We start from the raw sequence: 57,038 nt of genomic DNA, 5'->3' as shown, positions 1-57,038 counted from the left end.
GCCACCGCGTTCACGCGAATGCCGTCCTCGGCCCAGGCCAGCGCCAGCGCCTTGGTCAACATCACGACGCCCCCCTTGCTCGCGCAGTAGGCGGGAATCCGCGGCAGCGCCAGCGTCGCATTCATGGAGGCGATGTTCACGATCGAACCTTTGGCTTTCGCCAGTGCCGCGCGGAAGCCCATACAGGTGCGGAACGTACCGGCGAGATTGACGTCGAGTACCTTCATGAAGGTCGCGATCTCATATTCCTTGTCGCGCGCCAGGATGCCGGCGCAGTTGATCAGCGCATCGACGCGGGAGTGCCGGCTTGCAAAGGACCTCACCGCGTCGTCGTCGGTGACGTCGAGCGCCGCAAGCGTGAGGCCCGCGCGCGGTGTGAGACGAGTCCGCGCGATATCCGCGTCATCGACCCCGGTCGCGGTGACAGTGGCGCCGAGATCGCAGAACTGGGTCGCGATCGCCGCACCAATATCGCCGGCGCCGCCGACCACGACGGCATGGAATCCGGGAGCAAGCGAGAACAAAGCACTCATCATTACTTACCTTGTTGTTTCGACAGCCGCGGCGGCGCCGTCGACTCCCGTACGATCAGCGAGTAATCGACCTCGTGATGCATGATGGTCTGCTCGCCGGCGAGGCGGCGGACGAGATATTCGCCCGCGCGCTGCCAGGTCGCACCGGTCGGCACCTGGATGGTGGTAAGGCTCGGCCGCAGATGGCGGCTCCAGTCGAGATCGTCAAAACCCACCACCGACAGGTCGCGCGGCACGGAAAATCCGCTCCGCTCGGCTTCCAGCAGCACGCCATAGGCGATCACGTCATTGCCGCAGACGACCCCGGTCGGGCGCTCGCGTAAGCTGAGCAGATGACGCGCGGCCTCGCGCGCATCATCGAGTGTGTAGGGCACCTCGACATGCCAGTCGGAGCGGATCGGGATGCCGTTCTCGGTGAAGGCACGATGAAAGCCGGCGACGCGCGCGCTGGCGCGGTCATTGTTGCGCCGGAGCGCGGAGACGATGCCGATCTTGCGGTGGCCGAGCTCGATCAGATGCATGGCGGCGCGATGCGCGGCGCCTTCATTGTCGGCACCGACGCAGGGGTAGGGGCGATCCGGCCGGTAGACGCCGACATTGATGAAGGGGATGGCGTAGTCGGCAAGCATCTTGGGCAAGCCTTCATGGTGGCAATCGCCGCGCAGCACCAGACCATCGACGCCGCGACTGATCAGATTGCGCGCCTGCTGCAGTTCGACATCGAGATCATACCCGCTGGTCGTCAGGAACAGCATGTAGCCGACCGACGACAAATATTTCTGCAGGGAAGCGATCCCGCGCGCGAACATGGTGTTGTCGATGGTCGGCACGATCGCGCCCAGCGTGAACGATCGCCGCGACGACAGTTCCCGCGCCGGCGCGTGCGGGATGTAGCCGACCCGTTCCACCGCTTCGGCGATGCGGATGCGCAATGGCGCGCTGACTGAATTGGGATTGTTGAGCGCGCGCGAGACGGAGGCGATCGACACGCCGGCTTCTGCGGCAACAGCGCGGATTCCTTGCTTCGATGATCGAGCAGCGGGCGGAGGCATGATGGAGTTAATGTAACGCGTTACATAGGATTATGATAGTGGCAAAGGCGCTATGTTCCGGCATTTTATAGCCATAAGTTGTAATCCACGCCAAGCTTGACAGGAGGCCAGGCAAGCTTAGGATGTAACCGTTTTCATTTCGAACAGAACCGGCAAGGGCGGCACAGCCCACCAGGGAGGAGTCAATGAGAGCCAGGACCTTTGCGGCGCAGTTCATGCTTTCGGTGATCGCGGTCGGGTTGGCCGGCTCGGCCCGCGCGGCCGATTTCGACTGGAAGAAATTCCAGGGCAAGACCGTGGATTTTCTTGCCAACAGCAACCCGATTTCGCAGGCGCTTTTGACCCACAAGGCGGATTTCGAGAAACTCACCGGCATCACGCTGAAGGTCGATACCTACCAGGAGCAGCAGATGCGCCAGCGCCTGGTGACGGTGATGAACGCTCATAGCGACGAGGTCGACGTCTTCATGACCTTGCCCTCGCGCGAAGGCGAGCAGTTCGCCGCCGCCGGCTGGTACGCCGACTTGACCCCGATGACCAAGAACGAGGTCGCCCCCGATTACGACTATGCGGGCTTGAGCCCGGCGCTGCTGAAAGCCGCGACGTACAACGGCAAGCTTACCAGCATGCCGATGAACATAGAGGGGCCGGTCATCTACTACCGCACCGACATTTTCAAGAAATGCGGCGTCGATCAGCCGAAAACCATTGCAGACGTCGAAGCGGCCGCGAAGAAGGTCAAGGCCTGCGATCCGTCGATCACGCCCTTCGTCTCGCGTGGGCTCAAACCTGCGCTGCCCTATACCTTCTCGAACTTCCTGCACAATATGGGCGGCAGCTACATGGTGGGCGGCAAGTCCGCGCTGTGCTCGCCCAAGGACAAGGCGGCGCTCGATACCTATAGCCGGCTGTTGCGCGATTACGGCCCGCCCGGCGTGGTCAACTACAGCTTCCCTCAGATTTCCGCGCTCTACCGCGCGGGCCGCGCAGCGATGGACTTTGAGGCCTCCAACGAGCTGCGCACCGTGATGGAAGGCGGCGCCCGGCTGAAGGACACCGCGATTATCCCGTTGCCGGCCGGTGATGGCGGCCAGGTCCCGACCACGATCGGCTGGGGCATAACGGTCTCCGCCTACTCCAAGCAGCCGGACGCGGCCTGGTATTTCGTGCAATGGGCGACCAGCCCCGCGGTGCAGAAGCTGATGGCCGTGCAGGGCATCGCGCCGCCGCGTTCTTCGGTCGCCAACGATCCCACCTATCGCAAATGGATCGACGAACAACCGGTGCGCAAGGAATGGCAGGCCGCGCTCGACGTGTTGGCGGCGAAGGGCACTTCGGAAGTCGGCTATCCCATCGTCGCCAATCCGGAATCGCGCGAATTCATCGGCCAGGCGGTGCAGAACCTGATCCTGAAGCAGAAAACCGTCGATCAGGCCTGCGCCGAGGCCGACAAGGGGATTGATGCGCTGATTTCGCAAAAGTAACAACGGAGAACAGCGCCCGGCTGCTTCGCTTGCGGCGGCCGATGTGCTCTGTGATCGCTTGTTTGGAACGCTGATGGCAGAAGCCGCCGACACGACAGCACAGGATCGGCAGCGGCAGGAACTCGCTGCGCTGTCGGCGCCGGCCGTGATCTTCACGGTCGCAATGATCGCGTTTCCGCTTGTCTACACGGTCTGGCTGTCGTTTCAGAGCTTTTCCGCAACCGGCAGGGAGTCCGTCGTTGGGTTCGCCAACTACGCCAGGCTCATCTCCGACAACGAGTTCTGGCACGGCCTGTGGGTGACGCTTGTGCTCTATGTGTCGTCGCTGGTGCTGCAGCTCGTCTTCGGCGTGTGGCTCGCGCTCGTTCTATTCCACTCAAGGCGCCTGTCGGGCGTTGTGCGCTCGCTCTTCATTTCGCCCTTCATGATGCCGCCGGTCGTAGCGGGCCTGATGTGGCTGGTCATCCTCGATCCCTCGCTCGGCGCTGCGAACTACATCCTGACCTCGCTTGGTCTTCCGCCCTCGGACTGGCTTGCCTCGCCGACTTTCGTCATTCCAACGGTGGCGCTGATCGATACCTGGCAATGGACGCCCTATGTCGCGCTGATCGTGCTCGGCGGTCTGCAGTCGCTGCCACCGAGTGTCTACGAGGCCGCGCAGATCGACGGTGCATCCGGTTTCAAGACGTTTCGGCGCATCACGCTGCCGCTGTTGTTGCCGACGATCGTCACGGCGACCATTTTGCGCAGCGTCGATCTGTTGCGTTTCTTCGACATCATCTACATCACCACGCAGGGCGGGCCGGGCGACGCCTCGAACACCCTCAACATCTACGGCTTTCGGGTCGGATTCGAGTTCTTCAACATCGGTTACGCCTCCGCGCTGATGCTGACGCTGACTGCGATCGTGTTGGGCGCGGTGCTGGCGTTCAACCGCCTGCGCGGCGCGGTGGTTTGGTGAGGTAGAACCATGACCAGTGCACCCATCAGCGACGCCGTCATTCGCCGATTGAATACGCTGCAGCTGATGCTTGCCGGCGTCGTCATCATGGCGCCCGAGGTGTGGATGGTCTTGTCCTCGTTCAAGCCTTCGTTCGAGGTCACGGCCTATCCGCCGACGCTGGTGTTCTCGCCGACCATCGAGAATTACAGCCAGCTGATGAAGACGACGCCGTTCCTTGCCTATACGCTCAACAGCATCATCGTGACTACAGGTTCGGCGGGGCTCGGGCTCAGCTTCGGCATCCCCGCGGCCTTTGCGGTGTCGTGGACGCGCATCTCGTGGCCCGCGATCCTGACGCTTGCCGCTCGCATGGCACCCGGTACGCTGTTCCTGCTTCCCTGGTACGTGATGTTCCGGCAGGTCGATCTGATCGGCTCCTACACCGCGCTGATCTTAAGTCATGCGGTGATCACGCTGCCGATCGTGATCTGGGTGCTGTTGCCGTCGTTCGACAATATCCCGCGCAGCGTGTTCGAGGCGGCGCAGGTTGACGGCTGCAGCGTCACGCGCATCCTGTGGCGGATCGCGCTGCCGCTGGTTGGCTCCGGCATCGCGGTGGCGGCGATCCTCGCTTTCGTCTTCTCCTGGAACTATTTCCTGTTCGCGCTGGTGCTGTCGAACGGCGACACCAAGACGCTGATCGCCGCGGCCTTCAACTTCGTCGGCGAGGGCTCGACCGATTGGGGTGCCCTGATGGCCGCGGCCACGCTGATCGCGCTGCCGCCGCTTGTTCTCGCCATGCTGGTGCAGCGCTGGCTGGTCGCGGGGCTGACGCTCGGCGCGGTGAAAGGCTAGGTGCAGCGATGACGGTTCGTGTCAACTCGATCATGCAGGCCGCCGTGTTCCACGGCCATGAGCGCATCACCATCGAGCGCATCGCGATGCCGGAGGTCGCGAAAGGCGAGGTGCTGGTGCGGGTGTCGCGTACCGCACTGTGCGGCTCCGATTTCAAGCTCTGGCATAAGGGCGCCGAGTTCACTGCGGGCCATGAAATCTTCGGCGTCGTCGAGCAGCCCGGCCATCCCCTGCACGGCAAGCGCTGCGCCGTCTATATCCCCGTTCACTGCGGCCAGTGCGCGGCCTGCCGGCGCGGCGACACTCAGATGTGTCTGGAGATTTCCAGCCTGATCGGCTGGAACCGGCCCGGCGGGTATGCCGAATATGTGCCCGTGCCGGAAAACTGTCTGTTACCGGTGCCCGACGATGTCGAGGACAGCCTCGCGCCGCTGCTGCTCGATGTGATCGGCACTTCAGGTCACGCGGTGCGCTTTTCGAGCCGCATCGTGCCGCCAGGCGAGTCCGGTCCGGTGCTCGTGACCGGTGCTGGCCCCGTCGGGCTCGGCGTGGTGCTGGCGCTGAAGAGCTTTGGTTATGACGACATCCGCGTCACCGATCCGAACAGCGCGCGCCTTGCAATCGCGCAATCCTTCGGCGCGAAGGCGCATCCTGTTGGCGACACCTCGCGGCGTTTCGCCTTGATCGTCGAATGCTCCGGCGCGCATGCGGCGCGCAATCTCGGCATCGAGGTCGTGCTCCCGCGCGGCGCACTGGTGCTGGTCGGCGAGAATGCGGCGCCCTGGACCATCGAGGAGGGCAAGGTGTTCCGCCGCAAGGATTTCTACATGATCCGCACCTTCTACTTTCCGATCGGCGATTTCGTTCCGAACATCGATCTCCTGCGCCGTTACAAGGAGGAATATCGCGTCCTGGTTGACGACGAATTCGGGCTGTCGGCGTTGCCGGAAAATTTCGCGCGTTTCGCCTGCGGTGAGACGATCAAGCCGGTGCTGGCGCTGGATTGACCGTCATGGCCTCGATCTCGATCCGCAACCTGGTCAAGCAATACGGCAACTACACCGTCATCCCCGATCTCAGCCTCGAGGTTGCCGATCACGAGTTCGTCGTGTTCGTGGGCCCATCGGGTTGCGGCAAGTCGACCCTGCTGCGGATTATCGCAGGCCTCGAGCCGATTACCTCGGGCGATCTGTTCATCGGCGAGGCCAGAGTCAACGGCGTGCCCGCGGCACGGCGCGACATCGCGATGGTATTCCAGGATTACGCGCTCTATCCGCACATGCGTGTGTACGACAACATGTCATTTGCGCTGGAATTGCGCGGCGTGCCGAAGGCGGAGATCGAGGCGCGGGTGAGGCGAGCGGCAGCGCTGCTGCACATCGAGCCCTATCTCGATCGCAAGCCGAAGGAGCTGTCTGGTGGGCAGCGCCAGCGCGTCGCGATGGGCCGCGCCATCGTTCGCAACCCGAAGGCGTTTCTGTTCGACGAGCCGCTGTCCAATCTCGACGCCAAACTGCGCGGGCAGGTGAGGGCGGAAATCAAGGCGCTATCCCAAGAGCTCAAGACCACGATGGTCTTCGTTACCCACGATCAGGTCGAGGCCATGACCATGGCCGACCGCATTGTCGTCCTGCAAAGCGGCACCGTGCAGCAATATGACACGCCCGAGGCGGTCTATGAGCGGCCGTCGAATCAGTTCGTTGCGGGTTTCATTGGCTCCCCCACGATGAACTTCTTTCCGGTGGAGCTGCGGGGTGAGGCCGCGGTGCTCTCCGACGGAGGCGCCCGGATCGCGCTCGACGACAAAAGCCAAGCGCGGCTGCGCACGGCGGGCAAGGCCGTGCTTGGTGTGCGTCCGGAGCATTTTGCCGTCACGCCGGATGCCGCGGACGGCGTCGCGATTGACGTCAAGTTAGTTGAGCCGCTCGGCTCCGATACGCTGATCCATTTCGAGCTCGCCGGAGCTTCCGCTATTGCACGGATCGATCCGGCGTTGCGGCCGAAGGTCGGCGACCGCCTCCACTTGCGTCCGCAAGCCGGCAAGACACATCTGTTCGACAGCCAGAGCGGACAGGTGCTGACGTGAACCACCACGACCGACCGGGAAAGGCGGTTGCGCCTTCCGACTTCGCGTCAAGCGGCAGGGGCATTCGCGTCATCTGCCTCGGACTGTCGGCGTTGGACCAGGTCTGGCGCGTCGACCGCTTGCTCTCCGGCGGCAGCGAGAAGATCAAGAGCTTTGACTACTCGGCGATCGGCGGCGGCATGGCGGCGAACGCGGCAGTCACAGCCGCGCGGCTTGGGGCCGCGACCTCGTTCTGGGGCCGCGGCGGTGACGATGCGGCGGGACATGAGATGCGGACTGCATTGTCGCGCGAAAACGTCGACGTCAGGAATTTCAGGCTGTTTGCCGGCGGACGTTCGTCGGTCTCGGGCATCATCGTCGACAAGGCGGGCGAGCGCCAGATCGTGAACTTCCGCGGCAGCTTCCCGGTGGAGGCCGATTGGCTACCACTCTACGAAGTCGGTGGGACTTCCGCCGTTCTTGCCGATCCGCGTTGGGTGGAAGGCGCCGTTACGCTGTTCGAAACATCGCGTGCGCTTCGGGTTCCGACCATTCTCGATGCGGACGTCGCCGACGCCGATGTGTTCGAACGGTTGCTGCCGTTGACCGATCACGTCATTTTCTCCGAGCCGGCGCTCGCCGGTTTCAGCGACTCGGCCAGCGACGAGGCGCTGGCCAAGCTTGCGCGTTTTCAATGCCGGGTGGTCGCGGTCACGCGTGGCCGCGCCGGTGTAAGCTGGTGCGAAGGCGGACAGTTCAATCGACGCCCGGCCTATGCGGTCGATGCCGTCGACACTACCGGTGCCGGCGATGTGTTCCACGGTGCCTACGCCTTTGCTGTGGGCGGCGGGCTTGGCGTTGCCGACGCTATGTCCTTTGCCTCCGCCGCCGCCGCGCTGAAATGCACGCGCGCCAGCGGGCGCGACGGCATTCCCGGTTTCGAAGATTGTCTTGCCTTGATGAGGACCCATCCATGAGAACGATTGGAAAGAACCGCGGCCTGGCGCGCCTTGCGGACGCAGACGGGCACTTTCGCATGGTCGCGCTCGACCAGCGTCCACCCTTGTTCGAGGTGATCGCGCAGGCGAGGGGCATCAGCAGGGACCAGGTCGAATATGCGGACGTGACCGCGGCCAAGCGTCTGCTCGTCGAGGCGTTGGCGCCGCACTGCAGTTCGATGCTGTTCGATCCGAATTTTGCAGTGCCGGCTGCGATCGATCTGTTGCCGGCCCGCTGCGGATTGATCATGACGCTGGAGGAGCACCGCGTCGAGGAGACGCCGGGTGGCCGCAAATCGCGTACGATCCCCCATTGGAGCGTCGAAAAAATCCGCGCGATCGGTGGCGATGCGGTCAAAGTGCTCGCCTGGTACCGGCCCGATGCCGATGCCGTGGTCAACGCGCACCAGAGGAACTTCGTCCGCGCGATCGGCGAAGACTGCGCGCGTCACGACATTCCCTATGTGCTGGAGCTGTTAGTGTATCCGTTCCTCGGCAGCGCCAATCACACCACGGACTATGTGGAATCACCAGGCAAGCTGCCGAAGCTCGTGATCGAGAGCGTGCGGGAGTTCGCCAAGCCCGAGTATGGGGTGGACCTCTTGAAGCTTGAGAGCCCGCTGGCGGCCAGTTCTCTGCCGGCGCGCGACGGCAGCCCGGCAGCGCAATCCGCGCAGCGCGAGTTCGATACCATCGGAGAGATTTGCGCCGAACGGCGAATTCCGTGGGTCCTCCTGTCCGGAGGCGCCGTCGCGGAAAAATTCGAGCGCGTGCTTGAATATGCCTATGCCGCCGGCGCCGGCGGCTTCCTGGCGGGCCGCACCATCTGGCTTGAAGCGATCCGGAAGCATTTCCCCGAAAGCCATGCGGTCGCCGCCAGTCTGCGGCGCGATGGCGTCGGCGTGCTCGAACGCCTCAATCAACTGACCAAGGCCAAGGGCACGGTATGGACGCCGCATTTTCCCGTATTCACTGACATCAGGCAGGAGGGTGATTTCGCGCGAGGGTATTGAGCCGCATCCATCTGCCGCTGCAGGACTCTAAGCATGTCAATGATGTTTGCATAGTGAACAGTCCGGCCAGCGGCGGAGCGCGGGACAGGACCATTCAGCGTCTTGCCGTCATTTGTTGGCGGTAGTGCTCGGCATCCCAATTCAGCAGGGCCTGCTCCTTGGCAGGCGGCAGATATTCGACGGCGGCATCGAATGGCAGGCGAGTGACCACAAGCGCCAGGCAGGTCAGCAAAGCCTGCGCGGCCGCGCTTGCGTCGGTGCGGATGATCGTACCTTTACCTCGGACAAGCACGGCCACCGACGGAGGTAGTCCGTCCGCTGCAACCCTGGCTGCGAGTGCAGCCAAATCGTCTCCTTCGACAAGTGCGGGCATGGCGCGACCGAGAAAGATAACATGATCCGGATAGAGCGAACCTTTGGTTGCGATCGAGAGATTGTGTGGGTTGGTGGCAAGAGAGTGGTGCACGGGATCCGGCGCCGGTCGATATTCCGTACCTGCACAGATCTGCTTGAGTGTGTCGTCAGCAGCGGGCTCAGCGATGCGCGGTTGCAGCGAAAGCCGGCGCTCGACCTCCATCACCAGCTCTTCCGCGGCGTCGCAAGTGCTGGCACCCACCACCAGACCATGATTGCCGAGGATCAGCACGTCGGCCGGTCTTTGTGCGAGGCTCTCGCTCACCGCCTGCGCGAGCGGCAGGCCGGGATGATGATAATCGAGCCAGTGCCAGGCCAGACTATCGAGCCGCCCGGCCAATTCGTCGCTACCGTCCCTTCGCACTGACCATGCGATCGTGTTCACCGAATGGACGTGCAGCACGACCGGATGTGGCATTAGAGCGTGAAGCGATGTCTCGATCGAGGCGCGAAGCGGACTTGCCGCATGGCCCGGCGCCAATGGCATACGCTCGTTGCCGTCAGCGAGCGCCGCACGAGCGCCGGACAGTGAGATCGGGAGGAAGATGTCTTGGGTCTCGGCATCGGCGAGCCAGGCGCCCGACGCTTTCACCCAGAGCACGTCGCCCTGCTTGATCGATGAATTGCCGCCGGCCGCCTGTGTCAGCAGGATGTTCTTGCCGACCCGCGCCGACATGCGCCGCAGTTGGTTCAGGATCCCTGGCTGCTGCATGTTCGAAACCTCACCAGGCCAGATTTGCAATTGTCCAATGCGGCATGCGGGTTGCCGAACCGGCAAGCGTCCCGATCGCGCGCGGCAGATCGGCCGCCTTCGCCAGCGCGTCCCGATGAACCCCGGAACGGACGAGTGTCGTCAGCATTCCGGCCGCGTGCCCGCCGGCGATGTCATGATCAAGGGAATCGCCGATGACGAGGACGCGTTCCGGCTTGGGATGACCCAGCCGTTCAAGGGCAGCCGCGAAGATCGGCGCATGCGGTTTGCCGACGAATTTCACCGTGCCCCCGAGAGATTGATAGAAGGCCGCCAGCGCGCCCGGCGCAGGGATCAATCCCGCTGCGCCGAACATGACAAGGTCGGGATTGGCGCACAGCATCGGCAAGCCGCGCGCCGCGGCCGTGGTCAGGTCTTCGCGCCAGTGCTCCGGCTTGGACACGGATTCGTCCAGTCCGCCGAGCAGGATGAACTCGGCATCCCGCATGTCCTCGGCGATGCCAAGGCCGAGGCCGTTTACGATCGAACGGTCGCCGCCGCGCGTGATTAGGTAACACGTGTGACCGAAATCGTTGAAGGGTTCCCGTTCTCGCGCCTGCAATCCGTTCCACGCAACTTCGCCTGACGACAGCATGCCGTCATAGGCATCGCTCGGCAGCCCAAGGGCGGCAAGGCGCTGCTGATTGTCATCCGCGCGCCTGCCTGAGTTGGAAAGCACCAGCACGCGCTTGCCGGCTTGCCGCAATCGCGCCACGCATTCGTATGCTTGGGGAAAGATCGCCTTGCCTTCGTGCAGGGTGCCCCATTGATCGAGCAAGACGTGATCGAATCGTCCGGCAATGGCGCGAAGACCGGTGATGGCGACAGGACCCGTTGTCATGGCGGGCCGCCGTTCAGCGCAAGCATCGCCGCGCCGAAGCATGCCTCCGTTTGTGTGGCGAGGCTGACGGGAACGCCGAGCGTGCGATGCCGGATCAGAGTCCATGCCTCATTCCTGGCGCCCCCGCCGATGCTGATGACGCGGCGCAGCGGCGGAGCTCCAAGCAGAGCCAGGCGTTGATAGGCGAGCGCCTCGACCGACGCGATACCTTCGAGAAGGCCCTGGAAGAAACGGCTGGCCTCGGCTGGACGCGGACTGATCCGCGCCATGAGGTTTGGATCGGCGATCGGAAAGCGCTCGCCGGCCTTGGGAAGCGGATAATAGTCGAGCCCGGTCGGCTGTTGCGGCTTGAGTTGAGGTGTCAGGCGTTCCATCTCCTCGGCGGTGAAATGCGCCAGCAAGGCCGCGCCGCCCGTGTTGGAGGCGCCACCGGCAAGCCAGCGGCCGCCGAGGCGGTGCGAATAGACGCCCTGGTCCGCCGCAAAGATCGGCTGTGTCGCAAGCAGCTTGACCACCAGAGTCGTGCCGAGCGACGTGACGGCGTCGCCGGGTCGATCCGCGCGGGTCGCCATGAACGCCGCGACGCCGTCGGTGGTGCCGGCCGCGACGCGCGCCGATGATGGCAAGCCGAGCGCGCGCGCAACGTTTGGATTGACCTCGGCGAAGGGCGTTCCGGGCACCACGACTTCCGGCAGCAATGCGCGGGGGACATCAAGCTGGTCGAGCCAGACCGGCCAGGTGCGCGTCACCGGATCGTAGCCGAGCTTCAACGCGTTGTTTTCATCGCTGACGCCATGGCATGCGGTGAGCCTGCCGGCAATCCAGTCTGCCTGATGAACGGCGTGGCGAGCATCCCCGGCATCACCCCGATGCATCAGATGGAGCAGCTTGGCGAGCGCACTGCTGCGCCCATGGGCGCCGCTTTCCGCAGGCGCCACCTTGGCGATGCGCGCAGATTCCTCCGCAGCACGGGCATCGTTGTACATGAGACCCAACGAGCGCGGCTGGCCGGCGGCATCGACGAGCAGAAGGGTGCCGGACGTGCCATCTACAGCAATGCGCTCCACACCTGCGAGATCGATCGTTTGCCCGAGCTTGAGGATTGCCGCGACTGCAGCCTGCCACCAGAGCTCCGGATCCTGATCAATGGCATCACCGCGCTGGCGCGGGGCCGGCAGGGCGGCTGACGCCATTCCCCGGATATCGGCCTGAGCATCGATCGCGCAGGCGCGAACCCCGCCGGTTCCGATATCGATGCCGAGGAACAGGCCTGTCATTGGAGCTTACGCCTTTTGCGCGTCCTGACGCAGAGGTTGAATGCCTTCAGCGCTCGCGTCACCAGCGCGATGTTCCCGTCAGTGCGCGCACCAAGCCACGCCTTTGATCGGCCAGCCTTATTCGTGAACGCTTGCGCGCATTCGCGCCGCTCGCGGCATTTTGCGTACGGGTGGAACAGACTCGCCGATCGATCGGATTTGCATTGCAGCATGAGGAAGGGGCTTGACGGTTCGAGTGCCGTTTGCAATTTTTTGCACTGGATGAAGAAATTTGCAAGCGAGGTTTCCGGGCGTGGCTTTGGCTTCCGACAGGCTTTCCGTGGTCGATGGCGAGGCGTCGCTCGCAACGCGCGCGGCGTGGCTCTATTTCGCCGCCGGAATGACGCAGTCGGAGATCGCGAGCCGCCTGAACATCCAGAGCACCAAGGCCCATCGTCTGATAGCGCGCGCGAGTCGCGAGGGCATGATCCGCGTCTTCGTCGAAGGGCCCGTTGCCGAATGCGTCGCGCTGGAGAATGCGCTGGCCCAGCGCTTTGGCCTCGCATTCTGCCGCGTCGCGCCTGATCTCGGCGAGCCAGACCTGCCGCTGAAGGCGCTGGCGCTCGAGGGCGCAAGCTTTTTGCGCCAGATCCTCGAACGCGGCGAAGACCAGGTGATCGGCGTAGGCCACGGCCGCACGCTTGCCGCCGTGGTCGAACAGTTGCCGCAGACGCCCGCGCCCGATGTGCGCTTCGTGTCGCTGCTCGGCGGACTGACCCGAAAGTTTGCCGCCAATCCATTCGACGTGATTCACCGTCTGGCCGAGCGCACCGGCGCCGAAGCCTTCCTGCTGCCGGTTCCGGTGTTCGCAAACTCGGTCGCCGACAGGGCGGTGTTGATGAAGCAATACGGCATCGCCGACGTTTTTGCGCTGGCCCGCAAGGCCTCGCTGTTGTTCGTCGGTATTGGTCAGGTCAGCCGCGACGGCTTCCTGGTCTCGAGCGGCATGATCAAGCCCGACGAGGTCACCGAGCTGAAGCGGGCCGGCGCCTGCGCCGATCTGCTCGGGCACTTCTTCAGTGCCGATGGCCGGGTGCTGGACACCGATCTGTCGGCGCGCGCGACCTCGATGACCGCAAGTGATCTGAAGAAGCACCGCATCGTCGCGATCGCAGGCGGGCTACCCAAGGTGACCGCGCTGCGCGGCGTGTTGCGCAGCGGCATGCTGCATGGGCTGATCATCGACGAGCCGACCGCTTCGGTGCTCGCATCAGACAAGCCGGAGGGCACATCCGGCGTGACCAGAAAAATCAAGGGACGGAAGTAAGCGCAAACAAGGAGATGAGTTCATGTTCGATCGCGAAAAGAATCTGTTCGACTCCTACGCCAATAAACGCATCAGCCGGCGCGACCTGCTCGATGGCGCCGCCAAGCTCGGCATTGCCGGGGTGGCCGCCAACGCGGCCTTCGCATCCTCGGTCTCTCGGGCGATGGCCGCGAATTTCGACTGGAAGGCCCAGAGCGGAAAGTCGATCAAGCTCTTGTTGAACAAGCATCCCTACGCGGATGCGATGATTGCAGATCTTGCAGCCTTCAAGTCGCTCACCGGGATGAACGTGACTTACGATATCTTCCCGGAGGACGTCTATTTCGACAAGGTGACTGCGGCCTTGTCATCGAAATCGGACCAGTACGATGCCTTCATGACCGGCGCGTACATGACCTGGACCTATGGTCCGGCCGGCTGGGCCGAGGATCTCAACGCCTATATTCACGATGCATCGAAGACGAGCCCCGACTTCAATTGGGACGACGTGCTGCCCAACCTGCGCGCCTCGACGGCGTGGGACGGCGTGCCCGGCTCCGAGCTCGGCTCTGGCAAGGCCAAGCAGTGGTGCATCCCCTGGGGATTCGAGCTCAACAACATCACCTACAACCGCACCATCTTCGACAAGGTCGGCGTCAAGCCGCCAAAGAACCTGGACGATATGATCGAGGTTGCGGCGAAGATCACCAAGGACGCGGGCGGGCCCTATGGCATCGGCGTCCGCGGCTCGCGCTCCTGGGCGACCATCCATCCGGGCTTTCTGTCTGGCTATTCCAACTTCGGCCAGAAGGACTTCGTGATGGAAGGCGGCAAGCTGAAAGCCGCGATGAACACCAAGGCCTCGAAGGAATTCCACGACAAATGGGTCAAGATGATCCAGCAATCGGGGCCGAAGAACTGGTCGACCTACACCTGGTATCAAGTCGGCACCGATCTTGGCGCCGGCGCCTCGGGCATGATCTTCGATGCCGACATCCTCGGCTATTTCATGAACGGCGGTGAGAACAAGGAAAAGGGCCACATGGGCTACGCCGCATTCGCGGCCAATCCGGCTGCCAAGGCGCCGACGCCCAACGTGTGGATCTGGTCGCTCGCGCTGTCGAGCTTCTCCAAGCAGAAGGATGCGGCCTGGTTGTTCATGCAGTGGGCGGCGTCCACCGAGCACGACCTGTTCGGCGCGCGCAAGATGGACTTCGTGAACCCGGTGCGGACCTCGGTATGGAAGGACAGCCAATTCCGCGACAGGATCGCGAAATCCTATCCCGGCTATCTCGAGCAATATGACGTCTCTTCCCCTGGCGCGAAGATCTACTTTACGGCGCAGCCGTTGTTCTTCGACCTGACCACCGAGTGGGCAGCAACGCTGCAGAAGATGGTCGCAAAGGAGGTTAGCGTCGACGAGGGGCTCGACAAGCTCGCCGACAGCATCAATCGCCAGTTGAAGTCGGCTGGCCTCGGCTGATACACCGCTTGGTGCCTGGTCCTTCGCACCATGACTGGCCGCCGGCCCGAGAATCTCCCCCCTTCGGGCCGGCGGCACGCCGCGAACGTTTGAATCGTCGTCACCATGAGCATGCTGCAACTCCTTCAGGCGAATGCGCCAACCGGGCGCAAGCCGCGGCCACGCGGCCGCGTGCTGCCTTACCTGTTGAGCCTGCCGGCTCTGCTCGTCTGCATTGCGATCATCGTCCCGTTTGTGGCCGCCGCGATCTACTCATTGCAGCGCTATCGGCTGAACCTGCCGTATTTGCGTGGCTTCATCGGCGTCCAGAACTATGTCGATTTCATCACCGATCCCGCGTTCTGGAATACGTTGCGCATCTCGCTCCTCTACACGACGCTGACAGTCGTCCTCGAGCTCCTGCTCGGCCTTGCGATTGCACTCCTGCTGCGGCGGCCGACCCGCTTTCACAATGCGGTCTCGATTGCGCTGCTGTTGCCGCTGATGACGGCGCCGGCGATTGCCGCCTTGATGTGGAAGCTGATGACCAATCCGGGCTTCGGTATCCTGTCGTATCTGGTCGGCTTGCTCGGCTTCACGGATTTCAAATGGGCCTCGGATCCGTCCACCGCGCTGCTCACGGTGGTGCTGGTCGATGTCTGGGTCTACACGCCCTTCATCATGATCCTGCTGCTTGCCGGATTGCGGTCGCTGCCACGGCAGCCGTTCGAGGCGGCGGCGCTCGATGGGGTGCCGGCAACCTTCGTGTTTTTCCGCATCACGCTGCCGATGCTGGCGCCGTACATCATCACGGCGTCGCTGTTCCGCCTGCTCGACTCGATCCAGCAGTTCGACATCATCTATGCGATGACGCAGGGCGGTCCCGGCGACCGGCTGATGGTGTTTCAGGTGCAGGCCTATCTCGAGTTCTTCCAATACACCAACGTGGGCCGGTCTGCGGCGCTGCTGATGATCCTCTGGGTCATCACCAACATCCTGTCGAATATCTTCATAAAGAACTGGTTGCGGTTGCGCGCACGCGCACACGGCCATGCGTGAGGTTCGAGGAGCGCGGCCATGGAACATGAAAGTCTTGCCGGTCGCATCTTTCGGGGCGTGGCGCTCACGCTTATCCTCGTCTTTTTCATGTTTCCGATCGTCTGGATCCTGTTGATGTCGTTCCAGACCAACGAGCAGATCCTGCGCATCCCCCCGCGTATCCTGTTCGAGCCGACGCTTGCCAACTACGCGGCGCTGATCTCGGGCCAGTTGCGCACGGCGGCGGGCAATCTCGAAATCACCTTCATGCACAATCTCTGGAACAGTCTCGTGCTGTCGAGCGGAGCGGTGGTGCTCGCGCTGCTCCTGGGTGTGCCGGCAGCCTATGCCTTTGCGCGCTTCAAGTTCCGACTGGGCGAGACCATCGCGTTCACGCTGCTGTCGTTCCGCTTCGCGCCGCCGCTGCTCGTGCTGCTGCCGCTGTCGCTCTACTATCAGGAGCTTGGGCTCAACGACACTTATGTCGGCGTCATCTGGGTGTATCAGCTCATTGCGTTGCCGCTGATCCTGTGGATCGTGCGCGGCTATTTCGAGGACATCAGCCCTGATATCGAGCACGCCTATCGCCTCGCCGGGCATTCCTGGCGCGAGGCGTTCACGCGCATTGCGGTGCCGCTCGCCGGTCCAGGTATCGCCGCGGCGGGGTTGTTGTCGTTCATCTTCTGCTGGAACAATTTCGTCTTCGCCCTGATTCTCGCTTCCGCCGACAAGCAACCTGTGACCGTGGGCGCGCTCGCCTTCGTCACGGCGTCCGGCATCCAGTATGGCCAGATCGCCGCGGCGATCGTGCTTTCAGTGATGCCGACGCTCCTGCTCGCGCTTTATGCACAGCGTTATCTGGTCGAGGGCCTGTCCCTCGGCGCGGTCAAGGGCTGACGCGATGGCGGCACTCGAAATCAAATCCGTCAGCAAAGCCTTCGGTGCGGTGCGACCCGCCGATAGCCTGTCGCTCGCTGTCGAGCCCGGCGAGATTGTTGCCGTGTTCGGGCCTTCTGGCGGGGGCAAGACGGTGCTGCTGCGCATGATCGCGGGCATGTTCGAGCCGGACGAGGGCGACATTCTTGTCGGCGGCCGTTCGATCGTCGGCGCCGTACCCGAGCGGCGCGGGATCGGGATGGCGTTCCAGAATTTCGCGCTGTTTCCGCATCTGACGGCGCGAGACAACATCGCAAGCGGCCTGCGAGCGAAGGGTAGGGTTGATGATGCGGCCGCGCGCGTGCAGGCGATCAGCAAGCTCTTGAAGATCGAGCACGTGCTGGGCCATGTGCCGCGCGAATTGTCGAATGGCCAGAAGCAGCGCACGGCGCTGGCGCGGGCGCTGGTCGGCAATCCGGACGTGCTGCTGCTCGATGATCCCTTGCGCAATGTGGACGCAAAGCTGCGCTATGAAATGCGGCTTGAGCTGCCGAGTCTGTTGCGGCGCGGCGCCGCCGCCGTGCTCTATGTGACCCAGGATTATCGCGAGGCCATGGCGATTGCCGATCGCATCGCCGTCCTCATCGAGGGCCGGCTCGAGCAGATCGCGAGTCCCGAAGAGATCTATGCGAGCCCGGCGTCCGTCGCGGTCGCGCGGTTGTTTGGCGATCCCAGCATCAATCTGGGGGAGATAACGCCTTTTACCGAGCACGGCATGCTGTTTGCCGCGATCTCGGGGGCGAGGGTGCTGCTGGGTGCGGCTGAAGCGCTTCCGGCGGACCGGCCGTACTGGCTCGGCGTGCGCCCGGAGCATCTCGACATTTCCTTTGCCGCCGGCGAGGAGGCCATCCGAGCGCGCGTTCTCGCGATCACGCCGATGCACGAGAAGGCGGTGCTGCTGCTCCGGCTCGAGGACGGCAGGGAATGGCTGGGGTCGCTGCGCCCCGGTGCGCCGAAGGTCGTCGCCGACGACACCGTGTTTGTCCGCTTTGCGCAGGAGGCCGTGCAATTGTTCGATCGCGAAACCGGGCTTCGCGTCTCGCTGTCGCACCGGCGGCAAGCCGCGTGATCGGAGCGCGATGACCATGGGCACGCTCGAGCTTCGAAGTGTCGACAAGGTGTATCGCAGCCGCGGACGGCCTGCCGTGCATGCCGTCCGTTCGCTCGACATGGCGGTCGAGAAAGGCGAGATCGTCGCGCTCCTCGGCTCATCGGGATGCGGCAAGACCTCGACCTTGCGCATGATCGCAGGCTTCGAAAGCGTCACCTCCGGCTCCATCGTCCTGCACGATCGGCGCATCGATGCCCTGCCGCCGGCCCGGCGGAAGGTCGCGATGGCCTTCGAAGGCTATTCGCTCTATCCGCCTTTGACGGTTCGCGAGAACATCGCGTTCGCGCTGAAATCCCAGCAGCTTTCGCGCAGCGAGGTGTCACGCCGCGTGGACGCGATCGCGCGCCTCGTCGAAATCGACGACATTCTGGAGCTCTATCCGCGTGTGATCTCCGGTGGACAGCAGCAGCGGGTGTCGCTGGCGCGTGCCCTGGTGCGCGATGCCGACCTTTATCTGCTTGATGAGCCGATGGGGCAGCTCGAGCCGCAGCTCCGCGCGGTGCTGCGCGGGCGGATCAAGAGCCTGCTTGCCGAGCGCGAGATGACGGCGATCTTCGTCACCCACGACCAGACCGAAGCGAGCGCGTTGGCCGACCGTATCGCAGTCATGGAAGACGGGGTGCTGCAGCAATTCGCAAGCGAGAAAGAGCTGAAGGATCGTCCTTCCAACCTGTTCGTCGCAAGCTTCATCGGCGAGCCGCCGATGAATCTGCTCGACATGGAGGTGCAGCGGTCCGATGGCGGTTTCCGTCTCTCGGTCGGCCCCGATGTGGCCTTTGACATCGGCGGCGCCGGCCTCGATCAGGCGGCCGAGAGGGCGCTCGCGGCGTCTCCGCGCGTGAGGGTAGGCGTCCGGCCGCAGAGGATCGCGGTCGGCGAGGGAGATCTGCGTGTGCGCATTGTCTCCAATCAGTGGCTCGGTGATCAATCTCATATCGCAGGTCATTGTGCCGGTCATCTCCTGATTGCCGTCATCCCGAACAGGATTGCGGCGAGGCCCGGCGACGTGATCCCGTTTGAGATCGCGCCGCGTCACCTGAACATCTTCGGCGCCGACGGCGTCTGCATTCGCCATGCGGAGGCGTCCTGACGATGCCCCGCGATGTCATTGTCGGCATCGATGCCGGCACCTCCCTGATCAAGACTGTTGCGTTCACGCGGGATGGAAGACAGCTCGGTGATTTCTCGCTGGCGAACCGCTACTTGACGTCGCCCGGAGGCAGCGTCGAGCAGGACATGGCGCGCACCTGGAGCGACACAGTCGCAGCACTGCGCGGGTTGGCCGCGGCAGTGCCCGACCTCGCCTCGCGTGTCGCGGCCGTTGCAGTAACGGGGCAGGGCGACGGGACTTGGCTGATCGATTATGACGGCCGGCCGGTCGCGCCGGCGCTGCTTTGGCTGGACTCGCGTGCCGCAAAATTGGTCGAGGAGATTCGCGGCAGTGAACGCAACGCGCCGCTTTATCGGCGGACCGGCTCCGGTCTTAATGCCTGCCAGCAGGGACCGCAATTGGCATGGCTGGCGGCGCATGCCCCCGAGATCCTTTCGCGCGCTGCGACCGTCTTCCACTGCAAGGACTGGCTATACTTCCTGCTCACGGGCAAACGCGCCACCGATCCGTCGGAGGCGACATTCACCTGCGGTGACTTCCGCAAGCGGGGGTTCGATCCCGACACTGCGCGGATGATCGGCATTTCCGATCTCATGCGACTGTTTCCGGACGTGGTCGATGGCGTTGCGGTCACGCATCCGCTTGGTGCTGAAGCGGCGGCCGAATCCGGCTTGCCGGCGGGCGTTCCAGTCTCGCTCGGCTATGTCGATGTGATCTGCAACGCGCTTGGCGCCGGCCTTTACGATCCGGCCCCCGATGTCGGCTGCACCATCATCGGTTCAACCGGCATGCATATGCGCCTTGCAGGAGAGGCCGACGCGGTCACCCTGAATGCCGAGGCTACCGGCTACACCATGCCGTTTCCTGTGCCGGGCCATTATGCCCAGATGCAGTCCAACATGGCGGCGACCTTGAACATAGACTGGCTGCTCGATCTGGCGTTGGGCGTGCTCGCGGCGGAGGGCGTGACACGCTCGCGCGCCGACCTGATCCGCCGGCTTGATCAGCAGGTGCTGCAGAGCAAGCCCGGCGAACTCCTGTTTCACCCCTTTATCTCGGATGCCGGCGAGCGCGGTCCATTCGTGGCGCACGAGGCCTGTGCGCAATTTTTTGGCCTGCGCACGCATCATGGCTATTGGGATCTGATGCGGGCCGTCATGGAAGGGCTCGCATTCGCCGCGCGCGATTGCTACAGCGCCATGGGCGCCTTGCCACGCGATGTGCGGATCACCGGCGGCGCGGCGCGCAGCCGCGCGCTGACTGCGATCCTTGGCGCGGCACTCGAATGCGATGTGCGTGTCTGCAGCCGCGGCGAGGCTGGTGCTGCGGGAGCGGCAATGATCGCAGCCGTCGCCATCGGCTTCTATCCGGACATGACGGCCTGCGCAGAGGATTGGGTAAGGCCGTATCTCAGCACGCCGCAAACGCCCGATCCCGCGCTGGTCTCGCGCTACGCACAGATGTTCCCGGCCTATCTCGATGCCAGGCTCGCGACGCGGCCGGTCTGGAAGAGGCTCGCGACGGTGCGCGGGGGAGTTGCCCATGTCTAGCTCGATCGCCATCATCGGGGACCGTTTCATGCTGCCGTCGGTTTTCGCCGAGCGCATCACGGCGGCATGCGGCAACGGTATCGACATCCGCATGCTGGAGCAGCCTTGGCCGGACGAGCCGATGGAGCACGGCTATGCCGGTTCGACGCTCGACGGGCTGAAGGAGTTCATGGGCGATCCGGACGAGGTCGCGGCTTTCATCGGCGATGCGACATTGCTCGTCACCCATCTGGCGCCGATCTCGCGGTCCATGCTCGAACGGTTGCCGAACCTCAAATTCATCGCGGTCTCGCGCGGGGGTCCGGTCAATATCGATCTGAAAGCGGCCCGCGATCAGGACGTGCTGGTCGTCAACACGCCCGGTCGCAACGCAAGCGCAGTCGCTGAATTCACCATCGGCGCCATACTTGCCGAGACGCGCCTCATTCGCAGCGGCCACGAAGCCCTGCGTTCGGGCGAATGGCGCGGCGACCTCTATCGCACCGATCGCACCGGGCGCGAGCTTGGCGAAATGACAGTGGGCGTCATCGGTTACGGCGCGATCGGCAGCCGCGTGGTGAAGCTGCTCAAGGCGTTCGGCTGCAAGCTGCTGGTAGCCGATCCCTACGTCCAGCTCAGCGCGCAGGATCGCAACGATGGCGTCGAGCATGTTGCGCTCGGCGAGTTGCTGGCGCGCTCCGACGTCATCAGCCTGCATGCGCGGGTCACGCCTGAGACCACCGGCTTTATCGGCCGCGACGCACTGGCGCGGGTGAGGACGGGTGCGTTCTTCATCAACACCGCGCGCGGCCCGCTCGTCGACTATGACGCGCTCTATGATGCGCTCGCGTCCGGGCAGCTCGGCGGCGCCATGCTGGACACGTTCGCAGTCGAACCGACGCCGGCGGACTGGCCGTTGTTAAAGCTGCCCAACGTGACGCTGACACCTCATATCGCCGGCGCGTCAGTGCGGACCGTCACCATCGCCGCCTCGCAGGCGGCCGAGGAGGTTCGACGCTTCCTGGCGGGCGAGCCGCCGCTCAATCCGTGTTGAACGAAAGGTATCAACTATGAAGCCCGAGGAACGACAGTTGCGCGAAGCGATCATCGCGAAGTGCCGGTGGATGAACGCCTCCGGCCTCAATCAGGGCACTTCCGGCAACATCTCCGCCCGCTATGGCGAGGAGATGCTGATCACCCCGTCGGCCGTTCCATACGATGCGATGAAGCCGGAAATGATTGCGTCGATGCCGCTCGAAGGCGAGTATGGTGCGTGGAGAGGGCCGTTAATGCCCTCCACCGAATGGCGTTTCCATCTCGACATCATGCGCGCACGCGCCGACGTCGGCGCTATCGTCCACACCCATTCCACCTATGCCACGGTGCTCGCGATCGCGCGGAAGTCGATACCGGCCTGCCACTACATGATGGCGGCGTTCGGCGGCAACGATATCCGCTGCGCCGGCTACGCACGCTACGGCACCAAGGAGTTGTCGGAGCTTGCGCTCGCAGCGCTCGAAGGGCGCAACGGCTGCCTTTTGGCCAATCATGGCATGATCGCGGTCGGCGCCAACCTGGACAAGGCAATGTGGCTCGCCGTCGAGCTCGAGACGATAGCACGCCAATATTATCTCTCGCTCGCGCTCGATCATCGTTTCATCCTCAGCGAAGAGGAAATAGCGGAAACGGCGCGCGGATTTTCAACCTATGGCCTGCAGGCTCCAAAACCAGAACCGACGGCGAGGGCGCGCGCATCGGCGAAAGCAGCACCGCACCGGGTCGAGAAGAAGCGCAGCAGGAAGTGATGACGAGGACGTCGCCGGGCCCGAGCAGCGATTACGGGCTGGTCGATATCGCGGTGATCGGCGGCGGAATCAATGGAGCCGGTATCGCGCGCGACGCCGCCGGTCGCGGTCTCAAGGTCCTGCTCTGCGAAAAGGGCGACTTTGCCGAGGGAACATCGTCACGCTCCGGCAAGCTCGTGCACGGAGGCCTTCGCTATCTCGAATATTATGAATTCCGTCTCGTGCGCGAGGCTCTGATCGAACGCGAGGTCCTGCTCGCTTCTGCGCCCCATATCATCTGGCCGCTGCGGTTCGTGCTGCCGCATTCGCCCGAGCAGCGGCCGGCCTGGCTCGTTCGGACCGGGTTGTTTCTCTACGATCATCTGGGCGGCCGCAAGCAACTTCGGCCGAGCCGCGGTCTTGACCTCTCGCGTGCACCTGAAGGAGCGCCGCTGCGGCCGGAGTTCCGTCGCGGCTTTGAATATTCGGATTGCTGGGTCGACGACGCGCGGCTTGTTGTCCTCAATCTCATCGACGCATCGCGCAAGGGCGCCAGGATACTGCCGCGCACTCGCGCCGTAAGAGCGCGCCGGGCGGACGGCAAATGGCTGATGGAAATGCGTGGTCAGGATAGCAGTGCGCATCTCGTGCGGGCGCACGTGCTGATCAATGCGGGAGGGCCCTGGGTCCAGGAAGTCGCGCATGGAGTGGCGGGATTGAATTCGGCCCACAATGTGCGACTCGTCAAAGGCAGCCACGTGGTGGTGCCGAAATTCTGGAGCGGATCGCATGCCTATCTACTGCAAAACGACGATCGCCGGGTTATTTTCGTCAATCCCTATGAGGGCAATCTCGCGCTGATCGGCACCACCGATATAGCCTATGAGGGACGGGCGGAGGAGGTATCAATCGACGAGAGCGAGATCGGTTACCTGTTGGGCATAGTCAGCCGCTATTTCCGGACCGCTCCGCAGGATCGCGACATTGTTCATGCCTTCTCGGGCGTCCGACCTCTCTATGACGACAATGCGGACAATCCATCGGCTGTGACGCGCGATTACGTCTTCGAGATCGACGGCACGCCAGACGTTCCCCCGCTGCTCTCGATCTTCGGCGGCAAGATCACCACCTATCGCAAGCTCGCCGAACACGCACTGTCACGTCTGGCCCCCTGGCTCCCAAGGATGCAGGCCGCCTGGACCGCCGACGCGCCGCTTCCCGGCGGGAACATTCCGGGCACTTTCGCCGATTTCGTGATGGATCTCGCACGCGACTACCCCGCTCTTCCCAAGACACTGGTTCATCACTGCGCCCGGTTGTACGGGACGCGCGCAAGAGAGTTGCTGGGTTCGGCCCGCACCTGCGGAGATCTTGGACGACACTTTGGCGGGGACTTTTATGAGCGCGAGGCGTCGTTCCTTCGCGAAACAGAGTGGGCCACGAACGCTGCCGACTTTCTGGACCGACGCACGAAGCATGGCCTGCATCTAACGCCGGCTCAGCGAGCTGCGTTCGAGGCAGGTATCGGCAAATGATGGTTAGAGGTTCGGGACCGAAGCTCGTTCGCCGAGAGTTGCAGTTGCCGCGGCAGAGCCCGACCAGGCGAACGGGGGTGAGCGCTGGGCCAACCGCCTGACATATCTGGTAGGATGATCTTGGCTGACGTCCATCTATGGCAGATTATGGTTTGGGGACCTTACTCTCCCTGGAACGACATGTCTTAAGTAGAATAAAGATCGAAAGAGGACGCGCTCATGCAGTGGCTCAAGGAAACCTTTCATGTCGGCAAGCCGATCATCGCCATGTGCCATTTGCAGGCGCTGCCGGGCGATCCCGGCTACGATGTGGCCGGCGGTATGAGCAAAGTGGTCGAAATGGCTCTTGCCGATCTCGACAATCTTCAGAATGGCGGTGTCGACGCAGTCATGTTTTCCAACGAATTCAGCCTGCCTTACCTGACAAAGGTGCGCCCCGAAACCACCGCGGCCATGGCACGCGTCATCGGTGAGCTCATGCGCTTCATCAAGGTGCCGTTTGGCGTCAACGTCCTATGGGATCCCATCGCTTCGATCGATCTTGCGGCCGCCACCGGAGCAAGCTTCATCCGCGAGATCATGAGTGGGGTCTACGCCAGCGATTTCGGGCTATGGAATACCAACGTCGGGGAAACGGCGCGCCACAAGGCAAGGCTCGCCCCGAAGCTCAGACTCCTGTTCAACATCGTGCCCGAAGCTGCCGCCTATCTAGGCGATCGATCGATTGCGGATATCGCCCGCTCGACCGCATTCAACAACCGGCCTGACGCCATCTGCGTATCCGGCCTCACCGCTGGCGCCGAAACGGACACCCAGATCCTTTCCAAGGTCAAAAAGGCCGTGCCGGGTACGGCCGTGCTTTGCAATACAGGTTGCCGGATCGACAATATCGAGCGCCAGCTTGCCGCTTCGGACGGGGCAGTCGTGGGATCGACGTTCAAGGTCGACGGTATCTTCGAAAATCCGGTCGATCCGGCGCGTGTCAGGGCCTTCATGGACAAGGTCAAAGCGATCCGCTCCACCTCGCGTGCGGTCGCTTAGGAAATGCTCGCCCGATCCGGCAGCCCGCGGCGCCGGGTCGATCCAGTTCCGATGAACAGCAAAGGTCCGGTACCGGACCGGATTGGACCAGAGTGACGATTGACCAACGCAGCCTCACACGCATCGAGACATGGACCAAAGAGCTTTGCCTAATACCCGGTCTTTCCGGCTACGAAGATCCGGTGAGCGACTATATCCGAGCCGCTTTTTCCGACCGCCGCGTCGAGAGCCACGGCGATACGTTTGGGAATCTGACCCTCACGGTGAAGGGGACAGACCCCGCAGCTCCATCGGTGATGGTCTTCGCTCATACCGATCAGCTTGGCCTCTTGGTACGGCGGATCGAAGCGAACGGCTTCGTTCGGGTGGAACGGCTCGGCGGCGTGCCCGAACGTGTGCTGCCGGGCCTGCGCTTGGTGATCATGAACAAGCACGGCAAGCAGATTCCCTGCGTCGTCGGCATCAAGGCACACCATGCCACGCCTCAAGACGAAAAGAGCCAGGTGCTGGGCTATGACAAACTCTTCCTCGATCTCGGAGCCAGATCGGCAGAAGAGGCGCGCGCCCTCGGCGTCGAAATCGGTGCGCCCGTCACCTACTGCCCCTCCTTCGAACGGCTGGCCGGCACGCGTGTGTCCGGAACCGCGATCGACGACCGCGCCGGCTGCGCCGCGCTGATGGACCTTGTGCAGAGAATTTTGGATGAACCCGTTCCTGCGACGCTGCACGCGGTCTTTTCGGTCCAGGAGGAGTTCAACCTGCGCGGGGCGATGCTTGCGGCCGAGCGTCTGAGGCCAGATGCCGCCTTTTCGATCGACATCATGGTCGCCTCCGATACGCCCGATCTCGCGGAGCGCGGCGAACTGCAACTTGGCGGCGGCCCGGCGCTTGGCCTCTACAGCTTCCACGGGCGCGGCACGCTCAATGGTACGCTTGCTCATCCTGCGCTCCTCAACCATCTTGTGGAGACAGCAAGCCGTGTCGGTATACCCCTCCAGCGCAGCGCTCATACCGGCTGCCTCACGGATTCCTCCTACGTTCAGCTCGTGGGCGAAGGAATTCCATCCATCGATATCGGCTATCCGACACGCTACACGCATGCGCCGATCGAAACCTGCGATCTGGTCGATCTTGAACAGATAGCGGCGCTGCTTGCCTTGGCTCTGCGCAATATGAAAGCAGGTTTCTCCTTCGAACGGAGAAGATATTCGTGCGCCACCTCCTAGGCATCGATATCGGCAGTTATTCCAGCAAAGGCGTCCTGCTCGATGAGTCCGGTACTATTCAGGCAATGGCGCAGCGCAAACATGACATGCGCGTGCCAGGGCCAGGACTCGCCGAACATGATGCCCTGCAGGATTGGTGGGAGGGCTTTCGCACGCTGAGCCAGCGGCTGATCCTGGACAGTGGGATCAACCCGGCCGCGGTCGCTGCAATCGGGTGCAGCGGGATTGGCCCCTGTGCGCTGCCGGTGACGGAAGCGGGCGAGCCCCTGCGCCCGGCGATCCTGTATGGCGTGGATACACGCGCCGAAGCCGAAATCGAGGAGCTCAAGGCCGAACTCGGCGCACCGAACTTGCTCGCGCGAACCGGCAATCCGCTGACGACACAATCCGTGGGCCCCAAGGTGCGATGGCTTGCCAAGCACGAGCCTGACACTTTCCGCAAAACTGCGCGGATTGTCGGTTGCCCTACCTTCATCGTTCACCGATTGACGGGACGGTGGGTCGTCGACCACTACGGCGCGTCCTGCTACACGCCCTTCTACGACCTTGCCGCCAAAGATTGGCATCGCGACACGGTCGAACGAATTTGCCCGGTCGACTGGCTACCTGAAATCGCGTGGACAACGGAGATTATCGGCCACGTGAGCCCTGAGGCCGCGCGGGAAACCGGGCTTGTCGCCGGCACGCCCGTGATCGCCGGCACCATCGATGCGGCGAGCGAAGCCATCAGCGTCGGTGTGCAAAAGCCGGGTGACTTGATGATCATGTATGGCACCACGGCCTTCTTCATCCAGGTCAATGCCGATCTCGTCGTCGACTCGCGTTTCTGGGCTGCGCCGTTTCTGTTCGAGAACACCTGGAGCGTCATGGGCGGGCTTGCGACTGGAGGCGGTCTCACCCAATGGTTTCGCAAGGAAATGACCGGACTTTCCGACGAGGATTCATCCTTCCAGACACTGATGGAAGAGGCGCTCAAAAGCCCGCCCGGTGCAAACGGCATTTTGATGCTGCCCTATTTCAGTGGTGAGCGAACGCCAATCAACGATCCGCAAGCCAAGGGCCTGATCTTCGGGTTGACGCTCGCGCACCGGCGCGGCGATATCTATCGTGCGCTGATCGAAGGGATCGGACACGCAATCCGGCACAATCTCGACAGCTTTGCCGAGATTCAGCCGGCCCGAAGCATCTATGCGGCCGGAGGCGGCGTACAGAATCCTCTCTGGACACAATGCGTCAGCGACATTGCGGGCGTGCATCAGAATGTGCGCCGGCAGACGGTGGGTGCTGCGCTCGGATCGGCCTTTCTCGCAGGAATAGGCTGCGGGATCTTCGCGCGGGAGGATATCGACCGCATTAACCCGATCGTGTCTCAAATCGCGCCGAATGAAGCCAACCGCAATCACTACGAGGCGGATCACGCAGCCTTCAAAGCACTTTACATCAACAACAGAGCCACGATGCGACGGTCCATGGCCGGCTAGTCTGATTGTGGCTCAGCATTCTCGGTGACGACGCCCAATCTGATATGGTGGCGAAAATCAAGTCGCGCCGCCAACGGAGCGCGGCGATCGGGTCTAGCGAGCGATCAGGTTGATCCGCGCCGTCCAGGCATCGCGATACGCGCCGAGGCCGGCGATCGAAACTGCAGGGACGGGCGTCGGTGCCGCGATCGGATAGGCTGGCGGCCAATGCGCCAGCATTGCGGCGCCACGCGCCGTGCCGGCGGCGTCCTGCGCCGCAAAGACGCGCTGCTTCGGCCTTAAGGTGCCGAGCGCCTGACAAAAGACGAGGTTGCCGGCGAAGGTCCCCTCGATGATGAGATCGCCGTTGGTCGCTCCCATGCGCGTTAGCATCAGATCGCTGATCAGAGCGCAATAGAGTGTCGCCAGCGCAGTCCGATCACGCGCCGCGACTTCGCCGCGGATCACACCTTTGGTCCTGGCATAAGGTCCGCCCTGGCCGGAGAAGCAGGGGAGGGCCATCGCCCCGGAGGCAATGACGCGCTCGATCGCGGCAAGATCCGGATTGCCGCCATCGCCCGCAATGACGGCGTATTCGCGTCCGCCCATGAAGCGCCCGCAGGCGGTCGGTTGGCCAAGCACGTTGACGTTGGCGAGCGTGTCGTCGAGAGCATCGAGCTGGCCGAGCGAAAGCCCGACGCACATCAGGATGACCCAGGTGCCGGTCGACAAAAGTGTGAACGGCCCCTCGCGCGAGATGAGGTAAGGCAGGAGCGACGCATTGGAATCGTGGACGCCGCAAAAGACTTGCGTTTCCGGCGCGAGTGATGTCGCAGCGGCGATATCGGGCTTGATCGGCCCGAGCGGATCGAAGGCGCGCCGCAGCGGCGGGATCAGGCCCCCGATGCCGAGACCTTTAACAAGGCTCGAGGCACGTCCCTGGCGCGGCTCCCAGAGATCCGTATGGGCGCCAAGTGAGGTGATCTCGGAGGCCACGACGCCGGTCAGGCGCCAGGCCCAATATTGCGGATACGTGAGGAAATGCTTCGCCTGCACAAAGAGATCGGGACATCGCCATTTCTGGCACGCGAGCTGCCGCCCAAGATTGAGGCCCGCCGGCAGTTTCGGCGACAGCGATTCCGAAAAAGGCGGACGAATCTTGGCGTAATCGGGCTCAATCTGCTCGACCTCTGGAAACTCATAATCCATCACCGGCAAGGCGAGGTCGCTCGCACCGATCAATGCGCCGGCCGCGCCATGCGCGGTCGGAACGAGCGCGCCGATCTCGTGCGCGCGCGCTGCTTCGCTTAGAGCGCCAACGAAAAAAGCCCAGGCGCTGTCGACGTCTTCATGCGGATAGGGCGGTCCAGGCAAAATGCGGTTGGACGTGGACTTTTCCCAGAGAAGGCGGCCCTGGTCGAACAAAGAAAGTTTCACGTTGGTCTTGCCGATGTCGAGAACCGCGACCGTCTGGCTCATTGTTCAAGCTCTAGGCTGATGTAACGAGCTGCAGGGGCGATCGATCTCGCCGGCTCGCTCGCATCAGCATGGGCCGCGATGCAACAGGCCGGCGTGCAGCGGATCGGCGACATTAGTTAGCTCGTCCTCACCTTATGCCGTGCGGCTGCCGCGGTTCAGCATGCCGCCGAGCGCGATGATAGCACGGTTCGTTCCTCGGCATCGAAGTTGACGATGCACTTTCGACCTCAGAGCAATTTGAGTTGTGAGGGCGCTCGGAGAGGGGTAGCGCCATCCCTTTGGTGGGCCTGAGTATCGTCAGGCCGCATGGCGTAGTCCCTCACAACTCTTCACGCGTTGCCCCTTTCCCGACTGGCAACTCGCGAGAGATCGGCAAGTTGCTAAACATCAGCACTAATAAACATAATACTAAACAAACAGGAATTCCCAGGTAACGTCGTCTCGATCGGCATAAATCCCGGCGTATTTGCAGGTCTGCGTGATGACGGGTTCACTGCCATCCTTAACCGATAATTTAGTAGGTGATCCTACACTGAACTTATCGACCATCGCGATTGCATGCATATCGCGTGCGGAATTTCAGATTTGGATTTGCCAATGAAGCGTTTCTCAGCGCTGCTCGGTGCCGGCTCGATCACGCTGCGCATCTATCTGGGCCTCGGCACCTTGCTGGTTCTGCTCGCGATGATCGCAAGCTACGGCTGGTTGCAGGTGAAAAACACCGCCGGACTGTTCGATGGATACGCGGCATCCGCCGGCGTCGTCGAGGGGGCGAATCGACTGCAGGTGCTGGTCGGCGATCTGCAGCGGACCGCCTCGGAATTCGTCACTGTCGGATCGCCCGAGAAAAAGGTTGAAGTCACGCAGCGGGCGGAGGCGGTCAGCAAGCACCTTGGGGTGCTCGGCGCGCAGATTTCGGATCCGGCCCAACGGCAGCACGTTGAGGCGATCCGGAAATTGAACAAGGAGGTCGATGAGAATCTCCTGACCCTCTACGAGCGCGTCACGCTGCGCCAGGAGGTGGAGGATGGTCTCAACTATGACGACCGCGATATCCGCAAAGCATTGGGAGACCTGATCAGCGGCGGCAGAAGCGACTTCGCCATCGTGCTCGATCATTATCTGGCTGCGCGTGCGTTGACCATTCGCTTCGCGACCAACGGCAAGGATGAGCCGAATGTGCGCGCCGAGCTCGCCAAGGTTACCGAACTCGGCGCCAAGTTCGCGTCCGGACTGAAGGACGGCGACGACCTCAAGGACAGCTATGACGATCTCACCGGCGGCCTGAAGCGCTACCTGGAGGATCTCGGTCGGTTGTCCAATGCGCTCACCAAGCGACAGGAGCTTGCGGTCATGATCGATCGGCTCAGCGACAAGATGCGGGCCGAGGCGACCGAGATCAAGCGAGCCACGGCGACCATCCAGGACGCCACGCGCGCATCGGTCGCGGCGGCCGCAAGCAGCGCCAGCAAGTGGATGCTGATCCTGTCGTTGACGTCGCTCGCCTTTGCCGCGCTTGTCGGCTTTGCGATCGCGCGCAGCATCACCGTGCCGGTGCACTCGCTCTCTGGCGCGATGCGGCGGCTCGCCGCCGGCGACATCGCAATCGATGTGCCCGCGCGCGGTCGCCGCGATGAGATCGGGCAAATGGCCGCGACCGTGCAGGTCTTCAAGGAAAATGCGGAACGCATCCACATCCTGCAGGAGGAGAAGAAGGCTGGCGAGCAGCACGCCGAGGCAGAGAAAAGAGCCACCTTGATGAGGCTCGCGGACGAATTCGAGAGTGCGGTGGGAACTATCGTCACGACCGTCTCCGCGTCCTCCGGCCAGCTCGAGGTATCCGCCGGTACGCTGGCAAGCACGGCGGAGCAGGCGCAGGAACTGACGACCCTGGTGGCGTCCGCTTCGGAGGAGGCCTCCGTCAATGTGCAGTCGGTGGCGTCGGCGACCGAAGAATTGTCAGCTTCGATCAACGAGATCAGCCGTCAAGTTCAGCAGTCGGCCCGGATGGCGAGTGAAGCCGTCGAGCAGGCTCGCGCCACGACCGAAAGTGTCGGCGAGCTGTCGAAGGCGGCTGCACGCATTGGCGACGTCGTCGAGCTCATCAACACGATCGCAGGCCAGACCAATTTGCTGGCCCTGAACGCCACCATCGAGGCGGCACGCGCGGGCGAAGCCGGCCGCGGTTTCGCAGTCGTCGCCTCGGAAGTGAAGGCGCTTGCGCAGCAGACCGCGAAGGCGACCTGCGAAATCAGTGAGCAGATCTCTGGGATTCAGACCGCGACGCAATCGTCGGTTTCAGCAATCATGGGAATCTCGGCCACGATCGAGAGGTTGTCAGAAGTCGCTTCCACCATTGCCACCGCCGTCGAACAACAGGGCGCCGCTACGCAGGAAATCTCCTGCAGCGTGCAGCAAGCTTCGCATGGCACGCAGCAGGTTTCCTCCAATATCACCGACGTGCAGCGCGGCGCTTCAGATACGGGCCATGCCTCCTCGTTGGTCCTTGCCGCAGCGAAGTCGTTGTCGAGCGAGAGCGGTCATCTCAAGGCCGAGGTCGATCGATTCCTGTCCACCGTCAGGGCGGTGTAGTCGCGGAAATTCAGACTCGGCCGGTCATCTGCGCCCCCAAAGGCGCCTCACAGGATGAAGCGCGTGTTGATGAAATTGGACCGATGCTCGGTCACGATGGCATTCAACAGCCGCTTGCTCGCATCGGTCTGTTTGGTGGCGATCATCGAACGGATTGAAAAGGATCGCAGTGCATCGCTCACCGATAAGGTGCCCTCGGCGGAGTCCTTGCGACCGGTGAAGGGGAAGACGTCCGGGCCACGCTGGCATTGACAGTTGATGTTGACGCGGCAGACCTGGTTGACCAGGGGATCGACCAATCGGCCGACCAGTTCGGGGTCGGTGCTGAAGATGCTGACCTGCTGGCCGTTCTCCGCCCCCGCAACATAGTCGAGCGCAGCCTCGATCTCATCGAAAGGAATGACGGGGATCACAGGCCCGAACTGCTCTTCCCGGTAGAGCTTCATCCCTTCGCGGACGGGATAAACGAGCGCCGGATGGAACAGCGACTTGCAGTAGGCCCCGCCGCCTGGATTGACAACGCGCGCTCCTTGCGCCTCCGCATCTCTGATGCATTCGGCAAGATAGGCCGCCTTGCCGGGCTCGGCGAGCGGCGTGATGCTGACACCCGGCTCCCAGGGCATGCCGATCCTGAGCCTGGCAATCTCTTCAGTGAAACGACGCATGAACTGCGACACAACGCCGCTGTGAACGAGCAGCGCCTTGAGCGCCGTGCAGCGCTGTCCATTGAACGAGAGCGCGCCGAGCAGACATTCCCTGACGGCCAGCTCCATGTCGGCGTCAGGCATGACGATTGCAGCATTCTTGGCGTCGAGGCCGAGAATCGCGCGCAGCCGGTTGACCTTGGGATGCAGCTTCTTGATGTGGTCTGCGACCCTGCTTGAGCCGATCAGCGTCAACACGTTGACCTTGCCCGACCCGAGCAGGGCAGGCACCAGATCGGCGCCGTTCCCATAGACGGTGTTGATGACGCCCTTCGGGAAGGCGCTCCGAAACGCCTCAAAGAGCGGATAGAACAGCAGCGCGCCGAAGCGTGGTGGCTTGAGCAGCACCGTATTGCCCATGATGAGCGCGGGAATGAGGGTCGCAAAGGTCTCGTTAAGCGGGTAATTGTACGGCCCCATGCACAGGACGACGCCAAGCGGCGTGCGGCGAATCTGGCCGATCGTTCCTTCAACGACGACGAAGCGGGAGCTGTTGTTATCGAGTTCCTTGAGCGCATCGATGGTTGCGGCAATATAGGCGACGGTGCGATCGAATTCCTTTTCGGAGTCCGGCAGCGCCTTGCCGACCTCCCACATGATGAGGCGGACAACTTCGCTCCTTCGTGCCAGCATCTGCCGCGTGAACTCTTCCATGCAAGCGATCCTGTCGGCGACCGCCATCGTCGGCCATTGGCCGCTGCCATTTGCATAAGCGTCGACGGCCGCGGTGAGCGCCGCTTCGGTAGCTTCCGGCGATCCCTTGGGATGCGAGCCGATTTCCGTCGCCGCTAAGGCTCCGTCGCGATCCCGCGTCCAGATCGGCGAGAGAACGGTCTGGCTGGGGCCATTCCAGTTCATCAGTTCGCCGTTGATCAAAATGCAGCGTTGATGGATGAGCTTGGGCAGGCGGTGCTCCGCCGGAATCTCGCTCGGCAATGGAAAGAGCTGGTCCAGTTTAGGCCCTTCGTTCACGAATATCACCTCGTTGTTAGAGACCGCCATCTGATGCTCCCGATCATCGTGTGGACGGCTCAGCCGTTAGCTGGAATTGAACGTTCAGTAAATTGGATCGCTAAACAAAATTTTCAAGCAGCTGGCCTGCGCAAGCGGTCGCTGGAGTTGATGTATCTATTCCGCTGAAGCATTCATCCACGCAGGCGCGCGTCAACTTCGGCGGTTGTTTCCCTCGGATAAAGTGCCCCGGTCTCCCGGTTCGGCCTGCTTCTTGTAGGACGTTCATCTTAAAAACAGGCAGGTTTCGCAATTTACCCGAAGATCGTTTCGCTGTCGGCCGTCCGCTGTCGCTGCCGAATGCATGGAGATCGCCTTATTGCATCGCAGCGCCGGTGCTCCGCGCGGCCGCCGCAAACTTTTTTCACAGCCCGGAAAGAATCTGACTTGACGGCCGTCTCAATTCAGTAATAGGTTTAGTGAAACAAAAAACTAAACATCACTCATCGAGTTGATGTGTGGGAGGAGCCCAGCCCTTCCGGAATGCGCTTTCCGGAAACGGTCCGTCTCGATCTCCACCATCGCTCATCAAACTCGGTTTCAGGGTTCTTGGCGTTGTCCCGCAGGCGCGCTGAGCGGGTTAGGTGCTTCAATGGAGAGAGGAAACGGATATGCGAACACTGAAATGGCTAGGCAATACGACGGCGTCCGTGGCCCTGGCGGCTGCGGTGCTGGGGCTATTCGGCAGCGGCGAAGCCGCAGCTCAAGGCAAGCAACTCACGCTGTGCTGGGCGGCATGGGATCCGGCCAACGCTCTGGTCGAGCTTGGCAAGGACTTCACCAAGCAGACCGGCATCGAGATGAAGTATGAGTTCGTGCCGTGGACGAGCTACGCCGATCGCTTCCTCAACGAGCTCAACTCGCACGGCAAACTGTGCGACCTGCTCATCGGCGACAGTCAATGGATCGGCGGAGCCGCCGAGAACAAGTGGTATGTGAAGCTCAACGACTTCTTCGCCAAAGAGCACATCTCGATGGACGATTTCGTCCCGGCGACGGTCGTGGGCTATTCGGAGTGGCCGAAGAATACGCCGAACTACTGGGCGCTGCCGGCGATGGCCGACGCGGTGGGTTGGACGTATCGCAAGGACTGGTTCTCCCGGCCCGACATCCAGTCGGCCTTCAAGGCCAAGTACGGCCGCGATCTCGCGCCGCCGAAGACCTATGACGAGCTGAAGCAGATCGCGGAGTTCTTCCAGGGCCGCGAGATCGACGGCAAGAAGGTCTATGGCGCCTACATCTTCACCGAGCGCGGCTCGGAAGGCATCACCATGGGCGTGACCAACGTCCTCTATAATTACGGCTTCAACTACGAGAACCCGAAGAAGCCGTACCAGATGCAGGGCTTCGTCAACTCGGCCGACGCGGCGAAGGGGCTCGAGTTCTACAAGGAGCTCTACAAGTGCTGCACCGCGCCCGGTCTGACCAACGCCTACATGCAGGAAGGTCTGGATGCCTTCAAGTCGGGCCAGGTGGCGATGCAGATGAACTGGTTCGCCTTCTTCCCCGGCCTGTACAAGGACCCGAACGTCGGCGGCGACAAGATCGGCTTCTTCGTCAATCCGGCGGGTCCGAAGGGCCATTTCACCCAGCTCGGCGGACAGGGCATCTCGGTGGTCGCGACGTCCGACCACAAGGACGACGCGCTCGCCTACATCAAATGGTTCGCGCAGCCTGCCGTGCAGCAGAAGTGGTGGCAGATCGGTGGCTATTCGGCCCTGAAGGCGGTCGTCAGTGCGCCCGACTTCCCGAAGAGCGCGCCGTTCGCTCCGCAATTCCTGGAGTCGATGGGAATCGTGAAGGACTTCTGGGCCGAGCCGTCCTACGCGCAGCTACTCCTCGACATGCAGAAGCGGGTGCATGACTACGTCGTCGCCGACAAGGGCACGCCGCAGCAGGCGCTCGATCTCCTGGTCAAGGACTGGACCAAGGTCTTCAAGGAGCAGGGCAAGCAGGTCGCGTCGCAATAGACGCGGCAAGCGCAATCAACGTGGACTGGTTTCCCCGGAGTCCTGCTCCGGGGAAGCCGAACCAGCCAGTCGATGGATAAAATGAGCACGATCTCTCATCCTGATCAGGCCGCGATTGCCGGCGTGAGTGACCCGGCCAAGTCTCGCCCGGCGAGGCGCGTGCGCGGACTCTCCGACCGAGCCATTGCCTGGCTGTTTGTCGCGCCAACGATCGCGCTGTTGCTGGCGATCAATATCTTTCCGTTGATCTGGATGATTCGGCTGTCCTTCACCAGCCTCAACCTCAGCATGTCCTATCTGCCACTGCGGTTCGTCGGGCTCGACAATTTCAGAGACATTCTGACCGACGAGGACGTCTGGAACCGGCTGCAGACCACGGCGCAATTCGTGATCTGGACCGTCACCCTGCAGGTCGTTACCGGGTATGGTCTGGCGCTGTTGATCAACCGGCAGTTTCGCGGCCACAGCTTTTGGACCACCATCATCCTGCTTCCGATGATGCTGTCGCCAGCCGTCGTCGGCAATTTCTGGACACTGCTGTTTCAGCCGCAGATCGGGCCCTTCAACTACGTGATCAGCCTGTTCACCGGCGTGCCGCCGAGTTCCTTCAGCATGACCGGCGAGGTCGCGCTGGCACCCTGGACCATCGTGCTCGTCGATACCTGGATGTGGACGCCTTACGTGATGCTGATCTGCCTCGCAGGCCTGCGCTCGATCCCCGACTACATCTATGAGGCCGCCGAAGTCGATCGCGCCTCGGCCTGGCGGCAGTTTTGGTCGATCACGTTGCCGATGACCGTGCCGTTCCTGATGCTGGCCGTTCTGTTCCGCGCTATCGAGAACTTCAAGATGTTCGACATGGTCAATCTTCTGACCTCGGGCGGCCCCGGTTCGACCACCGAACTCGTCTCGATCACGCTCAAGCGCGCGGCGTTCGAGAAATGGCGCACGGGGTATTCTTCCGCGCTCGCCATTATCCTGTTCGTCACCGTGTTCGGTGCGGCCAACATCTACGTCAAAGCGCTCAACAAGGTGAAGCAACGATGACCGCCGCTGTCGCCAAATCCACCGCTCACTCCATTGTCGAAGCGTCGCCGCGTGCGAAGGCGGTTGCCGGCAGCATCGTGATCCTCTACGCGATCATCTCGATCCTGCCGCTACTCTGGATCGGCGCCACCGCATTCAAGTCGCAGAGCGACGCCATCGCCTATCCGCCGAAGGTGATCTTTCATCCGACGCTGGAGGGCTATGTCAATCTCTTCACGGTGCGGACGCGGCAGACGGCGGATTTCATCGCCAGGATGCCGCCGCCGTCGACCTGGTACGACAAGCTCGTGCGCCAGCACGACATGGTGATCGCCGGCCCTTCGAAGGTCGTGCCGCGCTTCGTCAACTCGCTGATCATCGGATTCGGCTCGACGTTCCTGGCCGTCTTTCTCGGTACGCTTGCGGCCTATGCTTTTTCGAGATTCCGCATTCCCCTGGCCGATGACTTGCTGTTCTTCATCCTGTCGACGCGCATGATGCCGCCGGTCGCGGTCGCGATCCCGATCTATCTGATGTACCGGCACCTCAATCTGACCGATACCAGGTTCGGCATGATCCTGCTCTATACGGCCGTGAACGTCTCGCTAGCGGTGTGGCTGCTCAAGGGGTTCATCGACGAAATCCCGCGCGAATACGAAGAAGCGGCCCTTGTCGACGGCTACACGCGGCTGCAGGCGTTGCGCAAGGTCGTGCTGCCGCAGGCGGTGACGGGAATAGCGGCAACGGCGATCTTCTGCTTGATCTTCTCTTGGAACGAATACGCCTTCGCGGTTCTCCTCACCAGCGGCGAAGCGCAGACCATGCCGCCCTTCATTCCCTTCATCATCGGTGAGGGAGGACAGGACTGGCCGGCCGTTGCAGCCGCGACCACGCTGTTCGTCGTCCCGATCGTCCTGTTCACCGTCCTGTTGCGCAAGCACTTGTTGCGCGGCATCACCTTCGGAGCGGTACGCAAATGAGCAGCTCTGTTGCCAAGTCAAGGAATTTTCGCTGGCTTCGTCGTGCGCCGTGGGAGGCCGTCGCGATGACCCTGATCGGCGGCGGCATCGTCATGCTGGTGCAGCCCTGGTCGATCGACGTTTACAGCTATTCCTTTGTGACGATCCTCGCCGGCACGCTGGTCTATACCGTTGTGAGCCATTTTCCGGAATAGGGCGCAAGACATGGCACAGATCCGCGTCGAAAACCTGCGAAAGTCATTCGATCAGTTCACGGCCGTGCATGGCTCGAACTTCACGATCGATGACGGTACCTTCTTTGCAATGCTGGGGCCCTCCGGCTGCGGCAAGACAACGACGCTGCGCATGATTGCCGGCCTCGAGCTGCCGACCGAGGGAAAGATCCTGCTCGACGACGAGGACGTGACCTTCCACCGCGCGGCGGCCCGCGACATCGCGTTCGTCTTTCAGCTCTTTGCACTCTATCCGCATATGAATGTAGCGGAGAACATCGGCTTCCCCCTGAAATGCCAGGGCATGAGCAGACGCGAGACGCGCGAGCGGGTGCTTGAGACCGCGCGGCTTCTGCGGATCGAGCATCTTCTGTCGAGCAAGACCTCAAAGCTTTCGGGCGGCGACCGGCAGCGCGTCGCGCTCGGCCGCGCCATGGTACGACGGCCGAAGGCATTTCTGATGGATGAGCCGCTCGGGGCGCTTGATGCCGAGTTCCGTCACCTGATGTGCGATGAGCTTCGCGATCTCCACGATCGCATCGGTGCGACCACGATCTACGTGACGCACGATCAGCTCGAGGCGATGTCGATGGCGGATCAGATCGCGGTCATGAACAAGGGACGCGTCGAGCAGATCGGCTCGCCGCAGGAGATCTATGACCGGCCCGCGAGCATGTTCGTGGCGGACTTCATCGGCTCGCCGTCCATGAACTTCCTGTGCTTCGAGGCCGGCCTGCGATCGGGCGATCGGGTGGTCAGTCTTTCCGGCGTCAGCATCGACGTCCCGGAGATTCGGGAGGATCGCGCGAGTGCGCCGGTTGTCCTGGGGGTTCGTCCGGAGCACATTCGTTTTGCCGACGCGGCGCCGGTTCGCGGCGAGGTGTTCGGCGCGGAGTATCTCGGCACGACCCAGATTGTCACGGTCGATACCGCGCATGGGCGGCTCGCGGCCCGGCTGCCCTCCGCCATGTCCGTGCGGGTCGGCGAGACCGTAGGCCTCGAATTTCACTCCGAGCGGTTGGCGCTGTTCGACGCCGGTAGCGGCCTCGCGATACGGACTGCAAACGAGGGGAGCGCTCGCCATGGCTGACGTCATCCTGCGCAACATCAGCAAGCGATTCGGCACGGTCGAGGCAGTGCGCGAGCTTTCGCTCGCGGTGAACGACGGGGAATTTCTGGTTCTGCTTGGGCCAAGCGGCGCCGGCAAGACCACGACATTGCGGCTGATAACCGGGCTCGAGCGTCCCGATGCCGGGTCGGTGATGATCAACGGGCGTGACGTCACCTACGATCCTCCGGGATCGCGGGACATCGCGTTCGTCTTTCAGCAATATTCGCTGTATCCGCACCTGACCGTCTACGACAATCTGGCGTTTCCGTTGCGCTCTCCGGCGCGGCGCGTTCCCGAGCCGGTCATCCGCAAGCGCGTTGAACAAACGGCAGAGCTGTTGCATATCGCGAGCAAGCTGAACAATCGCGCAACCCGTCTTTCCGGAGGCGAGATGCAGCGCGTGGCTATCGGCCGGGCCCTGGTCCGGGGCCCCTCGATCTACCTCATGGACGAGCCGCTTTCGTCCCTGGATGCGAAGCTGCGCGCGGAGCTTCGGCTCGAGCTCAAGCGTATCCAGCTCGAGCTCGGCGCGACGATTCTCTACGTGACGCACGATCAGGTGGAAGCGATGACCATGGCCACCCGGATCGGCGTGATCAAGGATGGCGAGCTTCTCCAGCTCGGCACGCCGCGGCAAATCTACGAAAGCCCTTCCTCTCGGTACGTTGCATCGCGGCTTGGCACACCCCAGATCAACTTCGTGCCCGCCCGTCTCGTTTCCGAGATCGCTCTCCCGCCCGGAACGGAGACGATCGGCATTCGCACCGAACACCTGCAGATCGCCGCGCGCAATGGCGGGCGGTTGGTCGGCCGCGTGCACCGGGTCGAGCACCTCGGCGAACAGAATCACGTACATCTGGACTATAAGGGCCAGACGCTGGTGACGCTTGCCGACCCGGACCAACCGCTGCAGGCCGGACAGGAGGTTGAATTGCGGTTGACGCACCCGCTCTATTTCGACGGCGAGGGGCAGCGCATCCCTGCCATCATTCACTGAGGATGATTCGATGTCTCTGCAACCCGAGACCTTCAAGACGCTGATCAAGGTGGCCGCAGAACAGGTCATCGCCAGTGCGCCGGAGCTGACGTCGCTGGATCAGGCGATCGGCGATGGTGATCACGGAACGAACATGAAGCGCGGCTTCGAGGCTGTGCTGAACAAGCTCGATGCGATTTCGGAGCAACCGCTTCATGAAGCACTCAAGAGCATCGGCAAGACCCTGGTGATGACCGTCGGCGGTGCATCCGGGCCGCTCTATGGCAGCTTCTTTCTTGCTGCCGGCGAAGCCCTGTCGCACAGCAAGCATCTACCGGACGATCTTGCCGAAGTCTTCGGCAGTGGAGTGAATGCGGTGAGCGCACGCGGCCGCTCGCAAGCTGGTGAGAAGACGATGCTCGACGTGCTTATCCCTGTCATGGAGACGCTGAAGGCTGATGCTGGCCGGTCGGATCTGATCGAGCGGGTCCGAAGCACTGCTGCCGAGGCCGTCGAGCGGACCGCGCCGATGCTGGCGACCAAGGGCCGGGCGTCATTCCTTGGATCACGTAGCGTCGGACATGTCGATCCGGGCGCTCGGTCAAGCTGTGTTCTCGTGCAGGCGGTGTGCGCGAGCCTGGAGGGACGGCAATGAACGATACCGTCGGCATTGTGATCGTCTCGCATTCCAAGGACATTGCCAAGGGCACCGCCGACATGGTGCGGCAGATGGTCGGCAACGAAGTCAGGGTGGCCTTCTGCGGCGGCAATCCCGATGGCGGATTGGGGACCAACGTGCCTCTGATCTTCGACGCCATCAATAGTGTTTGGTCCTCGAAAGGCGTCGCGATCCTTGTCGATCTTGGCGGTGCCGAGACCAACAGCGAAATGGCTGTCGAAATGTTGGAGCCTGAGCGGCAGGATCTCGTTGTCGTTTGCAATGCGCCGATCGTGGAGGGCGCCGTCATGGCGGCGACCGAAGCCGCCGGGGGCAGCTCATTGGCGCAGGTGAGGGCCGTGGCCGAGGAACTTTCTGCCGGCTAACAGACGAGAATATGGTGGAATATGACTACGCTGGAAACTTCCGAAGCTGACAGGCCGGCATTCACCGGCAATGTGAAGTTGGTGCACGCCGTGGGCATGCATGCGCGTCCGGCAGTGAAGCTGACCAAGCTCGCCAAGAAGTTCCAGGCCCAGATTCACGTTCGTGTCGCCGGCGCGGCCGAATGGATCAACGCCAAGAGCGTGGCGAAGATCATGGCCATGCGCGCCGCTCACGGCAGCATGATCGAGGTCAAGGCATCCGGCAGTGATGCGCAGGCCGCCGTTGCGGCGCTCATTAATCTGATCGCCGCGGACTTTCCGGACGAGGCTGCGTGACATGCGGCAGGGTGCAGCAACGACGGCCTACCGCGGCAGAACGGCTTCGATCGGCTTTGCCCACGGCCCCTTCGTCAGGGTCGATCAGGGTGCGAACGTCGAACGCGTCGCGGGTACGCTCGTGGACGAAGCGCTGGCCCTTCGCAACGCGATCGAGACCGCGAGTCGCCAGATCGCCGAGCTTGCCGCGATAGCCGGCGGTGAAGCCGCGCAAATTCTCGAATTCCAGGTCGCGCTGCTCGAAGATGAGGATTTCATTGCTGCGATCTTTGCATCGATCGGCGAGGGCAAGCCGGCGGACGCGGCGTGGCGATCTGCGCTCGATGAGCAGATCGCGGAATACAATTCAACGCCGGACGAATATCTGAAGGCACGGTCTTCGGATCTTGCCGACCTGCGCGATCGTGTTTTGAACGTCCTGCGGGGGGACGAAGGTCAGTCTCTGAAGATCCCAGATGGCGCCGTCGTCTGCGCCGAGGATTTGCCGCCGTCGCGCTTCCTGGAGATCGACTGGTCGGGTGGCGGGGGTCTCGCCCTGTTGCGCGGCAGTCCTACGAGCCACGTCGCGATGCTCGCCCGTGCACGCGGGATCCCAATGGTCGTGCAGCTTGGAACGATCCCGGATTCGGGAACCACGGCGCTGCTCGATGGTGAGGGGGCCACCCTTGAGCTCGATCCCGGCACCGAGCAGATCGGCCAGTTCGAGAAGCGGCGCGACCTCCATCGCAAGAGCAGAGCCTCGGCTCGTGCGATCCTGCGGAGGCCGGCGGCGTCCTGGCGCGGTGAGCGGATCAAGCTCCACATCAATATCCAGGGCGTCGAGGACCTTGAGCACGCGGACGCGCAGTACGCCGACGGCGTAGGCCTGATGCGCACCGAATTCCTGCTTGCGAACCACGGCCTGCCCGATGAGGAAACGCAATTTCAGACCTATGATGCGGTTCTGCGTTGGGCCGACCGGCGCCCTGTGACCATTCGCACCTTCGACGCGGGTGGCGACAAGCCGGTGCCCGGCTTTACGTCGGATGGCGAAGCCAACCCCTTCCTCGGCGTTCGCGGACTTCGTCTTTGTCTTGCCCGGCCGGAGATATTTGCCGTCCAGTTGCGTGCGCTTGCGCGTGCCGCAGTGCGCGGAAATCTCAAGGTCATGTTTCCGATGGTTACTTCGGCGGAGGAGCTGGAGGCCGGGCGGAAGTTGTTTACCGACGCCGTGCAGAGCTTGCATGCAAGGGGTGTAGCCGCGATGATTCCCGAGCTCGGAATCATGGTCGAGGTGCCGGCGGCGGCGTTGGCCATCGCGAGCTTCAAGGCTGCCTTCTTTTCAATTGGTTCAAACGACCTCGCACAATATGTCCTTGCCTGCGATCGCTCGAATGGGGCTCTTGCGCCCTTGATGGATCCGCTGCATCCGGCAGTTCTTGAGCTGATCGCGCGGACCGCGGAGCATGGTCGCCGCGCCGGGGCCGGTGTCAGTCTGTGCGGCGACATGGCAAGCGAACCGCGTTGCGTCTCGGCCTTGCTGAATTGTGGTCTGCGCGAGCTGTCCGTGAATGTGTCAACGCTCGCGCAGATCAAGCAGACCATCAATCGGTTGAGCAGCGGAGGTGGCCTTGACTGACGCTGCAGTTGACGAAGCGCCCGAGGCCGGTGCGGTCGCCGTATACAAGCGCATTTTCAAGGAAGTCCTAGACAAGCGCCCGTCCGGAATGCGGCTGCGCCTCGCCCATGCAATGGGCAAGAACCGGAGCTTCATCAGTCAGATTTCCAATCCTTCCTATCCCGTTCCGATACCGGTTCAGCACCTCAATACGATCTTCGACGTCTGCCACTTCTCTCCGCAGGCCAAGGCCGCCTTTCTCCGCGCCTATGCGCGCGCTCACCCGCGCCGGATCAGCCGGCTTACCGAGGGACCGCACGAGCGGACGCTGACGCTGCACTTGCCGGATCTCGGCAGCAGCAAGCGGAACGCGCAGCTCGACGCGCTGCTCCAGGAATTCGCGCGGCGCTTGATCGCCCTCGTGCAGGAAAAGTGAGGCACGAATTGATGAGGAGGGTTGGGTGAAGAAGTTCATCAATTCCGTCGACGGCATGCTTGCGGAGAGTTTGGACGGGCTGGCCTCGGCGCATGCCGACATCATCACGCTCGGACCGGAGCGGAAATTCGTCCGGCGTCGAGAGCTGAACCCGAAAAAGGTGGCACTCGTCTCTGGCGGCGGCAGTGGGCACGAGCCCCTGCATGCCGGCTTCGTCGGCCATGGCATGCTCGACGCCGCCTGCCCCGGGCAGGTGTTCACCTCGCCGACGCCGGACCAGATCGCCGAGGCCGCCCAGGCGGTCGCCGGTGATGCCGGCGTGCTGCTCATCGTGAAAAACTATGCGGGAGACCGCATGAATTTCGAAATGGCGGCTGAAGTCGCTGAATGCCGGACCGCCACCGTGATCACCGATGACGATGTCGCGGTGGAGAACTCGACCCACAGCATCGGGCGTCGCGGCGTGGCCGGCACGTTGATCGTCGAGAAGATCGTCGGCGCCGCCGCCGAAAAGGGCGTCGACCTTGCCGGCTGCGTTGCACTGGGCGAACGCGTGAATGCGCGCACGCGTTCGATGGGGGTGGCGCTGACAAGCTGCACGGTGCCGGCCGCGGGTACACCGACCTTTACGCTTCGCGAGGACGAGATGGAGATGGGTGTCGGCATTCATGGTGAACCGGGCCGCCGCCGGATCAAGTTGGAGCAAGCGGACGCAATCGCCTATGAGCTGACGAGTGCGATCGCAGAAGATCTTGATGCTCGAGACGGAGCCGACGCATTGCTGCTTGTAAACGGCTTTGGCGGCACGCCCACGATCGAACTCTACCTGATGTACAACGCCGCTCGGCGAATGCTCGAGAAGCGTGGACTGCGCATCGCGCGTTCCCTGGTCGGCAGCTTCGTCACCTCGCTGGACATGGCGGGGTGCTCGCTCACCCTGAGTCTGCTCGATGCCGAGATGACGGCGCTCTGGGATGATCCCGTGCGCACCGCGGCGCTCAAATGGTGAGTGCTTCGTCCGTGTAAGCGGTCAATGCATCTGAAATTCCGCGGTGGCGGAATGTGGGCATGGGTGACGGTTCACTCACGCACCGGGCGCGTCCCGGTTTTTCTCCCTGAAACTTGCCGTGCCTTCGGGCACGGCATTTCTTTTATGCGCTCGTAACTGGGAGGGCCCTCACTGCTCCGTCCCGCGTCGCAATTTCCAAATGCGCGGCTTGCGCTGGGAATCGGGTCGCAGAAGTCGCGAACAACGCGGCTACGTTCGTTCCGCGCCGAGGGTTCCAAGTCGGGAACCTGACAAGCCCTCCGCAAGAATCCTGCGGCGGTGTGAGACGGCTCATACTGCCGCGTCGGGCTTCGCACTATTCACATCGCTGCAAGAGTTTCCTGGTTTTCAGCTCAACAGGAGATTTCGCATGAAGGCTCTAGTCATTGTTTCTTTCATCACGGCTGTCGGTTTGCTCGCTGCTGCGACCGGCATCCCGCGACCACACTCGATTTCGACAACCGGGCGTGCCGGAACAGCAAGCACGTCGACATTGCAGGATATGCAAAGCGCCCGCGGTGCAGACAAACTGCCGGCCGAGGACTTTGACGATCGGTCATTGGTCTTTCCGAGGGAGGCGGAGCGCTAAGCAGGCCACGCCGCGAGCCTTCAGCCGGAGCTCGCAAGTTGATCTGCGCTTGAGGCTCGCAAGTTGATCCGCGCTTGAGGGACGTCGAGCGGCGCCTTACGGGCTCAAAAAAGAAGCCTGGATGGCATAGTCGCTCCCCAGGAGACCAAGCTGTTCCAGTTCAACTCGATGAGCGTCTACTTCCAGAATGGCGAGGAGAAGGGCCAGCACGACCGCGGCATAGATGAGAGAGGGCGACGCTCCACGGCGCACATCGGAATGGTGTGGCGGTATCGCATCGCGAAGTGATCGCCACCGGGAGATGAAATGCAGATACGCTTTCAGCCGTATTTGCATGACGTCGTCCTCGACGTGTCAAATCAAGCATAGGTTCAGGCTATGCCCGGTTCAAGTTGATAACGACCGTTGCGGCATTGAGTAGCAGGGCCACCCCTGACCTGCGATGCAACATGAAACCGAACGACGGCTACAATCGTTGACGAGATCGAGCGAGTGCAAACATCCCGAACAATGGCGTGACATACCTGGCCATCTGTAAACCGCAGATGCATTGGGTCCCAAGTTTCAGCACTGGTGTCTGCATCGTTGCCACTTTGCTGGCCATCCATTCGGTGCCGGCGCATGCACAATTGACGGGTCACGGCGGACCCGTGAGGGCGATTGCGGTTTCCAGTGACGGCGACAGTGTGCTGTCGGGCAGCTTCGACACCGCTGCCATCCGATGGTCGCTCAAGACCGAATCCGCAGAGCAGGTCCTTCGGTTTCACTCTGATGCGGTGAACGCGGTTGCCTTCCTGAAGGATGGGCAAATGGCGACTGCCGGAGCGGATGCAAAGATAGCGATCTGGACGCCTGGCCGGCAACAGCCGGACCGGGTTTTCGCAGGCCATGGCGCGCCGATCGTTTCACTTGCCGTCTCTCCCGACGGCGCGAGATTAGCTTCTGCCTCATGGGACCATACCGTTCGCATCTGGTCGCTCAGCGATGGCACGCAGCAGGTGCTGGAAGGTCATGCGCAAAACGTCAACGGCGTCGCATTCACGCCCGATGGCCGATCGCTGGTCAGCGCGGGTTATGATCGTGAGCTGAGGATATGGCCACTGGCGGGTGGCACCCCAAGCGTGATCAAACTTGCCTCGCCCCTTAACGCCGTGGCGGTCGCGCCCGACGGCGAGATCGTGACGGGTGGCGCCGACGGGAAGCTGCGCTTTCTGACATCGGGTGGCCAGGGAAGCGGCGAGCTGCGAGCTGGCCAGACGCCGATTGTTGCGCTGGCGATCTCTCCAGACGGCACTGCGATCGCCGCTGCAGGAATTGGCGGCATCGTGGCGATCATCGACCGAAAGGAGCGCAGCATCGCGCGAACGCTGGTCGATCAAGGTTCGCCGGTATGGTCGGTCGCCTTCCTGCCGGACAATGCAATATTGCTGACGGGCGGCGCCGACGGCAAGATCCGGCGCTGGAACGCGCGGACTGGCGAGCCCATCGGCTCATCGTTGCAAGCCACGCCGCGCGATCCGCTTGCCGCCTATGCGGGGGATCACGGCGCCGAGGTGTTCAGGGCGTGCGTTGCCTGTCACACCTTGTCGGCGAAGGACGCGCAACGCGCCGGCCCAACGCTTGCGGGATTGTACGGCCGCAGGATTGCGTCGCTGCCCGGCTATCGTTTCTCCGAATCACTCAAACGGATGAATATCGTTTGGACGCCCGAGACTGTGTCAAAACTGTTCGAGCTAGGCCCAAATACGTATACGCCGGGGACCAAGATGCCGGAGCAACGAATTGGATCGGCTGAAGACCGCAAGGCGCTCACCGATTTTCTGGGACGCGCGACATCGAAATAAACTCTGCGAAACACCGCTTTCGTCCTTGCCCTAGTCCTTGCCTTCCCGCTGGCGCAAATAGTCGTTCGTCGTGCGTGGTGGCGCGCGTTCGGGCACGTCGGCGAACGGGTCGAATTGCTGCTCGCTCATGGCGATGACCCGGCAGTCCGCGCACATTTTGACTACGTCCAGCCGCTTGTCGCCCGCGGGATACATCCAGTGCCGGCCCTCGAGTTTCGCAGCGATCTTCTCGATCGTGCTCTTCACGCCAAAGGGCTTGTTGCAGCGGATGCAAAGCGCCGGCTCTTCTTCCTTGATGATCCTTGCCGGAGCCCTTGCGGCACGGAAATCGATCTGCGGTTCCAGCGTAATGACCTTTTCCGGGCATGTGCTCTGGCATAGCCCGCACTGCACGCACGCGTCTTCGACGAATTTGAGCACCGGACGTTCGGGATCGTCGCGAAGTGCGCCGGTGGGACAGGCCGAGACACAGGACAGGCAAAGCGTGCAGCCGTCCGTTTTGACGGCGACTGCACCAAGCGGCGCGCCCTGGGGCAGCGCAATGACGTCGGTCTGAGCAGGCGCAACGCGATGCAGTTCGTGAAGAGCGAGGCGAAGCAAGTCGCGCCGCTTGCCGACCGTTTTGAAGGTTGCGGGACGCTCCACGGCCGGCGCCGGCTCTATCGCCCGCAGCGCCTCTCCGAGCGCGTCAGGATCGTCCGTCCCGATCGTCGCGACCCGCCGTCCTAAAAATCCAAGCCCGGATACAATGGCATCTGCCATCGCGACGGTCTGGGAAAGACCGGCTGTGTCGTGCAGCGGCTTTGCCCGCAGGAGAAAACGGATCCCTGCCGCGCCATAGGCAAAGGACGCCACAACCGCCTCGAGTCCGACCTGCGTCACTTCGTTGACGGCGAACGGCAGTACATTGGCCGGAAGCCCGTGGCCGCAGCGGGCGAGCGCGTCGATCAGCGGGGTGCCGTGTTGGCTGTCATGGAACAGCACAACGGCATTGGCGCCGCCGGCTTCGCGATAGGTCAAGAGCATCGCGCGTAATTTATGAAGCAGCGCGTCGGCAGGCGGCAGGGCATAGGTTGCCGCACCCGTCGGACAGACCGCAGCGCACAAACCGCATCCGGCGCAGACCTCGGCGTTGATCTTGACGTGATCTCCATCGGGCGCAATTGCTCCGGTCGGGCAGAGATCGAGGCAGCGATGACAACCGGTCAGCCTCGATCGCGAATGGACGCAGATCTCTGCGGTGAAATTCACGTATTTCGGTTTGTCGAAGCTGCCCACAAGGTCGCGTGCCTTGAGCACCGCGCGCAGCATCGCGGCCGGATCTCGCGGATCCGCGCGGAGATAGCCATCGCGCAAGTCATGAGCGGGGAAGAGTGGCATCCCGCCGGAAAGATCAAGAAGGATGTCGCAACGCGAGGTCAGGCCGTCGCGCGGAGCCCCGAAGACGAGCGCATCGCGCGAGGAGGGGCGGGGGGCGGCATAGTCATCGATCGTCAACTCGAACGCCCCCAAATATCCCCTGGCATTGCGGATCATTCCCTGGACGATTGGAAAAGATGTCGTCGCCGGCGGCATGATCTGCGCCGGCTTGGTGATCATGATCGTCACGTCGAGATGATCGGCAAGCAGCCGTCCGGCATCGACCGCAACCTCGTCGCGGCCGTAGATCAGGATCACGCCTTCGCTCGATAAGGTTACAAACGGAAAAGCGGGCGCAGCTTCGGACGCAACTGCGAGGAGTGCTGCCATTTTGGGGCCCGCCTTCGTACCCTCCGCCGACCAGCCGGCCGTTTCGCGAAGGTTGACGAACTCCATTTGCCCGGAATGTCGTTTCGCCTCCTCGCCAAACAAGGGGGCCTCTTGGGTGCAGCCGACGATGAGCGGTCCTTCCGTCTTCGCCGCGTTGCGAAAATGGTCAAGCTCAGCCCGGCAGAGCTGACGGAACTCGGCGATTTCGCTTTTGTGGCACCCTCGCTGAATGGCGGCACGATCGAGGCGCATCGTGTCTTCGCACGAGCAGATCAGGATCGTTTTTGGCGGATCCGGCATGCGCAGCTATCTACCTCCTGAAGAGGCCGGGAACGGGCGAGCGGACTCGCCTCGATCCCTCTGCTCAATTAAGTTATTCTCACCAGAGACGAAAAGGAAGCTGGAGGTCCGATTGATACCGACAGCCCCTAGGCGCTCTTCGATTCAGGAGCCAATCAATCTGCCTCCGCCATTCACGCTGGTGAGGCTGCGCGAGAGTCGTGACGCCTTCGCTCATGCTATCGATATCGCCGAAGAGAGCGGGGCAGGGACGCTGACCTATGTGGGACGGTTCGATGTTGCCGAGTTCGCCATCGTGCTGGAGCCCGGCGAGCCCCTGCGCACGGCGCGCCGCGCTTTCTATGCCGGAATGGTGGCCCTGACCGACGCCTTGCGTGTCTATGCACCGCCGAACAAGGACATCGCAATCAACTGGCCGGACGCGATCCGTGTCGACGGCGGCCTTGTTGGCGGCGGGCGGCTCGGCTGGCCCCCATCCGCGAAGGAGGATGAGCCTCCGCGCTGGCTGGTGTTCGGCGGCATGATCCGCACCGTTGCGATGACCGACAGGGAAGCCGGCGTGCATCCGCTCGCTTGCGCATTGGACCAGGAGGGTTTTGCCGATGCCGGCGCCGTTCAGGTAACGGAAAGCTTTGCGCGGCATCTGATGCGCGCTCTCGACGTCTGGCAGGCCGAGGGATTCGACGGCATCGCTCATGAGTTCCTGAGCCGGCTGGTGCGCGAGCGGCAGACCTCTCGTCTGGTCGATGACAATGGCGATCTTCTGGTGCGTCGGATCGGGATTAACAGGACCGATCGGTGCGATCTGAAGAGGAGCCTGCTGCTGCCCTCGTGGCTCGATCCGGAACTCGGAGGGCCGCGTCCGTGAAGCTGTTGCGCACCATCGCGCTCGATGCGTCCGACACTTTCGTGTTCGACGTTCCCGCTGAGCCGGGTGATTGGGCGGTGTCAGGTGCGTTCCGATTTTGCGACCGGGATCCGGAGAAGCTGAGCGCCAAGGACCGTTCGGCGTTCCGCAGCGGTTTTCTGGGAGTGCGGTCCTGGGGCGGGTCGACGCTGGCGCAAATCGTCCACGCGACCGAGGACGATCGCCGGATGTTGGTGGAACTCCTCGCGAGGCAGCTTGTCGAGCGGTTCGGGGCGCCGGATCTTGCGACCGCGCGCCTCGCCGCGGAAGAGGAGGTCGCCTTTGCGCAATCGCTCTGCACGCATCCCATCAGTACGCTGATCGCCGTTCACCGCTCGGCCGGCGATGGCGAGGTGCGCGAGTCATTCCGCAGATTGCAGCTGAAGAAGGGGCAAGGTCACGGCAAGGCATTCTCGTTCATGGAAGTCGAGGATGACACCGAGCCCGACAGCGCTCTCAACCTTGCGAACATGAGCCGGGAGCCGTCACACCGATGAGGGATTTCTGGATCGCCTGCGGCCACCACCTGCTCAATCACAATGCGAGCGGCGGGCTCGTGGTGACGGATGAGTTCCTGAAGGCCTATTTCGCGCGTCCCGAGCTAGTGCCGCAGGACGACGCTTGCGCGGTCGAGCACAGGCTGCACCGAGAACTGCTCGCCGACCCGCGCCGGGCCGTCGCTGCGGAGGAGGTTGCCGCGATCGCCGACGCGGATGCGCGCGAGAACTGGCAATTGGTGCTGGCATTCCGCAAACTCTTGCTGCGCGAGCCTACGCTGGAAGCAGCCTATCTTGCATTGGTTCGGTCAGGACACATCAGCTTGCCACCGCTGTTTGTGAACCAGCTTGTTCACGCGATCCTGCGCAATGCGCTTGATCGCTGCGAGGATCCGTTCGTGCTGCGCGCGGCTGAACTGTTCTTCCGGCCGCAGCGTATCCTGCCGCACGGACACTCGCTGCTGTTGGGTGACGAGGAAGTCGCTAGCGGGCCAAGCCCAACGCCGCCCCTGTTGTCGCTGATGTCCATGTTGGGGGCAACGAGCCCCGAGGTCGACGTTCTCAGCGAGGGAAACGCCGACAGCTACTGGCAGCGCAGCGACCAGTTCGATCTTGCGCTCGATTTCACCGGCGGAGCGCGGGGCCCGGCTGCGTTGGCGCACGCCATGAAACTCTGGATTTCTCATTTGCTTGGAGTTGACGTCGCAATCGAGCCGCTCACGGCCCTACGCGATGCAAAGCTCACCTGGTATATTGGCCTCGACGCTGAAGCCACCCGGATGGGCGACCGGCTTTGGCATGGAGAGACGCTGGACGACCGTACGGCAGGCCGTGTGCTGGCGCTGTTCCAACTGAGCTTTCCCGATCATGGCCTGGTCGTTGATGCCGTCGGGCGCGAGCCGGTCTATCTGATTCTTGCAATGACCTCCGACCAGCTGGTGCGGATGAAGCCGCAGAATCTGTTGACGGGACTGCCGATCAAACACCTGGAGGCTGCGACGTGAGCTCCGGCGTCCTTCCATTGTTGCGCATTCCGGTCGGTGTCGTGGTCGAGCGCCGCAAGGCCGATTCCCCATGGATCGATTTTGTCTGGCGCGGCATCGGCGTTTTGCCGGATGAGCCGGAGATGACGCCGTGGACTGTTCTACGGGAGCGGGAGGGAACGACGCTCTTTTACGCGGGGAGCGCGACGGTCGATCTCTATCGTTCGGAAACTGCGCGCTATCGCGATAATCTTGCAACCGGCGCTCCCAGCGCCTGGATGGTATTGACACCTTCCGAGGGTGTCTGCCCCTATGTTGTTTCGGCCGTCACCGCGGACCCTGCCGAAGGCGAGGCATTCACGGAGGCCGGTGCCAATCTGGTCGAGGCCGTGCCATTGCCTGACGTGCTGCGTGAGACGATTGAAAATTTCATCGCCGAGCACCACGTCGAGACTGAGTTCGTCAAGCGCGAGCGGCGGCGCGCCGATCCGGAGGCGCTTGCGCGACGTCACCACGAAGGTGGGCACGAATGAGCGACGAGCAATTCCTGGCGCGCTGGTCGCGTCGCAAGCAAGAGGCGAACGTCGGTCGCGCTGAAGCAGCGCCCGAAAAAGCTGCCGAGGCACATGAGGCGGCGTCCTCCGATCGTGCGGCGGCAGAGCCAGTTCCCGCCGAGACGGAACTTTCGAACTTGCCTCCAATTGAATCGATTGACGCGGCCACCGACATCACGGCCTTCCTGCGCAAAGGCATTCCGCAGGAGTTGAGCCGTGCGGCGCTTCGTCGCGCCTGGAGCGCCGATCCCGCTATCCGCGATTTCGTGGGGTTGGCGGAGAACGCCTGGGACTTCAATGATCCGAACGCCATGGCTGGCTTCGGTCCGCTGGACTATTCCGCCGAAGAGGTTGACGCACTCGTCCGCCGCATCGTCGGGGGTAGGGTGGAGGAGAGCGCTGAGAGCCTCACCAACCACCCCGCAGAGGCTGCGGAGGATGCTGGACGACCGGCTCACGAGGAGGTGGGTTTGGCGCAATCACCAAGCCCGGTGAAGGTGATCACGGATCCTCGGCCGCACGACGAGTCCGCAGTAGAGGACCTGCCGTCGGGTCCTGCTGCATCGCAACCAGTAGCCGCGAGTGAAGCTCCTCTTCCGCGTCGCACACATGGCGGCGCGCTGCCCCGGTAGACTGCGACTAAATGTGATAGCCTCAGGCTATGCTAGTTGATTGACCGGTTCGCGACGCGCGCCGTAGTCTTGCATCAGCAAACGCAATTGACCCCTAGGATGGGAGGTCAGCGTGCGCGATACAGGCCTTGAACGTGCCATCGATGCGGCGGGCGGCGTCGCCGAGCTTGCCCGAAAAATCGGTATTGCACAGCCCTCAGTGTCGAACTGGAAAAGGGTGCCCGCGCAACGTGTGATTGCAGTCGAAGGCGCAACCGGCGTATCGCGCAAGGTGCTTCGTCCGGATCTCTACGGCGAGCCCGCGGTATTGGACGACTCGGTTGATCCGATCGATGCCGAGCGCGCGCAGGAATACACGCTGCTTGCAACCGTGCTCTCCTCGGCACCGTCGGCTGCATTGCTCGAACAAATTGCACAACTCAAGGCCGATGCAACGCCGCTCGGCCGCGCCCATACGACCCTCGCAGAGGCCGCATCAATTTCGGCCGCATCCGAGGTCGAGCGCGAATATTTCGATCTGTTCGTCGGTCTGGGTCGTGGCGAGTTGCTGCCCTACGCCTCCTATTACCTGACCGGCTTTCTCAACGAACGCCCGTTGTCGCGCCTGCGCGACGACCTCGCCGCGCTCGGCATTGAGCGGGTGGAGAATAATTTTGAGCCTGAGGATCACGCGGCGACGCTGTGCGAGATCATGGCTGGCCTTGCGACGGCGCGCTTCCCCGTACCGCCACAGGAGCAGCGCGACTTCTTCGAGAAGCACGTATCGCGCTGGATGGCACGTTTGTTCGCCGACATGGAGAAGGCGGAAAGCGCCAGATTCTACCGGTCGGTCGGGACGCTTGGACGCGTTTTTCTGGAAATAGAATCCGAGGCTTTCACGTTCGCCAACTGATCAGCGCCGCTGGTCCAGGAGAGATGCGATGAGAGACAAGACAACGACCGTCGGCCGCCGCGACTTTCTTCGCAAGGTCGGCATCGGCACAGTCGGCGCGGGAGCGACGCTGGCAACACCCTTGATGACTTCAGCGCAAGCCGACAGCGAGTCCGACCAAGAGAAACGCAAGCAGCGCTACAAGGAAACCGACCACGTGAAGACCTATTACCGCGTCAATCGTTACCCTGGTTGAGGGAGGCGGTCGTGCTGATCAAGAGAACGCAACAGCGTACCGAAATCGCTTCACGCGGATCAATCGCGGCAGGCTTGTCCGGGCAAACCAATCGTCTCGACCGCCGCACCTTCCTGCGCCGATCCGGCCTTGCCGGCGGCGCGCTCGCCGCGCTAAGCACGCTGTCGATCGGCGGCGTCCGCAAGGCGAAAGCGGCCATGGCCGGTCCACTCACCTCAGGAGCGACCGTTCGCAAGAGCATTTGCACGCATTGCTCGGTTGGATGCACCGTGACCGCTGAAGTGTTGAACGGGGTATGGATCGGCCAGGAGCCGAGTTGGGATTCCCCGATCAATCGTGGATCGCATTGTGCAAAGGGCGCTTCGGTGCGCGAACTCGTGCACAGCGAACGCCGGCTCCGCTACCCGATGAAGCTCGTGGGCGGACAGTGGACGCGCGTCTCCTGGGACACGGCGATCAACGAGATCGGCGACAAGCTGCTCGAGGTTCGCGAGAAGTCGGGCCCCGATTCCGTTTACTGGCTCGGATCGGCCAAGATGACGAACGAGGGCGCCTATCTGTTCCGCAAGCTCGGCGCGTTCTGGGGCACCAACAACACCGACCATCAGGCGCGTATATGCCATTCGACGACCGTCACTGGCGTGGCCAACACCTGGGGCTACGGTGCGATGACAAACAGCTTCAACGACATCCGTAATGCCAAGACCCAGGTCATCATGGGTGGTAATCCTGCGGAGGCCCATCCGGTATCGTTGCAGCATCTCCTCGAGGGCAAGGAGATGCAAAAGGCCAACTTCATCGTCATTGATCCGCGTCTGACGCGAACCGCGGCGCACGCGACCGAATATGTGCGCATGCGGCCGGGCACCGACATCCCGGTGCTCTACGGCATGATGTGGCACATCCTGCAGAACGGATGGGAGGACAAGGAGTTCATCAAACAGCGCGTCTATGGGTTCGATGATCTTCGGAAGGAAGTAGAGAAATGGAATCCGGAAGAAGTCGAGCGCGTCAGCGGCGTTCCGGGCGAACAGCTCAAGCGCGTCGCAAAGATGTTCGCCACGGAGAAGCCGTCAACGCTGATCTGGGCGATGGGGCAGACTCAGAAAACCGTCGGCACCGCAAACGTACGGACCAGTTGCATCGCGCTGCTGATGACCGGCAACGTCGGCAAGTCCGGCACCGGCGCCAACATCTTCCGTGGCCATGACAACGTGCAGGGAGCGACCGATGTCGGGCTCGATATCGTCACGCTGCCGTTCTACTACGGCCTCGCCGAAGGCGCGTGGAAGCATTGGGCGCGGGTTTGGGAAGTTGATTACGACTTCCTGAAGTCTCGCTTCGAGTCCAAGCAGATCATGGAAACCCCCGGCATTCCGCTCACCCGCTGGTTCGATGCGGTGATACTGCCGAAAGATCAGGTCGCGCAGAAAGACAATGTGCGGGCGATTTTCGTGCAGGGACACGCCAGCAACAGCATCACACGCATTCCTGAATCCCTAAAGGGTTTGAAGGCGCTCGACCTGCTTGTCGTCGCCGACCCGCATCCGACCACCTGGGCATCACTCGCCGTGGAGGCAGGGCGCAAGGATGGCCTCTACATTCTCCCGGTTGCCACACAATTCGAGTGCAAGGGTTCGCGCGTCGCCTCGAACCGCTCGCTGCAGTGGGGCGAGCAGATCGTCAAGCCGGTCTTCGAATCGAAAGACGACCTTGAAGTCATGTATCTGGTAGCGAAGAAGCTCGGTTTCGCCGACAAGATGTTCAAGAACATCAAGGTCGAAAGCAATCTGCCGGAGGCCGAGGATATCCTGCGCGAGATGAATCGCGGCAGCTGGTCGACCGGTTATTGCGGGCAGTCGCCCGAGCGTCTCAAGGCGCACATGAAGAACCAGGCCAAGTTCGACTTTCTGACCATGCGGGCGTCCAAGGACGACCCGGAAGTCGGCGGCGACTATTATGGTCTGCCGTGGCCGTGCTGGGGCTCGCCTGAGGTGAGGCATCCCGGCACCCCGTTGCTCTACAATACCAATCTGAATGTGATGGACGGCGGCGGCACGTTCCGCCCGCGCTTCGGGCTCGAACGCGAGGAGAAGCTGCCCGACGGAACGACGCGGAAGGTAAGCCTGCTCGCAGATGGATCCTATTCCAAGGATTCGGAGATCAAGGACGGCTACCCGGAATTCACGCTGGCGAGCCTGAAGAAGCTCGGCTGGGACAAGGACCTCAGCGAGGCCGAGATGGCCACGATCACCAAGGTCAATCCCGCCAATCCGGATGCAGTGTCATGGGCGCTCGACCTGTCCGGCGGCATCCAGCGCGTGGCGCTGAAGCACGGCTGCGTGCCTTACGGCAATGGCAAGGCGCGCATGAATGCGTTCGGCCTGCCCGATCCCATTCCGGTTCATCGCGAGCCAATTTATACGCCGCGCGTCGATCTGGTCTCGAAATATCCGACGCTGCCCGATGCCAAGCAGTTCAGACTGCCCAATATCGGCTTTTCCGTGCAGAAGGCCGCGGTAGAGAAGGGGATCGCCAAGCAATTCCCGCTCATCCTTTCTTCGGGTCGTCTCGTCGAGTACGAGGGCGGCGGTGAAGAAACGCGCACCAACCCGTGGCTTGCTGAGTTGCGGCAAGACATGTTCATCGAGATCAATCCTGCCGATGCGGCCGACCGCGGTATCAAGGACGGCGGCTGGGTCTGGGTCACGGGCGCCGAGAACAATTCGCGCGCCAGGATGAAGGCGCTCGTTACCGAGCGTGTCGGCAAAGGCGTCGCCTGGATGCCTTTCCACTTTGGCGGCTGGTTCGCAGGCAAGGACCTCCGTGGCAATTATCCGAAAGGCTCCGATCCGATCGTGCTCGGCGAAAGCGCGAACACGATCACCACCTACGGATACGATCCGGCGACCGGCATGCAGGAACCCAAAGTCACTCTCTGCCAAATCGCGGCAGCATAAGGAGCAACGATCATGGCACGTATGAAATTCCTCTGCGACGCCGACCGTTGCATCGATTGCAATGCGTGCGTCACCGCCTGCAAGAACGAGCACGAGGTACCTTGGGGCATCAACCGGCGCCGCGTCGTCACCATCGATGACGGCAAACCGGGCGAGCGTTCGATCTCGATGGCCTGCATGCACTGCACCGACGCGCCCTGCGCGGCAGTCTGCCCGGTGAATGCCTTCTATACCACCGCCGATGGCGTGGTGCTGCACTCCAAGGATATTTGCATCGGTTGCGGCTATTGCTTCTACGCTTGTCCGTTCGGCGCGCCGCAATATCCGAAGGTCGGCAATTTCGGCTCCCGCGGCAAGATGGACAAATGCACGTTCTGTGCCGGCGGGCCGGAAGCCGATGGCAGCAAGGAAGAATACGAGAAGTACGGGGCGAACCGTCTTGCCGAGGGCAAGCTGCCGCTCTGCGCCGAGATGTGTTCCACCAAGTCGTTGCTTGCCGGCGACGGCGAAATCATCGCCCAGATTTACAAGGAGCGCGTGATGAAGCGCGGCTACGGCTCCGGTGCCTGGGGCTGGAAGACCGCCTATCGCGAAACGATCGAGTCCTGAAGACAACTCGTTGCGGTCGCG

At 62.6% G+C, this 57,038-nt stretch carries 54 protein-coding genes (1 of these 54 running past the window's edge); 45 read left to right on the top strand and 9 right to left on the bottom strand.

Translation table 11 applies throughout. The features are described 5' to 3' along the window. Both VKR55_RS28900 and VKR55_RS28895 read right to left on the bottom strand, forming a co-directional pair. Positions 1–533: the 5' portion of an SDR family NAD(P)-dependent oxidoreductase gene (locus VKR55_RS28900; protein ID WP_324408801.1), read on the bottom strand. It extends 202 nt beyond the left edge of the window; only the first 533 of its 735 coding nucleotides appear in the window; its start codon is at positions 531–533; its stop codon lies beyond the left edge, outside the window. 2 nt (positions 534–535) lie between these two features. Beyond that, the gene (locus VKR55_RS28895) at positions 536–1,585 is read right to left on the bottom strand and encodes a LacI family DNA-binding transcriptional regulator (RefSeq protein ID WP_324408800.1); all 1,050 of its coding nucleotides are present in this window, start codon (positions 1,583–1,585) and stop codon (positions 536–538) included. A gap of 185 nt (positions 1,586–1,770) precedes the next feature. On the opposite strand from VKR55_RS28895, the gene VKR55_RS28890 reads away from it, so the two are divergent. The 7 genes from VKR55_RS28890 to VKR55_RS28860 all read left to right on the top strand — a co-directional run bounded on the left by VKR55_RS28890 (position 1,771) and on the right by VKR55_RS28860 (position 8,943). Then, on the top strand, positions 1,771–3,069 hold the full coding sequence (locus VKR55_RS28890; RefSeq protein WP_324408799.1) for an ABC transporter substrate-binding protein: 1,299 nt from the start codon (positions 1,771–1,773) through the stop codon (positions 3,067–3,069). A gap of 73 nt (positions 3,070–3,142) precedes the next feature. Next, positions 3,143–4,030: a carbohydrate ABC transporter permease gene (locus VKR55_RS28885; protein WP_324408798.1), complete on the top strand. Its 888-nt coding sequence runs from the start codon at positions 3,143–3,145 to the stop codon at positions 4,028–4,030. 9 nt (positions 4,031–4,039) lie between these two features. Then, positions 4,040–4,867 carry a carbohydrate ABC transporter permease gene (locus VKR55_RS28880; RefSeq protein WP_324408797.1) on the top strand — a complete coding sequence of 276 codons (828 nt, stop codon included), beginning with the start codon at positions 4,040–4,042 and terminating at the stop codon, positions 4,865–4,867. 8 nt (positions 4,868–4,875) lie between these two features. Next, on the top strand, positions 4,876–5,874 hold the full coding sequence (locus VKR55_RS28875; protein WP_324408796.1) for an alcohol dehydrogenase catalytic domain-containing protein: 999 nt from the start codon (positions 4,876–4,878) through the stop codon (positions 5,872–5,874). Positions 5,875–5,879: 5 nt separating this feature from the next. Next, positions 5,880–6,953: an ABC transporter ATP-binding protein gene (locus VKR55_RS28870; protein ID WP_324408795.1), complete on the top strand. Its 1,074-nt coding sequence runs from the start codon at positions 5,880–5,882 to the stop codon at positions 6,951–6,953. Further along, positions 6,950–7,909, top strand: a complete 960-nt coding sequence (locus VKR55_RS28865; RefSeq protein WP_324408794.1) for a PfkB family carbohydrate kinase — start codon at positions 6,950–6,952, stop codon at positions 7,907–7,909. The genes VKR55_RS28870 and VKR55_RS28865 overlap by 4 nt, the downstream gene beginning before the upstream one ends. Further along, positions 7,906–8,943 carry a tagatose 1,6-diphosphate aldolase gene (locus tag VKR55_RS28860; RefSeq protein WP_324408793.1) on the top strand — a complete coding sequence of 346 codons (1,038 nt, stop codon included), beginning with the start codon at positions 7,906–7,908 and terminating at the stop codon, positions 8,941–8,943. The genes VKR55_RS28865 and VKR55_RS28860 overlap by 4 nt, the downstream gene beginning before the upstream one ends. A gap of 94 nt (positions 8,944–9,037) precedes the next feature. Here VKR55_RS28860 and VKR55_RS28855 read toward each other — a convergent pair whose 3' ends face one another. Genes VKR55_RS28855 through VKR55_RS28845 form a run of 3 tightly spaced genes read right to left on the bottom strand, consistent with a single transcriptional unit; the run spans position 9,038 to position 12,226 of the window. Continuing rightward, the gene (locus VKR55_RS28855; protein WP_324408792.1) at positions 9,038–10,069 is read right to left on the bottom strand and encodes a class II aldolase/adducin family protein; all 1,032 of its coding nucleotides are present in this window, start codon (positions 10,067–10,069) and stop codon (positions 9,038–9,040) included. A gap of 10 nt (positions 10,070–10,079) precedes the next feature. Next, a complete protein-coding gene (locus VKR55_RS28850; protein ID WP_324408791.1) occupies positions 10,080–10,949 on the bottom strand; it encodes a TIGR01459 family HAD-type hydrolase in 870 nt (289 codons plus the stop codon). Then, on the bottom strand, positions 10,946–12,226 hold the full coding sequence (locus tag VKR55_RS28845) for an FGGY-family carbohydrate kinase (protein ID WP_324408790.1): 1,281 nt from the start codon (positions 12,224–12,226) through the stop codon (positions 10,946–10,948). The genes VKR55_RS28850 and VKR55_RS28845 overlap by 4 nt, the downstream gene beginning before the upstream one ends. Positions 12,227–12,518: 292 nt before the next feature. Here VKR55_RS28845 and VKR55_RS28840 point away from each other — a divergent pair, with 292 nt between their 5' ends. The 13 genes from VKR55_RS28840 to VKR55_RS28780 all read left to right on the top strand — a co-directional run bounded on the left by VKR55_RS28840 (position 12,519) and on the right by VKR55_RS28780 (position 27,765). Then, complete coding sequence (locus VKR55_RS28840) at positions 12,519–13,532, top strand: sugar-binding transcriptional regulator (RefSeq protein ID WP_324408789.1); 1,014 nt, start codon at positions 12,519–12,521, stop codon at positions 13,530–13,532. A gap of 22 nt (positions 13,533–13,554) precedes the next feature. Continuing rightward, positions 13,555–14,994, top strand: a complete 1,440-nt coding sequence (locus VKR55_RS28835; RefSeq protein WP_324408788.1) for an ABC transporter substrate-binding protein — start codon at positions 13,555–13,557, stop codon at positions 14,992–14,994. Positions 14,995–15,105: 111 nt separating this feature from the next. Continuing rightward, a complete protein-coding gene (locus VKR55_RS28830; protein ID WP_324408824.1) occupies positions 15,106–16,032 on the top strand; it encodes a carbohydrate ABC transporter permease in 927 nt (308 codons plus the stop codon). A gap of 18 nt (positions 16,033–16,050) precedes the next feature. Next, positions 16,051–16,908 (top strand): carbohydrate ABC transporter permease, encoded by an 858-nt coding sequence (locus tag VKR55_RS28825; protein ID WP_324408787.1) that lies wholly within the window; start codon positions 16,051–16,053, stop codon positions 16,906–16,908. 4 nt (positions 16,909–16,912) lie between these two features. Continuing rightward, positions 16,913–18,016, top strand: coding sequence for an ABC transporter ATP-binding protein (locus VKR55_RS28820; protein WP_324408786.1), 1,104 nt, complete (start codon positions 16,913–16,915; stop codon positions 18,014–18,016). Positions 18,017–18,032: 16 nt separating this feature from the next. Continuing rightward, positions 18,033–19,148 (top strand): ABC transporter ATP-binding protein, encoded by a 1,116-nt coding sequence (locus tag VKR55_RS28815; protein ID WP_324408823.1) that lies wholly within the window; start codon positions 18,033–18,035, stop codon positions 19,146–19,148. 2 nt (positions 19,149–19,150) lie between these two features. Then, positions 19,151–20,719 carry an FGGY-family carbohydrate kinase gene (locus VKR55_RS28810; RefSeq protein WP_324408785.1) on the top strand — a complete coding sequence of 523 codons (1,569 nt, stop codon included), beginning with the start codon at positions 19,151–19,153 and terminating at the stop codon, positions 20,717–20,719. Further along, positions 20,712–21,752, top strand: a complete 1,041-nt coding sequence (locus VKR55_RS28805) for a 2-hydroxyacid dehydrogenase (RefSeq protein WP_324408784.1) — start codon at positions 20,712–20,714, stop codon at positions 21,750–21,752. Before VKR55_RS28810 ends, VKR55_RS28805 begins: the two co-directional genes overlap by 8 nt. A 16-nt stretch (positions 21,753–21,768) precedes the next feature. Next, entirely contained in the window at positions 21,769–22,503 is a 735-nt protein-coding gene (locus tag VKR55_RS28800; protein WP_324408783.1) for a class II aldolase/adducin family protein, read from the top strand. Next, positions 22,503–24,017 (top strand): glycerol-3-phosphate dehydrogenase, encoded by a 1,515-nt coding sequence (locus VKR55_RS28795; RefSeq protein ID WP_324408782.1) that lies wholly within the window; start codon positions 22,503–22,505, stop codon positions 24,015–24,017. Before VKR55_RS28800 ends, VKR55_RS28795 begins: the two co-directional genes overlap by 1 nt. Positions 24,018–24,236: 219 nt before the next feature. Continuing rightward, positions 24,237–25,058, top strand: coding sequence for a BtpA family protein (locus tag VKR55_RS28790; RefSeq protein WP_324408781.1), 822 nt, complete (start codon positions 24,237–24,239; stop codon positions 25,056–25,058). Between the two features lie 92 nt (positions 25,059–25,150). Continuing rightward, positions 25,151–26,284 (top strand): M42 family metallopeptidase, encoded by a 1,134-nt coding sequence (locus tag VKR55_RS28785; protein WP_324408780.1) that lies wholly within the window; start codon positions 25,151–25,153, stop codon positions 26,282–26,284. Beyond that, positions 26,269–27,765, top strand: coding sequence for an FGGY-family carbohydrate kinase (locus VKR55_RS28780; protein ID WP_324408779.1), 1,497 nt, complete (start codon positions 26,269–26,271; stop codon positions 27,763–27,765). The genes VKR55_RS28785 and VKR55_RS28780 overlap by 16 nt, the downstream gene beginning before the upstream one ends. A 93-nt stretch (positions 27,766–27,858) precedes the next feature. On the opposite strand, the gene VKR55_RS28775 is transcribed toward VKR55_RS28780, so the two are convergent. Continuing rightward, positions 27,859–29,223, bottom strand: a complete 1,365-nt coding sequence (locus VKR55_RS28775; RefSeq protein WP_324408778.1) for an FGGY-family carbohydrate kinase — start codon at positions 29,221–29,223, stop codon at positions 27,859–27,861. A gap of 597 nt (positions 29,224–29,820) precedes the next feature. Between VKR55_RS28775 and VKR55_RS28770 the strand changes: the two genes are divergently transcribed. Beyond that, positions 29,821–31,815 carry a methyl-accepting chemotaxis protein gene (locus VKR55_RS28770; protein WP_324408777.1) on the top strand — a complete coding sequence of 665 codons (1,995 nt, stop codon included), beginning with the start codon at positions 29,821–29,823 and terminating at the stop codon, positions 31,813–31,815. A 47-nt stretch (positions 31,816–31,862) separates the two neighbouring features. Here VKR55_RS28770 and VKR55_RS28765 read toward each other — a convergent pair whose 3' ends face one another. Further along, a complete protein-coding gene (locus tag VKR55_RS28765) occupies positions 31,863–33,521 on the bottom strand; it encodes an NADP-dependent glyceraldehyde-3-phosphate dehydrogenase (RefSeq protein ID WP_324408776.1) in 1,659 nt (552 codons plus the stop codon). 620 nt (positions 33,522–34,141) lie between these two features. Here VKR55_RS28765 and VKR55_RS28760 point away from each other — a divergent pair. The 13 genes from VKR55_RS28760 (at position 34,142) to VKR55_RS28700 (ending at position 44,855) form a co-directional block, all read left to right on the top strand. Next, complete coding sequence (locus VKR55_RS28760; protein WP_324408775.1) at positions 34,142–35,500, top strand: ABC transporter substrate-binding protein; 1,359 nt, start codon at positions 34,142–34,144, stop codon at positions 35,498–35,500. Positions 35,501–35,572: 72 nt separating this feature from the next. Continuing rightward, positions 35,573–36,547, top strand: a complete 975-nt coding sequence (locus tag VKR55_RS28755; RefSeq protein ID WP_324408774.1) for a carbohydrate ABC transporter permease — start codon at positions 35,573–35,575, stop codon at positions 36,545–36,547. Next, the gene (locus VKR55_RS28750) at positions 36,544–37,506 is read left to right on the top strand and encodes a carbohydrate ABC transporter permease (RefSeq protein WP_324408773.1); all 963 of its coding nucleotides are present in this window, start codon (positions 36,544–36,546) and stop codon (positions 37,504–37,506) included. Before VKR55_RS28755 ends, VKR55_RS28750 begins: the two co-directional genes overlap by 4 nt. Next, positions 37,503–37,700, top strand: a complete 198-nt coding sequence (locus VKR55_RS28745; protein ID WP_324408772.1) for a hypothetical protein — start codon at positions 37,503–37,505, stop codon at positions 37,698–37,700. Before VKR55_RS28750 ends, VKR55_RS28745 begins: the two co-directional genes overlap by 4 nt. Before the next feature lie 10 nt (positions 37,701–37,710). Then, positions 37,711–38,808: an ABC transporter ATP-binding protein gene (locus VKR55_RS28740; RefSeq protein WP_324408771.1), complete on the top strand. Its 1,098-nt coding sequence runs from the start codon at positions 37,711–37,713 to the stop codon at positions 38,806–38,808. Then, a complete protein-coding gene (locus VKR55_RS28735) occupies positions 38,801–39,826 on the top strand; it encodes an ABC transporter ATP-binding protein (protein ID WP_324408770.1) in 1,026 nt (341 codons plus the stop codon). The genes VKR55_RS28740 and VKR55_RS28735 overlap by 8 nt, the downstream gene beginning before the upstream one ends. Positions 39,827–39,836: 10 nt before the next feature. Next, entirely contained in the window at positions 39,837–40,460 is a 624-nt protein-coding gene (gene dhaL, locus VKR55_RS28730; RefSeq protein ID WP_324408769.1) for a dihydroxyacetone kinase subunit DhaL, read from the top strand. Continuing rightward, positions 40,457–40,849 (top strand): dihydroxyacetone kinase phosphoryl donor subunit DhaM, encoded by a 393-nt coding sequence (gene dhaM / locus VKR55_RS28725; RefSeq protein WP_324408768.1) that lies wholly within the window; start codon positions 40,457–40,459, stop codon positions 40,847–40,849. The genes dhaL and dhaM overlap by 4 nt, the downstream gene beginning before the upstream one ends. A gap of 21 nt (positions 40,850–40,870) precedes the next feature. Next, entirely contained in the window at positions 40,871–41,185 is a 315-nt protein-coding gene (locus VKR55_RS28720; RefSeq protein ID WP_324408767.1) for an HPr family phosphocarrier protein, read from the top strand. 1 nt (position 41,186) lies between these two features. Continuing rightward, on the top strand, positions 41,187–42,803 hold the full coding sequence (gene ptsP / locus VKR55_RS28715; protein WP_324408766.1) for a phosphoenolpyruvate--protein phosphotransferase: 1,617 nt from the start codon (positions 41,187–41,189) through the stop codon (positions 42,801–42,803). After that, a complete protein-coding gene (locus VKR55_RS28710) occupies positions 42,790–43,218 on the top strand; it encodes a hypothetical protein (RefSeq protein WP_414642479.1) in 429 nt (142 codons plus the stop codon). The genes ptsP and VKR55_RS28710 overlap by 14 nt, the downstream gene beginning before the upstream one ends. A gap of 25 nt (positions 43,219–43,243) precedes the next feature. Further along, the gene (gene dhaK / locus VKR55_RS28705; RefSeq protein ID WP_324408764.1) at positions 43,244–44,227 is read left to right on the top strand and encodes a dihydroxyacetone kinase subunit DhaK; all 984 of its coding nucleotides are present in this window, start codon (positions 43,244–43,246) and stop codon (positions 44,225–44,227) included. A gap of 409 nt (positions 44,228–44,636) precedes the next feature. Beyond that, positions 44,637–44,855: a hypothetical protein gene (locus tag VKR55_RS28700; protein WP_324408763.1), complete on the top strand. Its 219-nt coding sequence runs from the start codon at positions 44,637–44,639 to the stop codon at positions 44,853–44,855. A gap of 96 nt (positions 44,856–44,951) precedes the next feature. On the opposite strand, the gene VKR55_RS28695 is transcribed toward VKR55_RS28700, so the two are convergent. Beyond that, the gene (locus VKR55_RS28695) at positions 44,952–45,191 is read right to left on the bottom strand and encodes a hypothetical protein (RefSeq protein ID WP_324408762.1); all 240 of its coding nucleotides are present in this window, start codon (positions 45,189–45,191) and stop codon (positions 44,952–44,954) included. Between the two features lie 209 nt (positions 45,192–45,400). Here VKR55_RS28695 and VKR55_RS28690 point away from each other — a divergent pair, with 209 nt between their 5' ends. Beyond that, positions 45,401–46,699, top strand: coding sequence for a c-type cytochrome (locus tag VKR55_RS28690; RefSeq protein ID WP_324408761.1), 1,299 nt, complete (start codon positions 45,401–45,403; stop codon positions 46,697–46,699). Positions 46,700–46,729: 30 nt separating this feature from the next. Here the strand turns inward: VKR55_RS28690 and VKR55_RS28685 are convergent, their stop codons facing one another. After that, a complete protein-coding gene (locus VKR55_RS28685) occupies positions 46,730–48,448 on the bottom strand; it encodes a 4Fe-4S binding protein (protein ID WP_324408760.1) in 1,719 nt (572 codons plus the stop codon). Between the two features lie 111 nt (positions 48,449–48,559). Here VKR55_RS28685 and VKR55_RS28680 point away from each other — a divergent pair, with 111 nt between their 5' ends. The 10 genes from VKR55_RS28680 to fdh3B all read left to right on the top strand — a co-directional run bounded on the left by VKR55_RS28680 (position 48,560) and on the right by fdh3B (position 57,017). Continuing rightward, a complete protein-coding gene (locus VKR55_RS28680) occupies positions 48,560–48,769 on the top strand; it encodes a hypothetical protein (RefSeq protein ID WP_324408759.1) in 210 nt (69 codons plus the stop codon). Between the two features lie 91 nt (positions 48,770–48,860). Further along, positions 48,861–49,616 (top strand): biotin/lipoate--protein ligase family protein, encoded by a 756-nt coding sequence (locus VKR55_RS28675; RefSeq protein ID WP_324408758.1) that lies wholly within the window; start codon positions 48,861–48,863, stop codon positions 49,614–49,616. Further along, entirely contained in the window at positions 49,613–50,152 is a 540-nt protein-coding gene (locus VKR55_RS28670) for a DUF6505 family protein (RefSeq protein ID WP_324408757.1), read from the top strand. The genes VKR55_RS28675 and VKR55_RS28670 overlap by 4 nt, the downstream gene beginning before the upstream one ends. Then, complete coding sequence (locus tag VKR55_RS28665) at positions 50,149–51,156, top strand: DUF6352 family protein (RefSeq protein ID WP_324408756.1); 1,008 nt, start codon at positions 50,149–50,151, stop codon at positions 51,154–51,156. Before VKR55_RS28670 ends, VKR55_RS28665 begins: the two co-directional genes overlap by 4 nt. Beyond that, positions 51,153–51,668, top strand: coding sequence for a DUF3305 domain-containing protein (locus VKR55_RS28660; RefSeq protein ID WP_324408755.1), 516 nt, complete (start codon positions 51,153–51,155; stop codon positions 51,666–51,668). Before VKR55_RS28665 ends, VKR55_RS28660 begins: the two co-directional genes overlap by 4 nt. Further along, a complete protein-coding gene (locus VKR55_RS28655; protein WP_324408754.1) occupies positions 51,665–52,321 on the top strand; it encodes a DUF3306 domain-containing protein in 657 nt (218 codons plus the stop codon). The genes VKR55_RS28660 and VKR55_RS28655 overlap by 4 nt, the downstream gene beginning before the upstream one ends. A 112-nt stretch (positions 52,322–52,433) precedes the next feature. Continuing rightward, positions 52,434–53,213 (top strand): molecular chaperone TorD family protein, encoded by a 780-nt coding sequence (locus VKR55_RS28650; protein WP_324408753.1) that lies wholly within the window; start codon positions 52,434–52,436, stop codon positions 53,211–53,213. Positions 53,214–53,241: 28 nt separating this feature from the next. Continuing rightward, entirely contained in the window at positions 53,242–53,448 is a 207-nt protein-coding gene (locus VKR55_RS28645) for a twin-arginine translocation signal domain-containing protein (protein ID WP_324408752.1), read from the top strand. A gap of 11 nt (positions 53,449–53,459) precedes the next feature. Beyond that, the gene (locus VKR55_RS28640; RefSeq protein WP_324408751.1) at positions 53,460–56,408 is read left to right on the top strand and encodes a formate dehydrogenase subunit alpha; all 2,949 of its coding nucleotides are present in this window, start codon (positions 53,460–53,462) and stop codon (positions 56,406–56,408) included. Positions 56,409–56,420: 12 nt separating this feature from the next. Beyond that, positions 56,421–57,017 carry a formate dehydrogenase FDH3 subunit beta gene (fdh3B, locus tag VKR55_RS28635; RefSeq protein WP_324408750.1) on the top strand — a complete coding sequence of 199 codons (597 nt, stop codon included), beginning with the start codon at positions 56,421–56,423 and terminating at the stop codon, positions 57,015–57,017. The last annotated feature ends 21 nt before the right edge of the window (positions 57,018–57,038 follow it).

Source organism: Bradyrhizobium sp. (genome assembly GCF_035309285.1).
Taxonomy (GTDB): Bacteria; Pseudomonadota; Alphaproteobacteria; order Rhizobiales; family Xanthobacteraceae; genus Bradyrhizobium.
The sequence above is the reverse complement of the archived record's forward strand: the minus strand, read 5'-3'. Positions and strand labels throughout refer to the sequence as shown.

Coding starts and splice junctions, on each gene's coding strand:
- VKR55_RS28895 (WP_324408800.1), bottom strand. CDS start 1,585: ATGCCTCCGCCCGCTGCTCGATCATCGAAGCAAGGAATCCGCGCTGTT.
- VKR55_RS28890 (WP_324408799.1), top strand. CDS start 1,771: ATGAGAGCCAGGACCTTTGCGGCGCAGTTCATGCTTTCGGTGATCGCG.
- VKR55_RS28885 (WP_324408798.1), top strand. CDS start 3,143: ATGGCAGAAGCCGCCGACACGACAGCACAGGATCGGCAGCGGCAGGAA.
- VKR55_RS28880 (WP_324408797.1), top strand. CDS start 4,040: ATGACCAGTGCACCCATCAGCGACGCCGTCATTCGCCGATTGAATACG.
- VKR55_RS28875 (WP_324408796.1), top strand. CDS start 4,876: ATGACGGTTCGTGTCAACTCGATCATGCAGGCCGCCGTGTTCCACGGC.
- VKR55_RS28870 (WP_324408795.1), top strand. CDS start 5,880: ATGGCCTCGATCTCGATCCGCAACCTGGTCAAGCAATACGGCAACTAC.
- VKR55_RS28860 (WP_324408793.1), top strand. CDS start 7,906: ATGAGAACGATTGGAAAGAACCGCGGCCTGGCGCGCCTTGCGGACGCA.
- VKR55_RS28855 (WP_324408792.1), bottom strand. CDS start 10,069: ATGCAGCAGCCAGGGATCCTGAACCAACTGCGGCGCATGTCGGCGCGG.
- VKR55_RS28850 (WP_324408791.1), bottom strand. CDS start 10,949: ATGACAACGGGTCCTGTCGCCATCACCGGTCTTCGCGCCATTGCCGGA.
- VKR55_RS28845 (WP_324408790.1), bottom strand. CDS start 12,226: ATGACAGGCCTGTTCCTCGGCATCGATATCGGAACCGGCGGGGTTCGC.
- VKR55_RS28835 (WP_324408788.1), top strand. CDS start 13,555: ATGTTCGATCGCGAAAAGAATCTGTTCGACTCCTACGCCAATAAACGC.
- VKR55_RS28830 (WP_324408824.1), top strand. CDS start 15,106: ATGCTGCAACTCCTTCAGGCGAATGCGCCAACCGGGCGCAAGCCGCGG.
- VKR55_RS28825 (WP_324408787.1), top strand. CDS start 16,051: ATGGAACATGAAAGTCTTGCCGGTCGCATCTTTCGGGGCGTGGCGCTC.
- VKR55_RS28820 (WP_324408786.1), top strand. CDS start 16,913: ATGGCGGCACTCGAAATCAAATCCGTCAGCAAAGCCTTCGGTGCGGTG.
- VKR55_RS28815 (WP_324408823.1), top strand. CDS start 18,033: ATGGGCACGCTCGAGCTTCGAAGTGTCGACAAGGTGTATCGCAGCCGC.
- VKR55_RS28810 (WP_324408785.1), top strand. CDS start 19,151: ATGCCCCGCGATGTCATTGTCGGCATCGATGCCGGCACCTCCCTGATC.
- VKR55_RS28805 (WP_324408784.1), top strand. CDS start 20,712: ATGTCTAGCTCGATCGCCATCATCGGGGACCGTTTCATGCTGCCGTCG.
- VKR55_RS28800 (WP_324408783.1), top strand. CDS start 21,769: ATGAAGCCCGAGGAACGACAGTTGCGCGAAGCGATCATCGCGAAGTGC.
- VKR55_RS28795 (WP_324408782.1), top strand. CDS start 22,503: ATGACGAGGACGTCGCCGGGCCCGAGCAGCGATTACGGGCTGGTCGAT.
- VKR55_RS28790 (WP_324408781.1), top strand. CDS start 24,237: ATGCAGTGGCTCAAGGAAACCTTTCATGTCGGCAAGCCGATCATCGCC.
- VKR55_RS28775 (WP_324408778.1), bottom strand. CDS start 29,223: ATGAGCCAGACGGTCGCGGTTCTCGACATCGGCAAGACCAACGTGAAA.
- VKR55_RS28770 (WP_324408777.1), top strand. CDS start 29,821: ATGAAGCGTTTCTCAGCGCTGCTCGGTGCCGGCTCGATCACGCTGCGC.
- VKR55_RS28765 (WP_324408776.1), bottom strand. CDS start 33,521: ATGGCGGTCTCTAACAACGAGGTGATATTCGTGAACGAAGGGCCTAAA.
- VKR55_RS28760 (WP_324408775.1), top strand. CDS start 34,142: ATGCGAACACTGAAATGGCTAGGCAATACGACGGCGTCCGTGGCCCTG.
- VKR55_RS28755 (WP_324408774.1), top strand. CDS start 35,573: ATGGATAAAATGAGCACGATCTCTCATCCTGATCAGGCCGCGATTGCC.
- VKR55_RS28750 (WP_324408773.1), top strand. CDS start 36,544: ATGACCGCCGCTGTCGCCAAATCCACCGCTCACTCCATTGTCGAAGCG.
- VKR55_RS28745 (WP_324408772.1), top strand. CDS start 37,503: ATGAGCAGCTCTGTTGCCAAGTCAAGGAATTTTCGCTGGCTTCGTCGT.
- VKR55_RS28740 (WP_324408771.1), top strand. CDS start 37,711: ATGGCACAGATCCGCGTCGAAAACCTGCGAAAGTCATTCGATCAGTTC.
- VKR55_RS28735 (WP_324408770.1), top strand. CDS start 38,801: ATGGCTGACGTCATCCTGCGCAACATCAGCAAGCGATTCGGCACGGTC.
- dhaL (WP_324408769.1), top strand. CDS start 39,837: ATGTCTCTGCAACCCGAGACCTTCAAGACGCTGATCAAGGTGGCCGCA.
- dhaM (WP_324408768.1), top strand. CDS start 40,457: ATGAACGATACCGTCGGCATTGTGATCGTCTCGCATTCCAAGGACATT.
- VKR55_RS28720 (WP_324408767.1), top strand. CDS start 40,871: ATGACTACGCTGGAAACTTCCGAAGCTGACAGGCCGGCATTCACCGGC.
- ptsP (WP_324408766.1), top strand. CDS start 41,187: ATGCGGCAGGGTGCAGCAACGACGGCCTACCGCGGCAGAACGGCTTCG.
- VKR55_RS28700 (WP_324408763.1), top strand. CDS start 44,637: ATGAAGGCTCTAGTCATTGTTTCTTTCATCACGGCTGTCGGTTTGCTC.
- VKR55_RS28695 (WP_324408762.1), bottom strand. CDS start 45,191: ATGCAAATACGGCTGAAAGCGTATCTGCATTTCATCTCCCGGTGGCGA.
- VKR55_RS28690 (WP_324408761.1), top strand. CDS start 45,401: ATGCATTGGGTCCCAAGTTTCAGCACTGGTGTCTGCATCGTTGCCACT.
- VKR55_RS28685 (WP_324408760.1), bottom strand. CDS start 48,448: ATGGCAGCACTCCTCGCAGTTGCGTCCGAAGCTGCGCCCGCTTTTCCG.
- VKR55_RS28665 (WP_324408756.1), top strand. CDS start 50,149: ATGAGGGATTTCTGGATCGCCTGCGGCCACCACCTGCTCAATCACAAT.
- VKR55_RS28655 (WP_324408754.1), top strand. CDS start 51,665: ATGAGCGACGAGCAATTCCTGGCGCGCTGGTCGCGTCGCAAGCAAGAG.
- VKR55_RS28645 (WP_324408752.1), top strand. CDS start 53,242: ATGAGAGACAAGACAACGACCGTCGGCCGCCGCGACTTTCTTCGCAAG.
- fdh3B (WP_324408750.1), top strand. CDS start 56,421: ATGGCACGTATGAAATTCCTCTGCGACGCCGACCGTTGCATCGATTGC.